This is a genomic window from Peptostreptococcus sp. D1, assembly GCF_900112955.1.
Classification (GTDB): domain Bacteria; phylum Bacillota; class Clostridia; order Peptostreptococcales; family Peptostreptococcaceae; genus Peptostreptococcus.
The window spans coordinates 114991-172661 of the sequence record NZ_FONP01000002.1 but is presented as its reverse complement, the minus strand read 5'-3'; the positions used below and the strand labels follow the sequence as shown (position 1 = coordinate 172661).

The following is a 57671-nucleotide window of genomic DNA, read 5'->3' as shown; positions in this document are numbered from 1 at the left end:
GTTTATTGTAAATGTGGATAATCAAAATAGGGAATTTACAGTATATAGTGAACGAAATCCGAATAACCATAGAGAATTTAAACTTTCTTTTGATTATCTAAACGGACTTGGGAAAATTGACGGAGATGGAAATAATCTAAAAATTACGAAGCATAGACAAGAAACCATTGATAAGAAATTAGAAAGTTATGTTTCTTGGAAAGAGAATAGGGAAGAAAGATATGCCCCTGATGATGAATATATGGGAAGCATTCCTCCGGTAAATTACAAAATAACAAGAGAAGATGAGATTTTGCCACCTTCAGAAAGATTGAAAAATAATATGGAAGCAATCAAGGTTTTAAAGAAAATAGAAGAACGACATAGTCATGCAACAAAGGAAGAACAGGATATACTAAGTAGGTATGTAGGCTGGGGAGGACTTTCTGATGTGTTTGATGAAGAAAAACAGGGACAATGGAAAGATGCAAGAGAATTCTTAAAAGAAAACTTATCACCATCTGAGTATGATGCAGCAAGAGAAAGCACTCTTACTGCTTTTTATACACCAAAGATAGTGATTGACAGTATCTATCAAGCCTTATCTCATATGGGATTTGAAAGTGGGAATATTTTAGAACCCAGTATTGGAACAGGCAGATTTATAGGAAATCTTCCGGAGAGTATGCAAAGTAGCAAATTTTATGGTGTGGAACTTGACAGTATTAGTGGTAGGATAGCAAGTAAGATGTATCCTAATGCTAACATACAGATAAAAGGCTTTGAAGAAACAACTTTTTCAAACAATTTATTCGATATAGCAATAGGAAATGTACCTTTTGGAGAATATAAAATAGCCGATCGTGAGTATGAGAAAAATAATTTTCTTATTCACGATTATTTTTTCGCCAAAACTTTAGACAAAGTACGCTCCGGTGGAGTAGTAGCCTTTATAACCTCAAGTGGAACATTAGATAAAAAAAGTGAAGATATCAGAAGATATATTTCGGAAAGAGCGGAGTTTTTAGGTGCAATAAGGCTTCCTAATAACACTTTTAAAGGCGAAGCGGGAACAGAAGTAACAAGTGATATTATTTTTCTTAAAAAGAGAGATCGACTGGTAAAACTTGATGAAGAATGGATAAAACTTGGCACTGACGAAAGAGGACTGACATATAACAAATACTATATAGATAATCCAGATATGGTACTGGGGAATATGGAGGAAGTATCAAGCAAATTTGGAACGACCTTAGCCTGTGTTGCAGATGAAAATAGTACTCTGAAAGAACAGCTAAATAACGCCATTAAAAACATTAAAGGGAGATATGAGAAGGTAGAATTAAACAGTGAATTTGAAATGGAAACCATTCCGGCTAATGACAGTGTGAAAAATTATTCTTATGCAGTAATTGATGACAAGATATATTTTAGAGAAAATTCCGTAATGCAAAAATTGGATTTAAATAAAAATGATGAGGAAAAAGTAAGGGCATATCTTGGAATAGAAAAAGCATTAAGACAGGTAATTGCTTATCAAAAAGAAGATTATTCCGATACGGAAATTAAGGAGAAGCAAGGGGAGTTAAATTATCTTTATGATGAGTTTTCCAAGAAACACGGAATTTTAAACAGTAAGGCGAATAAAAAACTGTTTCGTGAAGAGGCGAACTATTCTCTACTTTCCACTTTGGAAAAGCTGGATAAAGAAGGGAATTTTATAGGTAAATCAGATATCTTTACAAAAAGAACCATAAAAAAAGCTGTGGCAATCACTCATACAGATAATTTGACAGAAGCACTTATCCTATCTATTTCTCAAAAAGGGAAAGTCAATTTTGACTATATGGAAAAGCTCACTGAAAAAACGAGGGGAGAAATTATTGAAGGATTAAAGGGAGAAATATTTTTAAATTTAGATGGATTTGATCCAAGTGATACGACTCCTTTTTCTTCAGCTGTAGATTTGGGAGACTTTTCAAGATCTTATGTAACTGCTGATGAATATTTATCCGGGAATATTAGAGAAAAGATAGAAGTAATAGATTCGTATATCAAGAATGTAGAACATGAACTTGAGCAAAATGAACAAGCCTCAAATACTGATACAGAACTATTGAACCAGGATAATACTACTCTAAAAAAAGAACTATCCAGTCTTAATTATCAAAAACAAAAACTATTGGAAGTAATGCCAAAAGAACTTGAGGCAAGTGAAATAACTGTTAGAATGGGAGCAACTTGGATACCTGAGAAAGATTATAAGAGCTTTATGTTTCATCTGTTAAAGACATCTGCTTCAAACAGATGGAATATTGATATCAAATATACCAACTTTACAGGAGAATATAGAGTAGAAGGTAAAAGTATAGATAAAGGAAATGACCTTGCTAATTTCACATACGGAACAAGCAAGGTAAATGCCTATAAACTGATTGAAGATACATTGAACCTGAGAGATACTAATGTATACGATCAAATTATTGATGAGAACGGAAAGAAAAGTTCTGTCTTAAACCAAAAAGAAACTATGCTTGCAAGAAGCAAACAGGAAATCATCAAAGAAGAATTTAAAAATTGGATTTTCGATGATATAGACAGAAGAACAAGGCTTGTCAAAGAATATAACGAAAGGTTTAATTCAACAAGGCTTAGAGAATATGATGGAAGTAATTTAACTTTTGACGGAATGAATCCTGAAATAGAGCTTAGACCTCATCAAAGAGATGCGATTGCAAGGGGGCTTTTCGGAGGAAATACTCTACTTGCACATGAAGTCGGTGCCGGTAAGACTTTTGAAATGATAGGAATTGCTATGGAGTCTAAAAGACTTGGAATGAGTAACAAGTCGATGTTTGTTGTTCCTAACCACATCGTAGAGCAATTTGGTAGAGAGTTTAATGAACTGTATCCAGGAGCTAATGTATTATGTGCAACAGAAAAAGACTTTACACCGGATAAAAGAAAAAGATTTTGCTCAAGGATTGCAACCGGTGATTATGATGCGGTAATTATAGGGCATAGTCAATTCGAGAGAATTCCAATCTCCAAAGAACGACAGGAGTATGAACTGCAAAGTCAGATTGATGAAATTGTGGATTTTATCAGTGAGTATAAAAGGGAAAGAGACCAGAAGTTTACCGTAAAACAATTGGAAAAGACTAAGAAAGGTTTGGAGGCAAAACTAAAGAAATTAAATGATGATTATAAAAAAGATGATGTTGTAACCTTTGAAGAATTAGGGATCGATAAGCTATTTGTAGATGAGGTACAGGCGTTTAAAAATTTGTACCTATTTACAAAAATGCGAAATGTAGCAGGAATTACCACAACAGACTCTCAAAAATCAAGTGATATGTTAATGAAATGCAGATATATGGATGAAATTACCGGTAATAAGGGGATTGTATTTGCGACAGGAACCCCTGTGAGCAATTCTATGGCAGAGCTTTATACCATGCAGCGTTATCTCCAATATGACGAACTTAAAAAAATGCACCTACAACATTTCGACTCTTGGGCATCTACATTTGGAGAAACTGTTACAGCAATTGAACTTAATCCTGAAGGGAACGGATATCGAAGTAAGACAAGATTTGCAAAATTTTATAACCTTCCGGAACTGATGAACATGGTCAAGCAGTTTATGGATATAAAGACTGCTGATGTATTAAATCTTCCCGTTCCAAATGCTCATTATGAAACGATAAAAACCAAACCGACAGAAGAACAAAAGCAAATTCTTGAAACTTTTTCTGAGAGAGCAGATAAGGTTAGAGGAAAACAAGTGGATTCCTCCGTCGATAATATGCTTTTGATTACAAATGACGGAAAGAAAATGGCACTTGATCAAAGGTTAATTAATCCACTACTTCCTGATGATCCGAACAGTAAAGTAAATACCTGTGTAAATAATATATTCAGTATTTGGGATAAATATAGGGATGAGAAGTCCACACAGTTAGTTTTTTGTGATATGTCAACACCATCAAGTGAATTTAATATTTATGATGATATAAAGGAGAAGCTGACAAAAATGGGGATTCCTAAAAATGAAACAGAGTTTATTCATAACGCAAAGAATAACAAAGAAAAAGATAAGATTTTCGATAAGGTACGAAAGGGTGAAATTCGTGTGCTTCTCGGTTCTACTCAGAAAATGGGAGCAGGAACAAATGCTCAAAATAAATTGATTGCTACCCATGATCTCGACGTACCCTGGAGACCTGCTGATTTGGAGCAGCGGAAAGGAAGAATTGTAAGGCAAGGTAATGAAAATGATGATGTTCATATCTTTCGTTATATTACGGAAAATACCTTTGATGCGTATCTTTTCCAAACACTTGAAACCAAGCAAACTTATATATCTCAAATAATGAATTCAAAGACACCTGTAAGAGTAGCGGAGGATATTGATGAAGCTACATTAAATTATGCGGAGATTAAAGCTTTATCTACAGGAAATCCGCTTATTCGTGAGAAAATGGACCTTGATGTTGAGGTAAGTAAACTTAAAATGCTGGAGTCCAATTTTAAATCCAACCTATATAAAATGGAAGATAAGGTTGTAAAAGTATATCCAAAAGAAATTGAAAGTCTAAAAGAAAAAATAGAAAATTTGAAAAAGGATATAGAAAAAGTGGAACCGTATAGGGAGGAAAAACTAGAAAAATATGATCAGACTACTTTGGAAAATATGGGTGAAAATAATAAAGAAAAAGAAACAGAGGGAATGGCAGATAAAGAAACGCTATCAAAATTCACATCTTTAACTTTAAATGGGAAAAAATATACCGATAAAAAGCAAGCCGGAGAGTTCTTAATAAACAGGATAAAGGGAATAAAAAAATTAGATGATTTTCGTTCTGAGGAAGTAAAAATCGGAGAATATAGAAATTTCGATTTGTTCGCATATTATGACAGCTTTTCCAATCAGTATAAATTCAATCTGAATGGAGAAGAAAATCATTATGGGGAGTTTGGAACAGATGAAATCGGAAATATCACCCGAATGGATAATGTACTTGATAGGATGCCTGAGAGATTGGAACAGACACTTGGAAAACTTAAAGATATCGAGAATCAACTTGAAACGGCGAAGCTTGAAATAAAAAAGAAATTTCCACAGGCAGAGCTTTTAAAAGAAAAGACGTTAAGACTTGCTGAGGTAAATAATTTGCTTGATATGGGACAAAAAGGAGATTTAAAAGAGGAGAAAAATCCACTTTTGGAAGAAGTGAAAGAAGAACTGATTCATTTTCTAAATAAAGAATATGATGAAGCACACAGTATAGAAGATTTCGATACAATGTTTCCTGACTTGACAGATATAGGTTTGGCATATACGACTACACCGGATGAAAAGCATGAGATACAGACAAGTCTTGATTTAATTAATTACAAGATGAACACTTATGTAGACAATACTTTAATTGACAGTTTTCAGTATACTTACGATCCACTTAATGCAAGTGATACGAAGGAACTTATACAAATCAAAACGAACATAGGTTTTTGGGATTTTAATGAGCTGGTATATGTGGATGAAGAAAAGTTAAAAGCATCACTTGGACTTGAAATTGATGACGATGGTAATTTCTATGATCCGCTTTCAAAAGATATGGATTTGGACGGAGTAGCAGATAGGTACGATGCAGATTTTAGAGATAGCAAAGTACAAAGTTTTGGAGATCTGGATAAAAGAGAAAAAGCATCCGTAATGGACAAGCTTGGATACTTCAAAGAAAAGATGGAGAAAGGAGGTCTGCAAAATGAAAATTCAGACAGAAAGATAGAGTGTAAAGAGGAGGTTAGATAATTGGAATATCACAAAAATATTAAAGCAACGGATAGGGAAATGCAGAAACTTTTTGAAAATGAGGAGTATAATTATTCTGTAAGATATTTTGAAAGAATAGGAGAAGACTTGTTTAAAACAGTGATTCGCACACCGGAGGATATAGAGTTTCCAAAATCTAAAATTCTTTCTATAAACACAATAAAAAAACTCTTAGAAACAAAAGAAAACATTAATCCTATGTATATAGAAGATGAATTTACTAAAATGAAAGGTAAGGTGTATGAATTTAATCAAAAGAAATATCCGGGTTATGAGGATATGGATATAAAACTAATACTATCTAGGATTAAGGGTATCGAGGATTTCGATACCCTTAATGTTTTTTATGAAGGCTTAAAAAGGCAAGGATATTTAAAGGATATAAAAGAAAGTATCAAAAATATTATTGATAAAGAACTGGAAGAAAACACACAAGTAAAAAAACAGGAGGATAAAAATATGAGATTAGAAAAAGGCGATACTATCAAAACAGCATTAAGTGAAAACACAACAGTTTTAGATGTGAAGGACAATCAGGCAATACTGTTTTCAGGCACTCAGTTTGTACTTGCAACAGGGATTAAAGAAAACAAGGAAAGTGGAAAATTTGAATGGGATAATGGGAGATATGCAAATGATTTAAAAAGCATTTCCGATATGCAAAACAATAATTTTGAAACGATGAAAGAGACCTTATCTTTTTTAGCAGAGTATAATCATAGTGATTTTGTAAAAGGAATTCTGTCTCTTGAAACAGGAATAGAAAATGAGGATACTCTCGATGCTGCTTATGATAATTATATGAATGATAAAATTATGGGTTTGGTTGATGAAAAATTTTATCATTATATAGATGAAAATGAGATTGAAACACCTGATTTAGGAAGCGAAATACAGGATAAGAATAGTGTTTTATCCGATGAGGAAAATGTAAAGGAGGACAATAATACTATGAGTGAGAAGTCAAATGAAAATAAGGAAAAAGCAAATACTGTAAATATCAATGGCAACATTGCTTCGGATATAGACATTAAAAATTTGACATCGAAAGATGGTAAAGATTTTACTGTTGCAAGTTTTGCAATTGCTGAAAATGATAAGGAAGGGAAGGTGAAATATACCAACTGTTTAGCTTATAACGATAAGGTAAGCAGTGTAGAAAATTTGAAAAAAGGAGATTTTGTACATGTATTCGGAAAAGAAAAAATCAGTCAGGGAAAAGACGGAAAGGAATACACATCTCTTAAAGTTTATTCTGCAAAGTTGTTTAAGGCCAAAGAACAGAGCAAAACAAATCAAAATGCAAAGGAAACAAAGAAATCTTCAGCACTTGGTAAGTTAAAGGAGTATAAGGAAAAGACAGGTGAAAAATCAAGAGAACAGGGCGGTATCAAAAAAGAGAAAAGTGTAGAGAGATAAAATTATAAAGATTTTAAAATAGTGGGTAAATAGCTAATAGAGCTGTTTATCCACTATTTTTTTGTTATATATAGAAAATAAAAGTTTGATAAATTAGAACGGGAGCGTTATATTATAAGAAAAAGAAAATTATTTATATAGGAGGAGAAATGATATGATTGGTTTGGTTATCATTTTTATAACCTTAATTATACTATATTTGGGAGTTATCCTGTTTGCAGGAGCAACATTTGTAAAAATTAGCTTGTTCGCACTTGATAAACTTGCAGTATTTATAGCGAGCTGGTATTATACTCACCACTATTTTTCTGTACAATTTTCATCCGGATATGCCATATACTTTTGGGATGTGCTGGCAGCAATATTGGCAGTAATAATATATTCTATCCTATTTCAAATTATACACAAAAACTTTAAAGTGGTAGGAAAAATTTTGAATTTAGCTATTTCATTTTTTAGTTCTATGACGGTATATTGTATTTTGGTACATGGATTTATTACAAATGGAAAATCTTACTTTCTACCACTCTTAAACAACAGTTTTATGAATCAGGTGGTCAATTATATTACAATCTCCATTATTTCTTTGGTTGTATGGAAAAGAAGAGAGGACTACCTTATGGAAATGAAAGCGGAATAAAGAAAAAGGTATAATTGCAAAAAAACGGGGAAGCTATATTTTTATGAGGCTGAGGAAGAAGGAGGTCGTTCTTACCTGAAATATGGTAAGGGTGATCTCCTTCTTTTTTTATTTTTCAAGACTGTTATCAAGGTATAAATCTGTATTTCTCTTTGCTTGTCCAAGCTTGTGAAGCATAGAGTTTTGAGATGAATATTCTCCCATAAGTGTAGTTTTTTCTTGTTCTAAAATCATATATTTATCAGATAAATTTTTAATACTTAATGTTTGAAGTTTGGAATTTTTAAGACTTTTCATAGCTGTTTCATAGGCAATTATCTGTGATTTATATTCTTCATAAAAGGATTTGTTTTCTTTATCTTTTATATACATATCATAAACCAGTTGATTTTTAGAGATAGTATTTTTATTTTCTATTACAGAATAAATGGATTTCATTTCTTTTTCTATTTGCTTTATATGATCTAATAATTGTTGTCTGTCTGATGCCACTTTCTTTAATTTTAAATCTAATTCCTCGTAGGAGTTAACACCAGATTTTCTTATTTCATTTAAGGCGGATGCCATAGTTTTCATATTATGTTTGCCTGCCCATACTTCATAGCCTTTAGAGGATTTTACCTTTTCATTGTTTTTCATATCTACAATAGTATCCGGTTTCTTGTACGAGAGTTTTTCATAATGATATTCCTGATTAGCATAAATATGGTGTTTATTTGGATCTTTGATTCGTTCCTTGATTCTCTCTTTTGTGTAATCTTCCCCTAAAGTAGATGCTTTTGCTCTGGTAAATCTTCCGTTATCCCTTTTATCTTTATGTCGGAAGGAAAGGTACTTTCCAATCTTGATTTCATAACCGAAATCTTCCATTGTCTTTAGAAATTCCTCGTAGGTTTTGGATTTTAAAACAGCTTTATCAATCGCAATCTGAAGCTTATTTTTCCAAGAAGTTCCTTTCTTAAACTCCGTATATTCTGTATAGCCTTTTCCGTTTGTAGAGTATCTGTTCTTGAACTTTTTGTAGTTTTCATCAATAACGGACAAGTCGTTTTCTTTACATAAATCATCACTGACAGTTCGGATTTGATGATAACGTCTCTTGTTGCTTTGGTAGGCTTTGCCTGTTTCAAAGCTGACATTATTAAATAGAATATGATTGTGTAAATGCCCTTTGTCAATATGCGTAGTAAGGACATATTCATACTTTCCTTGCAAGACTCTCTCACATAAATCCAGTCCGATTTGGTGTGCCTGTTCAGGTGTAGTTTCTCCCGGAGCAAATGCTTGAATTAGATGTCTTGCTAAAATTTTTGCTTTGGAATTACATTCTCTTTTTGTCTGTTCAAACTCAAGATGAGCTGTTTTAGGATTGCAGCCAAAAGAAGATATAAGGATTTTTTCATCGGTTTTATCTTCATTCATAATATAGTCTAAGGCTAAATAAAGTGTTTTTTCTATAGGATGAATTTTTGTAACTGCCATTAGATTTCCTCCGTATCGCTTGTTCCTAAATTCCCTAATTCATACAGCTTTTTGCGAAGAAAGTAGATGTCTTTCCCCTGTTTTTCCAAGAGCTTTTTCAAATCATTGATATCATCTTTGTAGATGATACTTGTTGAATTTACTCTCTTTGCAATCTGATTGATGCTGCCTGTAATCCTTCCGATATTTGTAGACATCTCCTTAAAAACTTTCATATCCAGTACAAAAATATTTTTTTCCAATATACATTTCATCATAAACTGGCGAAGGGTTTTACAACCGGACAGTTTATATTTTTTGTTCAAAATTTCAAGTTCATCATCAGAAAGCATAAGATATATTCCATTATTTCTTGTTCTGTTTGCCATAGTATAACCTCCAATCCATAGATGTATTAAAAATTTACAAAATAAAAACCTGTAAAATCAAGTACAAACTTGAATTACAGGTTTCGTTTATTTTTATATTTCTTTGTCAAGAAATCTCCTGTTAAGAGATAAAATTCTTATTTAAATTCCAAAATTATTATATCATTTTTTGAAGAAAAATTCAATGAAAGAGAGGTAATATACGGATAAATTTATGGGAAAATTTTAGATAACGATTACAAGGAAGATTGATTGCACAGGGGTTTGGGGATTTCCCCAACAAGCTAAAATTGACGAACATAGTCCTTTGTAAAAGCGAGGCTCAAGTCAATTTTTTCGTAAGTGCATATGCACTTACTGTGCTTGCTCAAAAAGAAAAAAACATATATAATGAATTAGCGAATATATGGTATGAAGTATTCGGAATTTTTATGTTTATGATTGGTTATGATAAAATTTGGTATAAAAAAAGTAGTGTAACAATAATAAGAATGTTGATTTAAAGAATAATTAGAAGGGATAAGTTAGATGAGTTTATGAATAAAATATATCATAAGGAATATGTAGAACAAAATTATTTGGAAAATATTTATACTCTATACTTAGAGCGAGACGAAGTAAGGAATATAGATATAGTAGATAAACTTGGAGTGGCGAGAGCAACTGTAACACATATGTTGAGAAATCTTGAAAAAAAGGGTTACATTAAATATGGTGATGATAAAATTGTTAGATTTACATCAAAGGGAAGAGCTTTAGCAGTTGAGTTATATGAAAAACATATCTATTTGACACAAGTTTTTAAATATATTGGTGTAGATGAGAAGATAGCTGAAATAGAAGCCTGTCAAATTGAACATATAATATCAAAAGATACTTTCAATAAAATTAAAAAATATTTTGAAGACAAGATATAAGATAAAGAACATGCAATTGATTTTTAAAATTGCATGTTCTTTATTTTTTGATGGTTATAAAGGATATGTAACTTAGTTTCTTCAAGTCTTTTAAGCATAGAAAATATAACTATAAAACATTGTAAATGTATTGACTTTTTATGTTAGAAGGATTAAACTATTATTGTTAGATACATCTAACAATAATAGTACTAGTAGTATATTAATAATCAGATAGAAGGTGTTTTGATGGGAATGTGGTTTGAATACGTTAATAAAGAGACGGAAAACACTAAAGCTAGTTTGTTTGTGTTTCCGTTTGCAGGTGGTGGAGTATCAGCATTTAGAAAATGGGGAGGACAATTCGAAAATATAAAATTTTTCGTTGCACAATATCCAGGAAGAGAAAACAGGTTTTCTGAAAAAGCAATTAGCAACATAGAAGAACTTGTAAAAGCATTGTTTGAAGACTTAAAAATGACTTTTGATTTTAACTCACCTTATTATTTTTTCGGGCATAGTATGGGAACTAAGATTGCTTATGAGTTGGCTCTGAAAATTAAAGAAAATGGTTTACCAAATCCAAATGGAATTATCATATCAGCTGGGAGAGCACCTTGCTATAAGGAGCCGAACCCGATTTATCATTTAGATGATGCAGGATTTATTGAAGGGCTAAGAAGATATGATGGCACTCCAAATGAGATATTAGACAATAAGGATTTGATTGGTATTTTTTTACCAACACTAAGAGCCGATTTTATTGTTGATGAGGACTATCAGGATAAAGAAGGGGAAAAACTGAATAGTAAGATTTTAGGTTTAATGGGTGATATAGATGAAGAAATGGAAGTTGAAGAACTTTTAAAATGGCAGGATTACACGACGAAAGAATTTTCTTATAAATATATTGAAGGTAAGCATATGTTTGTAAATACATCTCCTGAGAGTGTAATAAATGCGATTAAAGAGTTTGTTGATTACAATGAAAATATATAGAATAGAAATTTCAGACAAAAAAGAAATACGAAGTCTAATTGATATAAGTGAGTTACTAATTTTTTTTGACATGGTGTTAGTCGCATCTAACACAAGTAAATTTATGATAAAAGATTTGAAAAAATTTTTGAAAGAGGAAGAACTTGAAAAGCTTGATGCATATAAATCGGAAGTTGCGAAGATAAATTTTGCAGTTTCAAGAAGTCTTCTAAACAAAGCTTTTGAAATGATATTAGATATTCCAATTGAAAATGTAGTTGTTTTGAGAGATAAATATAATAAACCATATATTAAAAATAAAAGTGGAGTGAAATTCAATATTTCACATACGGATGGATTTGTAGTAATTGGTTTTTCAAAGAAAGAGCTTGGAATAGATATTGAAAAAGTGAATGATGGCTTTGCGTTTGAAGATATACTTGAAAATTGCTTTACATCCAGAGAGATTAAGAATATAGGCAGTAATACATCAATGTTTTATAGATATTGGACAGCAAAAGAAGCGTACTTGAAATATGAAGGACATGGTCTTATGAGAAATCCGAAAGAAATAGAAGTTATTTATATGGACGATCGGATAATAAAAATTGAGGATAAGGTAAAAAGTAGCAATAAAGTTTTGGCAGAATTTAGAATTTCATCGAAATATTTTGGAGCAATATGCATATAGGAGGAAGTATGAATATAGAATTAAAAGAAAACTTAGAAAAATTTTATGATGAAGATGTCTGGGAACATATGACCTTAGGAGAGTTTATTACAAACTGTTCGGAGATGTATAAAGACAAAACGGCGATTGTAGATGGAGATACGAGGTTGTCTTATAAAGAACTTGATAAACTTTCAAATAAATATGCTAATGGTTTACTTAAAGCAGGCTTCAAAAAAGGAGATAAGATTGTATTACAGCTTCCCAATTGTTATGAATTTATAGCAATATCCTTTGCGATGTTTAAAACAGGAATTATTCCGATTATGAGTTTGCCTGCACATCGGAAGAATGAATTAAAAGGGATTATCGAAAAATCTGAGGCAGTAGCATATATTGCAAAGGATAGATATTTGGGATTTTCCTATGTGGATATGATTCGTGATATTAAATCCGAATTAAATAAGAAATTAGAAGTTTATATTCTTGGAGATAATCAAGAATATAAAAAATTTTTATCTCTTATTGAGAGTGAATATCCATATGAATATCCGGATGTCGATTATAAGAATATCGGCTTATTGTTATTGTCTGGCGGTACAACTGGAATACCGAAACTGATTCCAAGAAGACATTGCGATTATATCTATGTTGCAAAGAAAACAGGGGACCGATGTAATGTGAATCAGGAAAGTGTATATCTTGCTTCTTTGCCTATAGCCCATAATTTCCCCTTGGGGTGTCCGGGGATAGTGGGTACTTTTGCGAAAGGTGGAAAAGTGGTTTTATGCAATGTGACGAGTCCTGATGAAATTTTGCCTTTAATCGAAGAGGAAAATGTTACGATAACGGGATTTGTTCCTGCAATTGCCAATATTTGTATGGATTATTTAGAGTATGAAGAGTATGATCTTTCCTCTTTGGAGCTTATACAAGTCGGAGGTTCAGTCTTGGAGTCTTGGTTGGCGGAAAAAATTGAAAAAGTTTTTGATGTTAAACTACAACAGATTTTCGGAATCGCTGAAGGGTTGATTTTGACAACAAATAAAGAAGATAACAATAAAATAAGGTGGCAAACACAAGGCAAACCGATTAGTGAGCATGATGAAATACTGATTGTAGATGAGAAAGGGAAAGAAGTAGAGGTTGAAGAATACGGAGAACTTATCGTTAGAGGCCCCTATACTATTTATGGTTATTATAATCTTCCTGAAGTAAATGAAATTTGCATGACAGAAGACTGTTATTTTAGAACAGGGGACAAAGCACGAAAACTAAAGGATGGAAACTATCAAATTGTTGGAAGGATTAAAGAAATTATCAATAGAGCGGGCGAGAAGATAACACCTTCAGAACTAGAAGAAATTTTGCTTACTCATGAACATATAAACTCAGTGCAAGTTGTAGGGATACCTGATTGCTTGCAAGGAGAAGCTATTGCTGTATTTATTTTAAATGGAAATAAGGAGCTTACACTGGAAGAAGTTAGAAAATTCTTGATTTCCAATAATGTAGCGGATTTTAAATTGCCGGATAAAGTTAAATATATTGATGCGTGGCCACTAACAGCCCTAGGGAAAATAGATAGAAATAAATTAAAAGAAACTTTTTAAAGGAGGATTTTGGAATGGAACTTAATACTATAAAGGAAAGAGCTAAAGAATTAGTAAAGGATTGGTTGGCAAGTATATTTGTAGAGAAAGTAGTTTCAGAAAATGAAAATTTAATTGAAAAGGGTTTAAGTTCCATTCAAGTCATGCAACTGTCTGGAAAATTAAAGAAAACGGGGATAAAAATTTCGTTTGCAAAACTTATGGAAGAACCGAATTTATCCAAGTGGTATGAACTTATTGATAAATCCAGAGTGAAAAGTGATAAGAATATAGAATCATCAATTATCCAAAGTGATGAAAGTAAGTTTGATTTAACAGATGTCCAGTACTCTTATTTAATCGGAAGAGAAGATGATCAGATTTTAGGTGGTGTGGGTTGCCATGCATATCTTGAAATAGATGGAGAAAATATTGATGAGGATAAGTTAAAAGAGGCTTGGAATAAGCTTCAATACAGACATCCCATGCTTAGAGCAAAATTTACGAAAGACGGGCATCAGGAAATATTACACAAACCGTACAGTGAAGAAATAGAAGTTTTTGATTTATCTGATCTTGATGAAGAAACGCTACATCTAAAATTAGTAGAAATAAGAGAACAAAAATCCCATAGAAAATTAAATGTAAATCAAGGTCAAGTTGCAGGAGTCGCACTGGCAAAATTTTTAGATGGGAAGTCAAGGATATTTTTTGATGTGGATTTGCTTGTGTCCGATGTAATGAGCATGAGTATTATGATTAAAGAATTAGCTGAACTTTACTCGGGAGTAGAACTTGATAATTTGAATGAGTATACGTTTAAGGATTATATGCAAAATAGAATCGGCGAATCAATCAATGATGCGGATAAGGAGTTTTGGCAACAAAAAATAAATTCCTTTGAAATAGAAAGACCGAATTTACCATTAAGAAAACAGCCGGAACAAATTAAAGAAACGAAGTTTACAAGAAGAAAGAGAATTATAAAAAAAGATGAATGGGAAACTATAAAAGATATAGCAGCATCGTATCAAAGCACACCATCTATGGTTCTTCTAACTGTTTATTCTCTTGTTCTTGAAAGATGGTGTAATCAGGATAAATTTTTTATAAATATACCGCTATTTAATAGAGATTTAGAAAATGAAAATCTAAAAGAAATGATTGCTGATTTTACAAATATTTTACTAGTAGAACATGAGATAAAAGATGATGCAAGATTTTTGGATACTTTAAAAAGAACAAATAAGACATTCTTGGAAAATGTATCTCATAGTGCGTATAGCGGAGTTCAGGTTCAAAGAGATATATCAAAAGATCAAGGTACAAGTGTAAATATAGCACCTGTGGTTTTTGCGTGCAATATAGATTATCCATTGGAAACTAAAATTTCAAGAAAAAATTTAGGGAAAGTATCTTATATGATTTCTCAAACACCTGGAGTTTGGCTTGATTTTCAAACATATATTGTAGACGGTAATTTAATTCTTTGTTGGGATAGTGTGGATGAACTTTTTCCGACAGGAATGTTAGAAGACATGATGGATTCTTTATATGAATTGATTATATCTTTAACGCAGAAGGAAGAATGGGAAAAGAAAGTAGACGTTTTGCCTGAAAAGCAAAAATCTATTAGAAAGCAGGATGTCGAGGGAATTTTACCACTTCAATATCCAAATGAAATATTATATGACGGATTTCTCAGAAATGTAAAACTCAATCCGGATAGAGTTGCTATTATAGATTCTGAAACGAAGGAACAGATAACATATCATAAACTTTATGAAATTTCATTAAAAGTTGCGGATTATTTAGGTAAAAATGGTGTTAAAAAGGGAGATTATGTAGGAGTAACACTTCCAAGAGGTAGTAGACAACTCTATGCTATTTTCGGAATTTTATTTACTGGTGCAGCATATGTATCAATTGGAATTACTCAGCCGAATGACAGAAGAACTAAAATTTATGATCAAATCGGAATAAAGCATATTGTAAGTAATGAAAAGACAATAATAGATTGTGGCTTAGATAAAAATAAAGTTAAAATTATTGATTTGGATGTGGCTGTGGCAAACGAATCTAAATTAGAACAGCCTGTTGAAATCAGCCCTTATGACAGTGCATATATTATTATGACATCTGGAACAACAGGTGTCCCTAAAGGTGTTGAGATTATGCATACAAGTGCTGTTAATACTTGTATTGATTTAAATGAAAAATATAATGTAAATTCTGAAGATACAATACTAATGGTATCTGCGATAGACTTTGATTTATCTGTTTATGATATCTTTGGAATACTTCGTGCTGGTGGGACAGTAGTTACAACTAATGAGGAAAATTATAGGGATCCTGATGAATGGTTAAAATTAGTCGATGAATATAAGGTTACAATATGGGATTCTGTGCCGATTTTATTTGATATGGTTGTTACTATGGCTGAGGGTAAAAATAGAAAATTACCTTTTAGAATTGTTATGCTTTCGGGAGATTGGATTGCTATAAATTTACCAGAAAGATTCTATAATATTAGTGAAAATATAAATTCTATTGTTGTCGCTATGGGTGGAGCCACAGAAGCATCTATTTGGTCAAACTATTTAAATGTGCCAAGAGAAATACCGAAAGATTGGATTTCCATTCCTTATGGTAGACCATTAAAAAATCAAGTGTATAGAGTTGTGGATGAGTTTTGTAGAATTTGTCCTAATTATGTTAAAGGCGAACTTCTTATCGGTGGAGTGGGTGTTGCTAAATGCTATCATGGTGACGAAGAATTAACGAATAAGAAGTATTTTGAGAAAGATAGGATAAGGTGGTATAGAACTGGGGATAATGGAAGAACCTGGAATGATAGAACTATTGAATTTTTAGGTAGGAAAGATAGTCAGACTAAAATTAAAGGGCATAGGATAGAGCTTGGTGAAATTGAAGAGGCAATAAGAAAATTTCCTAATGTAGATAATACTGTTGTTGATTATATTTCTGATAATAGTTTTAATAAAAGGTTGATTTCTTTTGTGAAACTAAAAGAAGACATCATTAACGATGATTACATTGGCATTGTGCAGGAATATAAGAATTTAGGAACTGATTTGAAAAAAGTAGTAGACATAGGAAAATTATCTATGAATTATGATGATTTTATTTATAGTCTTAATAGAATGTGTTTAAGATTTATAATTAATTGTTTTAAAGACATTGGGATAGATTTTTCATCTAATACTAATTTAGAAAAAGAAATACAGAATACATTATTTATATCTACTAAAGGTAAAAAAATTATTTCTAGTTGGATAGATATTTTGGAGAAATTTAATGTTTTAAAACTAGATGAAGATGGATACAGATGTAATAATTATGAAAATATATTTGTAAAAATAGAAAATGAACAATTAGAAAAAATAAATTCCTACTTTTTAAAAATGGTTCCTGATATCAAATATGTATTATCTGACGAAAAAAACCCATTGGAAGTTTTGCACTCAAGAAATTTTAGATTTTATGATATATTAAAAAATTTTGTTGGATATGATGAACTAAAGAAAAATATTTTACAAATAATAAAGCAGGTTAAGAAACAGTTTAAAGGAAGGCAGATTAGATTATTAGAATTAGGTACAAGAGATATAGAAATTACTTCCGATATAGTTAATGAGCTAGAGGGTAGTATAGCAAAATATGTATATGTAGATAATTCTGAGTTTTATAGAAATGACTTTAAAGAATTATTAGAAAAAGATTTTTTTGAATATGAAGTAGTAAAAGAAGAGATTGTTAAAAAATTTAGTGATAACAGTTTTGATATTGTTATTTCTATTAATTCACTTCATCGAAATAATCTTTTGAATTTTGGATTTGATATATCGAAAGTACTTACCTCTAGAGGTCTATTATTAATCACAGAGATTAAAAATACAAGCATATTTCAAGAAACTATCCTAGGAATGATTGATTTAACAAAGAATTACAATGATTCGAATGAAAAAATTGAACCTATTGTTACTATGGAACAGGTAACTGATATTTTAAATGATTTTAATTATGACATTATGTATTCGACAGAAAGAAACAATTTTGAATTTAGTGGAAACATGGTGATAGTTGCGCTAAATCAAAATAAGCAAATACTGAAAAAAGACCAGTTGAACGAATTTTTAAAGGAATTAATACCATCGTATATGATTCCAGATATATACTATACGATACAGGAATTTCCATTAAATAAAAATGGGAAAATAGATAGGAAAAAATTAAGAAATTTAAGTCGAAATTGTTCCAAAAGTAAAAAAAGTCTACAAGAACAAAACGAGGAATATAGTGATGTAGAAAGAAATTTATGTGAGATATGGTCAAATGTTTTATCTTATAGAAATGTTTTTAAGAAAGATAATTATTTTAATATAGGTGGAGATTCTCTAACTGCGACTGAGATAGCAGGAAAGATTAGTAGTTTGTATAATGTTAAGATTTCCGTAAAAGATATTTTTGAGAATCCGACAATAGAAAAATTATCTAATGTAGTAGAGAATAGGAAAAAACAGCATATTTATAGTGAAGGAATGAAAAATCAGATTATAGTGGATATAGATAATAGATATAAGCCTTTTCCACTGACTGATATACAGTTTGCCTATTGGATGGGAAAGAATGGGGGACATAATTTAAGTGATATATCTACTAATTGTTATTTTGAAGTAGAGTTGAAAAGTATAGAAATAGGAAAATTAGAAAAATCATTTAATGAATTAATAAAAAAACATGACATGATGAAGGCTATAATATTGAATGAAGGACAGCAACAAATACTGTCTAATGTTCCATACTATAAAATTCAAGTTTTCGATTTAAGTGATATTGAAGAAGATCGAATTTTGGATAAAATCAATACAATCAGAAATGAAATATATAATAAAATAATACAGTATGATAAATGGCCTTTATTTGAAGTTAGGGTAACTAAGCTAAAAAAAGATATTGTCAAACTACATGTTAGGTTTGAAAACATAATATTTGATGGCTGGAGTATGTTTTATGTGCTAAAGCAATGGCAAATGTTGTATGATGGAAAGTTAATTCCGGATACTGATATAAGCTATAGAGATTATGTTTTAGCCTTAGAAAAGCTAAAACATACAAAAAAATATATAGAGGATAAGGATTATTGGGAAGATAGAATCGAAAGTTTTCCAGAATATCCTAAACTGCCGTTAATGAATTATGAAGGCAATGTTAAAAAAGTAAGGTTTGTAAGAAAAGATTTTTGCTTATCTGAAAATAAATGGAATATTTTTAAGGAGATCTGTAAAAAATATGAAGTTACAACTGGTGCTGCACTTATTACTGCATATAGTGAAACACTTAAGAAATGGTCAAATAACAAACATTTTGCATTAAATATTACGAGATTTGATAGAGAGCAACTTCATAATGATATAAACGGTGTGATAGGTGATTTTACCACTTTAAACTTATTGGAAATCAAAGAAAAATGTGGAGAAAGTTTATATTCTAAAATAACTGATGTTCAGAATCAGTTACTAGATGATATCTCTCATTCACTATATAGTTCAATTGAATTTGAAAGAAAAATAAGGAAAAAAACCAATAATTATATCGAATCAGTAATGCCGATTGTATTCACTAGTGGAATTGGTATAGATGACAGTAGAGAAGAGAAGTGGATTGATAACCTAAGTTATAGTATTTCTCAATCATCTCAGGTTTGGTTAGATCATCAAGTGTTTGTTTTAAAAGGAGGATTATATTTATCTTGGGATTATATAGAAGAATTATTTGAAGAAAATACTATTTTAAAAATGTTTGATGATTATAAAAATATTATTGACTTAATGATTCAAAACGATAATTGGGATAATCTTTATGTCGATACTTTTGATTCAGATGAAGTTGAGATAGAAGTAATATCTTCGAATAAAAATGTAAAGAAGACCTTATATGAAAATGTGGATATTGTAGAAAAAAGCAAATTTCATGACATAGAATATAAGGTAATAAAATTATTTGAAAAAGTTTTATCAACAGAATGCATTAGTAATAATAGTAACTTTTTTATTGAAGGAGGAGATTCTCTTAAAGTTGTTAGATTAGTTAGACTATTAAATGAAAAATTTGATATTCAACTTAATATCAAAACTATTTTTGAGAAATCCACTCCTAGTGAGCTTGCTGAATTTATTTTTTCTATAAGGAAATAGGAGGTTGACATTGATATCAGATGTAGGTGTCTTAAAATATATAATTTATTTAAGAGAAAATAATATTAGATTATATCTAGATGATAAAAAAATAAAATATAAAGCTATGGATGGAACAAGCAATGAATTTATTTCTGAGTTTAGAGAATATATAGGGAAAAATAAAAACCAGTTTATAAAAGTATTAAAAAATATTAATGATGGGATAGAGTTAAGTTCTATTCAAAAATCATATATTTTGGGGATGGATACAGATTGTGAATTGGGTGGAACTAATTGTGCTTATTATATAGAATACAGCATAAACAATATAGACACAGTAAGACTTGAGAAAATAATAAATGAATTGATTTTTGAAAATGAAGGGTTAAGATGTTTTTTTGTTGATATTAATAAGTATGTAATTTTTGATACATTCGATAAGTATAAAATAAAAAAACTTGATAACAATCTTGATTACACTGAAATTAGAAATCTAATTTTTAATAAGAAGTATTCGTATTATGATTGGCCACTTTTTGATTTTTATGTACATAAAGATTCAAATATCGATGATAGATTGTATTTTATATTCAACTGTATAGTATTAGATGCTTGGAGTGCCAGCAATCTAATCAAGAAAATATTTGATAGATATTTTTTTGATATATACAAAAAGAGTGTAAGCACTGACTACAGTACCTATAAAAGAAAAGAAAGTTTATATTTAGATAATTTGGAAACGGAAGAATATCATAAGTATCTTTCGGATGGAATGAAAAAATATAGTATCCCAGAATTGAAATATAAAAGAGATTTTTCGGAAATAAAAAAAGTAACCTTTAAAAGAGTTGATTATGAATTTACTGTAAATGAAACTAAAGAAATATTTAGTAAACTTAAACTATTAGGATACACACCGACTATGTATATTGCGGCTTGCTACGCTAGATTTTTAGCTGAAGTTAGTGGTAAAGAAAGTTCTTCAATAATATTAACTATGAATGGAAGAAAAAATATTATTGAAAATGAAAATGATATAATTGGTGAATTTTCTAATATAGCAGTTTTGAATTATAAAAAAAGTGGAAATTTTTGTGATGATTTAAAAAATATTAGAAATTCTATTTTAGAAATATTAGAATTTATTGAACATGATGGAATGGAGTCATTTAAGTATATAAAACAAAATAAGCTAGGGCAAATAGTATCTCCTTTTGTTTTGACTAGTGTAATAGAAGAAGATACTACTATGGAGGGATTTGTTACAGAAAATTATTCTATTAGTAAAACACCTCAAGTGATAATAGATCATCATATTAGATTAATAAGAAATTCTATGGTTATTTCTTGGGATTATGTAGAAGAGCTATTTGAAAAAGAGTATATTGAAACGCTTTTCAATAACTATATAAAATTGTTACACAATATGAAATTAAATATTTTATAGAAGAAGGAGATAATGTGATGAAAAATACTTGTGTCGAAAAAATTGTTATAAATGGAGCTGAAAAAAATATAACAGGTCAATTTGAATATGATATTAAACATAAAAACATTAAAAAAAATATAGTCTTATTCATTCATGGCTCTGGAGAAAGTGACAAAGATGGAACAGTTTATTTTTCCAACAGGATTGTTTCTAAAAATTTCAAAATAATATCGGATGAGCTTTTAAGAAATGGTGTAAGCACATTTAGGTTTAATAAAAATTATGGTTATCAAATTGATAAAATAGTACAGGACGCTATTTGTGTAACGAAGTATTTAAAAAATAGGAATGATGTAGGTAAGATTTATATCTATGGTTGGAGTGAAGGAGTTAGAGTAATAGCTAATATTATTAAAGAGGTAGATGGGATAGATGGATTAATATTGCAATCAGGTGTTGCCAAAGGTTGGAATTCTTACTTCAAATATATATTAGAAGAGTTAGTTACTATGGAGTTAGAAAAAATAGATAGAGATAATGACGGCTTAGTGAATGTTTCTGATTTTGAAAGATACGAATTAAATTCTTCTTCTGTTTCTTTTGCATTTAATACAATGCTACTAAGGAAAGCGAGTGATGGAATATTAAAGTTTAACGATAGAATTGATACAAATTCAGATGGTGTAATAAACATAAAAAAAGATTGGGGGAACGTTGCAAAACAAATAGGAGATAATTCGTTAAACATTGCAAATTATGTGGAAAATTTTTTTCTCGATTCATGGAATGGAGATTTAGATATTTTTAGCAAGTTTGGTAAACCGGTATTTATATTACATGGAATTAATGATGGATGGATTAATCCAGTGGAGAGCGTGGAGTTTGCAAAGAAAATAAATAAAAATATAGATATAAAGCTATTCCCAGGATTGGGTCATTCTTTACAAAAAGTAAAGTCTCCACTTGAAGATATCGGTGGAGAAATTGACACTGAAGCTATTGAGAGTATATTGAAGTGGGTTATGTTGCAGATGAGAAAGGATATAGGTTAATTTTATGAAAAGTAAGAAAGATATAAAGGTGGAAAAAATTTGTGATATTTGGTGCGAAATTTTAAATGAAAATATCAATAAAGATGATAACTTATTAGAAAGAGGTTTAGATAGTCTTAATGCAACAAAGTTTATCTCAATATTGAATCAAAGGTATGCCATAAATATAAAACTTAAATCTGTGTTTTTATTTGTTACACCAATAGACTTTGTAGAAAAATGTTTAGACAAGATAGAATTAAATGACGATGATATTTTTGAAGGGGAAATCTAATGAAAATGGTTATAGATGATAATAGTACAAATATTAAGATGCATGATCTTACACCGATGCAGCATTCCTATTATATAGGCTCTCAAAATGACATAAAATGGGGAGGTGTAGATTGCCAAGGTTATTTAGAAATAGCTTTAGAAGACTGCGATACTGATAAATTTTTAAACTCATGGGAAATTTTAGTGAATAGACATGAGATGTTGAGAGCAAGCATTTTTAATGGTAGGTGTATAATAAATGGGTGTGATTATGTTGATAACATAGAGGTGATTGATCTTTCTGATTCTACAGACCATGATATTAAGAATAGACTTTCTATGATACGTGAAGAACTCAAAAATACAGATTATAAAGTTTTTAATAAATCTTTCAAAGGAATTCTAGTAAAAACAAAAAAATGCAGTGCATTGCATTTATCTATAAATTTATTATTTGTAGATTTTGGGAGTGTACAAATTTTATTTAAAGAGCTAAAAGCTTTATTATCCGGTGAATTATTGGATGAAAAACAAGGAGATTTCTTTGATTATCTAGATTTAGTTGGTAAGTATAGTGATAATAGAATATCAGAAGATAAAAAATATTGGAATGATAGAATAAATAATTTTCCATCATACCCTAAACTACCTAGGAGTGGAAGATTATCTCCAAAAACAAGCATAGGAAATGAGTTCAAACGTTATACTTTTTATCTAAATAGTTCTTGCTTAGAATCATTAAAAAGAAAGTCTATTAAACATGGTTTAACTCTTTCATCTGTTATTCTTTCCGCATATTCGTATATTATTAGTTTATGGAGTGAGAACAAAAAATTTTTATTAAACATACCGATACAAAATAGATTACCGGTACTAGATAGTAAAAATATTGTAGGAGAATTTACAGATGTCAATATACTTGAAGTAGATTTTGAACAAACAAAAAGCTTTTTGCAGTATTCTAGGTCTATTTTTGAACAGTTAATGGATGATTTAGATCATAGGAACTATTCTGGTATCGATGTTATTAGTGATTTAAAAAAATTAGCTAATAATACAGATTTTATATCCCCCTTTGTGTTTACGGGTGTTTTGCAGAACGATAGTAGAAGTCTGCATATTAAGTATGGAATAACAAAGACTCCTCAAGTATGGGTGGATTGTCAAATAGTCGAAGATGTTAGTGGATTGAATCCCGATAGAGCATTATCTATCAATTGGGATGTAAGGGAAGGGATTTTTGATGACAATCTGATTGATATTATGTTTTTGCGTTTTGAAAGATTTCTTACAGAAGCTGCTGGAGATTCATTTTTATGGGAAAATAATTTAGAAAAAAATATAATTTCGCTTGAAAAATTTTATAATAACCACAAAGATATTTCTATCAAAGGACGTATACAAGATAGATTTATTGAACAAGCAATAAAACACCCAGACAGAATAGCTGTAGTATACAGAGGTAAAGAGTATACATATCAAAAACTTTATTATGATGCCCTGAAAGTATCGGATTATATTATTAATAATTGTGTAAGTGATGAAGTTCCATATATAGGGCTTAAAATAGATAAAAATTATAATCAAATAGTTGGTATTTTAGGAATATTAATGAGTGGTTTTTCCTATTTACCAATTGATATTAGCCAGCCATATGAAAGACAACTAAAAATATTAAATAAAGCTAAAGTGAATTTTGTATTGGATGAAGATAGAATTAATGAAGTATTAAAAAAATATAGTTCATTTGATATTGTTGAAAATAAATATATGTCAGATATTGCGTATGTGATTTTTACTTCTGGAACAACAGGAACTCCTAAAGGTGTTGTAATGACACATAATGCTGTATTAAATACACTTGATGCCATAAATAATTTAATCAAACTTACCTCAAATGATAGAATATTGGCTATTTCAGAAGCCTCGTTTGATTTATCTGTTTTTAATATTTTTTCATTGTTAGGGGTCGGTGGTATGATTGTTATTCCAGATTCTGATAGAAAAAATGATCCATCTCATTGGAATGAATTAATAAAAAGATATGAAATTACATTGTGGAATTCAGTACCTGCACAGGCAGAGTTATTGGAGCATTTTTGTAGAGAAAGAGATGTTTTTCCTTCCCTAAGATTTAGTCTTTTATCTGGAGATGTTATTAAAGTAAAATTATCTGAAAAATTAATTAAAATTTTTCCTAATAGTAAGATCTTCAGTTTAGGAGGAGCAACAGAGGGAGGGATATGGTCTATCTATCATGAAATAAATCCTAAGGTTAGAGAATTACCTTCAATATTATATGGGAAACCTTTAGATGGGCAATCTGTGGTTATTATTGATAAACATTTAAATGAGTGTGAGATATATTCTGTTGGTCAAATAGCAATTGCAGGATACTCTCTAGCAGAAGGTTATTTGAATGATGAAACTATAACAAAGGAAAAATTTATTTACGATAGTGAGCGAAACTGGCGTTATTATTTAACTGGTGATTTAGGGAGATATCAAAAAAATGGCGAAATTGAATTTATAGGTCGCATGGATAATCAAATAAAAATAAATGGATATAGGATAGAAATATCTGAAATAGAAAGTGAACTTTTAAAGTCTAATACAGTGGAAAATTGCTTTGTTTTAAAGATAGATAATAAAATTATAGCTTTTATTATAGAAAAGAATTCAATAAAAAAGTATTTGGATGCATATAAAATAAATTATGACGATAAAAACATTAATTTGGAATATTTCAATAGATGCTTAACTGATGCAATATTAAAATCAGTATATGACAATTTGAAGAATCATGAAATTTTTTCAGTTAAATTGGAAAAATATTGGTCAATAGTAAACAAAACAGGTGTAACTAAAGAAAATCAGCCAATATTAGATAGGATGTTGCTATATTTAGAGAAACATGATTATATAAAAAAAATAGAAGATGCCTTTGTAGATAGGAATAAGATTGTGAGTAATGATTTATGGAATCAGTTATGTAAAGACTATAGTATTGTTGCTCCAAAATCTGTTACTAACTATATCAAAAAACATGCAGAAAATTTCTGTGAGTTGTTGTCAGGAAAAATGAATCCACTAGTGAATTTATTTCCAGGTGGAAATATAGATATTGCTGAAACTCTTTATAAACAGACTATTATCTCTAAATATATTAACAATATAATATCAGATGTAGTTTATTTGCATTTGAAAGATACTAGCTGTGCAAATATATTAGAGGTAGGCGGAGGTATAGGAGCCACAACTGACTTCATACTTAATAAATTTGCAGAAAATGAATATACACACTATAAATATCTATTTACAGATGTTTCGGCATTTTTTTTGAATAACATAAAACAAAAATATCCATATATAAATACTGGAATTTTTGATTTAAATAATGCAGATGATAAGATAAACAGCAATAAATTTGATGTTATAGTTGCAGTTGGAGTATTGAATAATGTCATTAATATTGACAATTCACTTTCTATTTTAAATGAGATGCTGTCGGATAGTGGTATTATTATAATTGCAGATCCAGTAGGTGAACATATAGAAATAGATATTTCACAGGCATTTATGATGCCAAATCATACTGACAAAAGAGCAAAAAGTGGTAATATTTTTTTCTCAGAAGAGGAATGGGAAGAAAGTATTAAATCTTGTAATTTAGATTTAATATTATCTATTCCAGACAAAAATTCAAATAATTTTTATTCGAATTTTGGACAAAAAATATTTGTTATGAGAAAAAATGATAATAGAAAACAGACTTATAAAGAGTTTTTAGCAGATAAGTTGCCTCAGTATATGATTCCAAGTGAATTTATATGTGTAGATATGTTACCTTTAACACAAAATGGAAAAATTGATAGAAAAAGATTAATAGATATCTATATGAAAACACAAGATTCATCCTTTAAACATGATTTTGGAAATGAGAATAAGTCTAATGATGCAGAAAGAAAATCTAAAGGAAATCATATGTTTAAATCACTGTTAAAAATATATATGGAGATAGGAGAAGTAGATAGCTTAACAGAGAAGGATAATTTAAGAGATATTGGATTTGATTCGTTGTTATTGTCGCAGGCAGCTGGAAAGATAATTAATTTATATGGAGATACTTATGATATTAAGTTTGATGAATTATTAAAAATATCTTTATCTGAATGTAATTTACAAGATATATACAATTATATATTGGATAAAAAAATAAAATCACATAATACAAGTGATAGTTTTTCGAGTGCAATAGTAAAAATATATAAAGATGTTGGAGCTATAGAGAGTTTGAACTTAGATGATGATTTAAGAAAATTAGGGTTTGATTCATTGATGTTATCTCAAGCAGCTGGAAAGATTATGGAATTATATGCTGAAGAATATGATATTAAATTTGATGAATTGTTAAGGGTATCCTTATCAGATGGAACAATTGATAAAATTATCCTGTATATTAAAAATGCAAAAAGAGGAAAAAATTTTAATCAGAATAATACTGAAGAAAATTGTAAGAATGAAAACTTTAAAACAAGTGGAGTTGTTATTTTTGAAGATATAAATTGTGAGTCATATTATGAGATAGTAGAAAAATTGGAATTAACAAAATTTGATTTTAAAAAAGTAAAAACATTCAAAGATCTATTTGAATTAGATGACTGCAAAGAGAAAGTTATATTGGTTTTTGGCAATGAATTCAATAAAATATTAAACTTTGCGAGTCAAAAAATTATAGATGGGAAGGCTTTCAAAAAAATTGTAGCTATATCTCCTAATTTAGATAACATATATGAGCCATATTTAGGTAAGATGGTTATCTATCATAAAAACAGTATAGAATTTATAGATAGAAATCCTAACTTTATTGACTGCGATTACAAATGCTATGACAATGCAGAACAATTGTTTAATTTAATAATGGAGGAGATTCATGAATGATAAAGTAATAGGGATTTTAGGTTCAAGTGGAAGAATTGGAAGCATTTTAATTCGGATATTACAAGAAAAAGGATACACTGTAAAATGTGGATATAACGAGAACTCGAATGTTAAAAATGAAAAAGGTCATTTTTTTGATGTTAGAGATGAAGAAAAAATAGATTTGTTTTGTAGAGATATTTCAATACTGGTAGGAACAGCAGGACCATCATCAGAATTAAGTGAATTTATGTATTATGCTGCATTAAGGAAAAATATATATTATATTGATCCAAGTGGAGGTAAGTTGCTTCATTTTAAAGATAAATCTGCTGCCAAAGTGATATTAAACACGGGATTTATTCCAGGATTACTTGGAGTGCTTTTAATGAATTTCATTGAAAAAATGAGTGAAATTCCTGATAAAATTGAAATAATTCATGGTGGAGAATACAATTTCTCTAATAGTTCAAAAAAAGATTTCATAAATGCGAAAAGCGAAAATTTTGACGGATATTTCATGAAGAATGTAAAAGGAGGTGAATTAAAGTATTCAGACCAACTGTATCCAAATTATATACCATCGGAATTAAAGGATTGCAAAATATTTCCATATATAATTAATGAAGTCGAATATATCGGAAAAAAATATAAAATAAAGGATATATGCTCCTATACAGCTTTGGGAGAGAATAGTTATAAAGATATTAATTTTAGGGATTCAGAATATGTTAATAAGGAATATTTTGAAAATGTTTCAATTTATATAAATTGTATATTAGACTGCTGTAGTAGAGGAGCTATTTTTTCTACTCCAAATCCTGATTATATAACAGCATATATAATATATACTGCAATAGAAGAGATTTTAGAAAGGGATTTACAAGTGGTCGGTATAAATAGATATTGTGATTTATTTTATAATAAAGGTATTTTTGACCTGTTGAATAAATTACCTATTGTTTCAAAACAAATAAATTAAATATAGAAGAGGTTTTATGATGAGAAAAACGAGTGTTTTAGTTTGTGGTTCTGGGTTTGGTAAGATATATCTTAATGCAATAAGTAAAATGGAGGATTTCTATATATCTGGAATTTTAGGTAGTGGTAGTAAACGTACTAAAATGTTGGCGGATGAATTAGAAGTACCGTATTTTGAAGATGCTAATGATGATAGAATTATAGCCGATTTAGCTTGTGTTATAATTCCAAATTCTGGTGCTGGTGGTCGTGGTTTTGAAGTTGCTAAAAGTTTGTTAAAAAGAGGTATTTCAGTTTTATTAGAACATCCAGCTCATGAAAGAGAAATATTGGAATGCCTTAAAGTGTCAAAAGATACTGGATTTATGATTAATCCATTCTATAGATACACTGAACCATTTTTGGATTTTTTAGATATACTTAATGACTTAAAAAAGCAAAGTAATATTGTTAATATGTCACTAGAGTGTTCAATTAATGTTTTGTATGATGGTATTGATATGTTGAGTTGCTGTTTAAATTCAATATCGTCTTGGAAATTAGGTGATGTGAGTGATTTATGTAATTTAGATACTAAAGATAAAATATGTGATACTGTTTTAGTGTCAGAAATAGGAAACACTCCAGTTACATTTAAAATTAATAGAAATGTAGATAAATATGATGCAGATCATCCAATGCATTTATATCATAGAATAGAGGCTACGTTTAGTAATGGAAGATTATGTTTGATAAATACTAATGGACCTATTATATGGTTGCCTTTTATAGAATTACCAAGAGATTCAAATAATTTATTAAGTTTTGATAGTAACAATGAAGCTTTAAAGATACCTACAGCAACTGTAATAGGAAGTAGTGTTGCTCCAAGTATTCTTAATACATTTGAAGAGATATGGATTAACGCTGTTAAAAGAGCGATAGTTGAACTAAATAATCAGGATAGAGATAGCAAATTGTCAAATGTTCAATCACAAATTTTCGTATCAAGATTGTGGTCAGACATATGCAAGAAGATTGGATACACAAATCAAGTGGAGTATCATAAAGTTGGAGATACAAAAAAAATACATGAAAATATAATGAAAAAATATCAAAAATAAAGGAGGGATATGTGATTTGTATGGGGCAGAAGTCGAATTTTACGATATTACAAGTAGAAATTCGTGGAAACAAGATAAAAAAATTATTGATGAAATTATGCCTTTGGTTAGGAAAAAGGGAATAGTATTTGACATTGGTGCAGGAACCGGTAATTTATCAATATATATATCTGAAATGTTTGATTGTGAAAAGATATATGCTATAGAAAAATCTCCAGAAATGAGAATTGCATTAATGTCCAAATTGCAAAATGTTATTGCTAAAAAAAATAATATAACGGTGATTGATACTAATATATTTGAAATTGAATTTACTAAAGATATATCTGCTGTTTTTTTGATGGGGGTAGTAGGACATTTTAATATGCATGAAAGAGAATTTCTATGGCAAAATTTAGGTGAAAAATTAGAAAAGGATACCCCTATACTTATAAGTAATTTAAGTAGAGAGTATTTTTATATAAAGAACGGAACTGTATTGGAGAATGTTAGAGTAGGAGACTATGAATGTGAATTGATAATGAGAGAAAAAAAGTACATGGGAAAAAATAAGTTTCAATGGAAGTTTTTGATTAATATTAGTAGAGATAAAGTTTCGCAAAGACAGATGGTATATACATTGGAATGGGAAAATATAGATAATGAATGTATTATTAATGAATTATATAAATTCGGAATTAAAGGGATTCAGATATCAAACAATTATATTTTAGCATATAGGAATTAAATTATTTGTGTTAAAAGCGTAGTACTTACATGTATTAGCATTGAAATTAAAAGAAGAGTGTGCTATAATATAACTAAGTTATATTTGGAGAAAGGAGAAGTAAATCGTGGCTAATGGTGATTACGAAGCAACTCATAAAAAAATATTGGATTGTGGAAAGACTATTTTTAAAACACAAGGATTTGAAAAAGCTAATTTAAGAGCAATCTGCAAAGCGGCGGGTGTAACTACCGGTGCTTTTTATGGTCATTTTGAAGATAAAGAAGCTCTTTTCTCCGAATTAGTAGAGCCAATCGTGAATCAGATACAAAGTTCTTATGCTCTGTATGAAGGTAAAAGTTTTAATGTTTATAAAAGAGAAAACCATATAAAGAAAGAAACTATTTCCAAGATTTTGGAATCAAAAGCACAAGGTGCTATTGAAATGGTTCTATATTTCTTTGAACATAAAGATATATTTGAATTACTGGTCTTTGGTTCTTATGGAACAAAATTTAACAACTTTTTAGACGGGATTATTGAGAAAGAAGATAAAAATCACTTTGACATTTTGAGCATGATATACGGAGCGGATCATGTAAATAATGTGATAACTAATAGAGGAATTCACCTAATCAACCATGCATATTTTTATGCTTTATCGGAAGTAGCAGTTCATTCTAAAAGTAAAGAAGAAGTGAAATTGAATGCAACATTGATTTCAGAGTTTTTTAATGAGGGGTGGAAAAAGATTCGAGGAATATAAACAATTTTTTTGCCTGAAACATAACTTAGTTATATTTCAGAATTGCAGAAGAATAAAACCGGATATTGTTTCTATATGAAAATAGAAATATATCATATTTAAAAATCAAGGAGGACAAAATTATGAATTTAAAAGGTATTGTAAAAATAGCAGTATTTTCTGTTATTGGTTTTGTATTAACAATGGGATTAGGATTTTTGACGGGATCGTTTGGAATGCTTCCAAGTTTATATTTATCATCAGCCCTGCCAACAATTATTGTAGCACCGGTCTTTGTTATTATGTGTAAACAGGTCGGGCAAAGAGGTACAGCATTTCTATACTTTTTATTGATGGGTGTTTTCTATGTTCTCATGGGAATGTGGCCTGTAATTGCTGTTTGTGCTATTGCAGGAATTTTAGCAGAGCTTGTAATTGGTAAGAAGGAAAATTATATGAATAGAAATATGAAGATTGGGGCAGCTTTTGGAGCAGGGATGTTCATATATTCCTTACATGCTATGTATTTTATGTTTGTATTTGGTGTAGAAGGACTTACAAAGCAATTTCCAAAAATGTTTACAAAGGATTATGCAACATTCCTTTATAATTTTTACACTCCTACAAACATATTGATTTGCCTACTAATTGCAGCTGTAGCATCAGTTATAGGAGCTTATTTTGGAACATATATTTACAATAAATTTTTTAGTGATAGGAAGAAGAAAAGTGTTTTGTAGAGATGAAAAAAATAATATAAGCAAGTACCAACTATCAGATAAAATCAACCCGCTTACTATAGTTGGGTTGATTTTACTATTTTCAGTTATTTTAACAATAGGAGAACAATCGCAATACTTACTTTCCCTTATTTTTGTTTTAGGACTATTATCCTTATTTTCAATTAAAAAAGCATTTAGAACGATATGTTCATTGCTTATAGTATGGGGACTTATTTATTTACTTAAACCCCATTTAGGAAATGTTTTGATTGGTTCTATATATACAATGCTACTTATAGTATTGAAATTTGCTCCACTTTTCATTTTGGGAAGAGTTCTGTCTTCATATAGTTCTTCACATCTAATTGCTGCATTTAGAAAAATTGGAATTGATGGTGGAATAGGCATAGGAATTACAGTATTTTTTCGTTTTATTCCGGAAATCTCTATTAGGATGAAGGAAATAAACAACGGCATGAAAATTAGAGGATTTAAAGCAAGCATTTTCAAACCAATTAAAACATTTGAGTTATATTTTGTTCCTCTTATGTATAAGTGCATAGATATAAGCGATACCTTAACTTGTTCAATCATATCAAAAGGGATTGAATATGATGGACAAAAAACAAGTTTTCATGAGGTGAAAATTACACTTGTTGATATCGTAATGATGATCGGAGGGATGATTTTGTTGGGGGCGAGTTTATGGAAAATATTTTAGAGGCAGAAATAAGATCCTTTCATTATGGAGAGGATTTGATATTAAAAGATTTAAAAATGTCTGTAAAGAAAGGCGAAATAGTAGTCCTAACAGGTCTTTCCGGATGCGGAAAAACGACACTTTTAAGACTACTAAACGGACTTATTCCATCCTTTTATGACGGTGATTTGAACGGAGAAATCAAGATTTTAGGGAAGGATATAACGGCATATAAAAAGGGAGAGTTAGCTAAATATATTGGCAATGTATTTCAAAATCCTAAAGATCAATTTTTTTGTGATGTAGTTGAAGATGAAATTGCTTTAGTGGGTGAAAATTTGGGCTTGGACAGGGATACATTAAAAGAAAAAGTTGAAAAAGCAATGGTTCTATTAGAAATAAGCCATATTAGCAAAAAATCCATTTTTGAATTATCAGGAGGAGAAAGGCAAAAAGTAGCTATAGCTGGAACTCTTATCTATGATACGGATATTATTTTTTTTGATGAGCCATCAAGCAGTCTTGATTACGATAGTATAAAACATTTCAGTGAAATACTTCTCAGATTGAAGGCGATGGGAAAGACAATAATTATAGCGGAACATAGGCTCTATTATTTAAAAGAGATTTTTAGCAGATTGATTTATATAAAAAACGGTACAATATGTGAAATTTTTCCGAATGGTAGTCTTAGTAATGATAAATGTAAGGAGCTTGAGTTAAGAACACTTAATGAAAGAGAATTGATATCAGAAAAAGAACCCATTGTTGCTAAAGGATATATCAAAGTAAATAAAGCCTGCATTCATCAAGGCAAAAGAACTTTGATAGAAGAATTAACATTTGAGCTTGGAAAAAGCGAAATAATGGGAGTGATTGGTTCTAATGGTATTGGAAAAAGTACCTTGGCAAAAGCATTATGCGGATTATCTGAAAAATATTTAGATGTCAGCTATGGACAGAAACAAAGAGAAAGGCTTAGAAATTCATATTGCGTGTTACAAGATGTAGATGCTCAGATTTTTTTTGATACCGTAGAAAATGAGTTGATATTTTGTAAAGATCAAAACTCGGAAAGTGATTTAGAAAAAATACGAGAATATCTAAAAGATACAAATCTATGGCATAAAAAAACTAATCATCCACAGAAACTATCCGGCGGACAGAAACAACGATTGGCGATTATTACTTCGTTTTTATCTGGCCGTAAGCTGATAATTCTGGATGAACCAACATCAGGTCTTGATTATAAGAGTATGAGAATTATGTCTGATTTAATAACAGAAAAAGCAAAGGAGATTCCAATTATTATAATTACTCATGACTTAGAGCTGTTATTTAAAACCTGTCATTCCGTCTTAATGCTCGGTGATAAGGATTATAAAAAAATATCTGTAAAGGGAAATGAAGCGTTAATCATGGATTTTATGGATAAAAAAGGAAATTTATTGAAGGAGGGAAACTATGTTAAATAAGGTTTTCGAATATGCCGGTTCGCATAAAAAATCAATTCACTTAGCAAGTTTTATTATGCTTATTAGTGTAATTATGGGTGTGTTACCCTTTCTATTTGCATATCAGATTATCAATCCACTTATTTTAGGTGAGCAATTAAAATTTGAAAGAATTGCTATTTTATTGATCAGTATTTTAGTTTGTTTAGTGTTGCAGGCTGTATTAGGAGGTTTAGGTCTTAATGTATCCCATAAAGCAGCATACAACACTCTGCTTGGGCTTCGAACATCTTTACAGAAAAAAATGGAAGATCTTCCATTGGGTGTTGTTGAAGAAAAAGGGACAGGTACAATCAAAAAAATGTTTGTGGATGATATTGGTAGTTTAGAGGTGCTTTTAGCTCATTCACTTCCTGAAGGAATAGCTAACCTAATTGTACCTATTATGGTTTATATTTCAATGTTTTTTATTGATTGGCGATTAGCGTTAATGTCATTAGCTTCTATTCCGATTAGCATTCTTGCAATGATGATTATGTACTCTGTAGGTATGAAAAAAATGAGACCATATTATATGGCAAGCGGAAAAATGAATAATACCATTATTGAGTATGTAAACGGTATGGAAGTTGTAAAAGTATTTAATAAGCAAACAGAGTCTTATGAGCGCCTTTCTAAAAATATCAGTAATTACAGAGATTATGCACTCGCTTGGTATAAGACGGCATGGCCATGGATGGCGTTATATAGTGCTTTACTTCCATGCACGATTATTTTAACATTGCCGCTTGGTGGTTACTTTGTATATATGGGCTATGCAAGTCTTTCTAACTTAATACTGATATTATGTCTTTCTTTAAGTATAGGATTACCACTACTGAAAGCTCTTGGATTTTTACCAACTATGCCGCAGTTAAATTATAAGATTTCTGCTTTAGAACAAGCCTTAAATATGGCGCCTTTAAAACAGGGAGAAAATGATTTTGAGGGAATAGGGCAAACTATTTTATATGACAATGTTACCTTTGGCTATCAGTTAAGCAAGATGGGAGAAAACGGACAGCCTGAAACCTATATTAAGAATGTTATTCATAATGTTAGTTTTACGGCAAGAGCCGGTGAAAAGACAGCGATTGTTGGCGAATCCGGTTCAGGAAAAAGTACTTTGGCTAAACTTTTAATTCATTATTATGATGTTTTAGATGGAAGCATAAGTATTGGTGGACAAGACATACAAGATATAAGATTGGAATCACTCAACAAACAAATTTCTTATGTAGCACAAGACCAATATCTATTTAATACCTCGCTTTTAGAAAATATTCGCATTGGTAATTTAGCTGCCAGTGATGATGAGGTTATTGAAGCAGCTAAAAAAGCCCAGTGCATGGAATTCTTAAATAGACTTCCGGATGGTATTTATTCTTTAGCTGGGGAAGCAGGAAAGATGCTTTCAGGTGGAGAAAGGCAAAGAATATCACTAGCAAGAGCTATTTTAAAGAATGCTCCGATTGTTGTACTTGATGAAGCAACAGCCTACGCAGACCCGGAAAATGAAGAAAAAATGGAAGCGGCTATTCGTGAACTTGTGAAAGGAAAAACCTTAATTGTTATTGCACATAAGTTGCCATCTATTGTAGATGCAGATCAGATATTGGTTATGGATCATGGTCATTTAGTTGCGAATGGAAAACATAAAGATTTATTAGAATCTTCAGCAGAATATCGTAAATTATGGGATGCGACGCTATTTAGTAAAGATTGGAAAATCAGCAGAAAGGAAGGTGAAATGAATGTTTAGACTAATTTCAAGGATTTTAAATTTATCAGGTAAATACAAAAACAGAATAAAGTCTGCATTTATATTTGCCTTTATTGAATCCATATTAAGTAAAATGCCTATATTTATTGCATTTACCGTTTTGATTGGATTTTATGAAAAAACGAACACCTCCAAAACTTTTATATATGTAGGGGTGGGACTTATTTTAGTGGTTTTATTACAAGCAGTGGTTCACTTCTTAAGTGATAAATTACAAAGTGCAGCTGGCTTTATGATTTTTGCTGATAAAAGAATGGAGCTTGGAAATCATCTTAGAAAGCTCCCGATGGGATATTTTACAGCAGGAAATTTGGGAAAAATAAATTCAGTTTTAAGCTCGGATATGGCTTTTATTGAAGAAGTTTCCATGAGTACGATTGCAAATATGATGAGCTATGTATTATCAACGCTTGTGCTAACAATATTCATGTTTGTTTTAGATTACAGAATTGGATTGATTGCGGTGTGTGTAACATTGGTTGCAACACTGCTTGCAAGTAGCATGAATAAGATGTCTTTATCGGAGTCGGCTATTAGACAAGAACAAAGTGAAAAACTAACGGATGCAGTTTTATCATTTGCTGAAGGTATAGGTGTTATAAAAAGTTACAACCTTTTAGGTGAAAATTCTAAATCTCTTACTGATAATTTTGTATCCTCAAAGGACACATCTATAAAATTTGAAAATAAAATAACACCATGGACAACCGGTTTAAATATTATTTATGGAATTGGCATTACATTTATTTTAGCAGTGGCTCTATATCTTAATTATCAAGGAACTTTGGGACTTCCGTATATGTTGGGGCTTATTTTGTTTGTGTTTGACTTATTCAGCCCTTTAAAAACACTTTATGGAGAAGCTACAAGGCTTACTGTAATGAACGCTGCTCTGGATCGCATTGAAGAAGTGTTAAATGAAACTGAATTACAAGATGTAGGCAAAAAACATATTTCAAAATCTGAGTCCTCAGAACCTGAAATTTCTTTTAATCATGTTAAGTTTTCTTATGGCGAAAAAGAGGTTTTACATGATATGAGTTTTGAAATGGATAAGAATACAATGACGGCTTTAGTTGGACAGTCCGGAGGAGGAAAATCCACAGTGGCAAATCTTTTAGCAAGATTCTGGGATGTAGACTCTGGAGAAATTTTGATTAGAGGAGTGAATATAAAGGATGTTTCACTGTCTGAATTGATGTCGGAAATAAGTATGGTTTTCCAGAGAGTTTACTTATTCCAAGATACAATTTTTAATAATATTGCTATGGGAAAAGAAAATGCAACTAAAGAAGAAGTTATAGAAGCTGCCAAAAAAGCAAGATGCTATGATTTTATTATGGCACTTCCTGATGGATTTGACACAATGATTGGAGAGGGAGGAGCAACTCTATCCGGTGGTGAAAAACAAAGAATTTCTATTGCTCGCTGTATATTAAAAGATGCTCCTATTGTAATTCTTGACGAGGCAACAGCAAGTGTTGATGTGGATAATGAAAGCTATATACAGGAAGCAATCAGTGAATTGGTAAAGAATAAAACATTATTAGTTATCGCTCATAGATTAAATACTATTAGAGATGCCGATAATATTATTGTAATCAAGGAAGGTAATATTGCAGAACAAGGAACCCATAATGAACTAATTGCTTTAAATGGGATTTATAAAAATATGGTAGAGCTGCAAAATAAAAATAATGGCGTAAAAATATTGTAAGAATATATTTGTAATAAATGGAGGTAAGTACTTGAAACAGGATATAAAAGAACAACTATTAACAAAAAGACCGATAGATTTACTCTTTCAGCTATCTATTCCAGCGGTTATTGGAATGATAGTAATCGGTTTGTATCCTTTAATGGATGGGATATTTGCTGGGAAAATCATAGGACAGACAGCAATGACTGCCTGCGGTGTTGCGATGCCACTTACATTTTTTAACAGTGGTGTTTCAACCTTACTTGGTGTAGGGTCTGCTTCTGTACTTTCAAGAGCAATCGGAAAAGGTGATCAGAAAACCGTAGATAAAATTATGGGGAACTTAATCTATTGGGTAATTTTTTTCTCCGTAATTATTACGATTGGAGGAATACTTCTTGCTCCACATTTCTTGTCTATGGTTGGAGCAACGGGTGAAATCAAAGCCTATGGTGTTAGATACCTCAGAGTGATTTTTATAGGCTCTTTGTTTGTAAACTTCACACAGTCCGCAAACATGGTTATGCGTGGTGAAGGTCTAATGAAAAAAGCCATGATGATAATGGGACTTGGAGCCTTACTGAATATCATTCTTGATCCGATTTTAATGACAGTTATGGGTGAATATGCCATTGAAGGTGCTGCACTTGCAACGATTACAGCACAGTTTGTTCAAGCGGTTGCAACACTACATTATTTCTTGAAAAAGAGTAAGGTTGTTAAAATTTATAAGATTAAATCCGATCCTGAGATAAAAAAAGAAATGTTCGGCGTAGGCTCATCAGCTATGATGATGCAGCTTCTGTTCATGATTCAACAGACTATGCTTTATAAAATGGCATTTAAGTATGGCGGTGATCCCAACGGGATTTTGATGGCAGCATCGCTTCGTGTATATGCCTTTTCGTTCATTCCACTTTGGGGAATGAGCCAAGGATTACAGCCTGTTGTAGGAACTAACTTTGGAGCGAAGCAGTATGACAGAGTAAGACAGGCTATGAAAGTATTTTCTATTGGCGGGCTGGTTCTTGCAGCAATCTTTTGGATTCCGTCTTTATTGCTTTCAAGTCAAATACTATCTTTATTCGGTGTAGAAGCAAACATTATTGCACAAGGTGTCGGAAACTTTAGATTGTTCTATTCCGTATTTATCCTGTATGGAGTAATGGTTATGACGATTACTTTCTTCCAATCTATTGGAAATGGAAAGAAAGCAGGAATTATTGTTATGCTTAGACAGCTTTTCATATTTGTTCCTGCAATGATTATTTTACCAATGGCATTTGGAGTAAAAGCTGTTTGGTTCACGCAGCCACTTGTTGACTTCGTTATGATTGTTGTTGGATTTATAATGATGATAAATACACTAAAGAATCTAGAAAATGTGAATACAAAATGAAAGTAATGTTTTGTAGGGTTAAAATTTCTAACAGCTAATTTTTAAGGAGGCACATTTAATATGTATTGAGAATGAGGAGCATATATGTGGAAATTGTTTTTATCAACAAGAAAATATTATAAATATATTATATATGTTTTCAAATTATTTTTGATTTCTATATATTGCCCTTTTTAAAGAACTAAAAACTAAATATAAGAAAAACAAAAGCGCTTTCAAATGTTTACATCTAAGAGGATTTCGCATGTCAAAATGCCGGAGTCCTCCTTTTTTATGCTTAAAAATCAAAAATTAGAGTAAAAAAGGAGGATTAAATGATGTCAAATAAAGAAAAATACATTTATGTCAAGGGGAAAAAGATATATGTACCTGACGAAGTGTATAAAGCATATAAAAAAGAGTTTAATCATGAAGCTCATTTAAAAAGATTAGACAAAAGGCATGGCGTATTTCATTTTGGAGACTTTAACACAAGTATTGTAGATATTGCAGATAATACTGTTGATGTTGAAAAAATCATTGAAACCAAAATGCGTATAGAAGATTTGTATCGTGCATTGGACAGCCTAAATGATGAAGAGAGAAACCTAATTGAAGCACTATATTTTGAGGATAAAACTCTCACAGAAGTTGCAAAGAAAGAAGATACAAATCCAATGAAAATCAGCAGACTAAGAGATAAGATTTTAGAAAAGCTTAGAAAACTTTTGGATAAGTAAATTAAGTAGTGGGCAGGGAAAAGATCTCTGTCCTCTATTTTTGAAAATTTTTCAAAAAAATATTCAAAAAAAGTGTTAAAAGTTGTTCTGAAAGTAAGGTTTATATATAGAGGGACTTTTATTACCTCGTTATATACAGATTTGCTCTTTGACAACTGAATAGACCAAGACAAGACGTTAACCGATAGTTGAGCAATTTACAGCTTACGCCAAGATAAACTTGCTAAGAGAAATTGGTTTAAATGAATACCTACATTTGTAGAGGATATAAGGTTTGGAGCGATAAATAAGTTCGTATAAAAAGAGAGTGGCAACTCTTGTGCGATGATACTAACGGGGATAATGATACTTCTACAGTTGATGCCGGCTCATCTTGAAAAGGGGCGGAGGTGAAATTCCTATGTTGCAGCCAATGCACTTGTCAATGTCATAAAACTTAAAAATACTGAAGATAAGGAGAAGATATTATGTGTGAAGAACATAATATAGATATTAAGATGGAAATAGATAAAAAAGATAAACAGACAATAAATCAAATTGATGGTTGGAATATCGAAGTTAAATTTAATGAAAATGGATTTAGCTTAGAAAATTTAGTAGAGGAATACATCAAAGAAAAATTTTCTGTCTATTAGGGGCTGACAAAAAATATAAGGAGCGTTATAATATCTTTGTGGAAGCCTAACCTTGGTTCGATTTATTGTATGTAAATTGAATTTAAGGAGGCTTTTTTGTGTTTAAAAATAGTGTAGATAAAGAAAATATTGCAGTTATGTATTTGAGGCTTTCAAAAGAAGATGGAGAAAAAGTAGAAAGTAATTCCATATCAAATCAAAGAGAAATTATAAATTCATATGCAAAGAAAAATCAATTTATAATTATCAAAGAGTATGTTGATGACGGATATTCAGGAGCAACTTTTGATCGTCCTAATTTTAAAGAAATGATAAATGATGCTTATGATAAGAAATTTGATACGATTATTGTAAAAGACCTATCAAGATTTGGAAGAGATTATATAGAAGCCGGGAAGTTTATACAAAGAATATTTCCGGAAAATAGAATAAGATTTATATCCGTTAATGACAATTACGATAGTAAAAGTGCAGATATGAATGACACTCACCTAATACTCCCTATAAAAAATTTTATCAATGACAGCTACTGCCGAGATATTTCTAATAAGGTAAAAAGTTCTCAAAAGATAAAAAGAGAAAAAGGAGATTTCATTAGTGCATTTGCTCCTTATGGATATAAAAAATCTGAAGAAAATAAAAACAAGTTGGTGATTGATGAACAGGCTGCTCCTAACATCAAAAATATATTTGATATGAAGCTTATGGGATATTCCTCAAAGGCAATCGCAGATGAATTAAATCACTTAGGTGTTTTAACTCCAAGAAAATATAAAGAAAGTCAAGGCTTTAAGTGTAATGGATTTCAAAATATAAAAGTTGGAAATTGGTCAGCGAAGGCAGTAAACAGAATTATAGAAAATGAAGTATATATTGGAAACACCTTACAGGGAAAGAGTATCACCTTAAACTATAAAAATAAAAAGCAAATTGGAAAAGATAAAGAAGAATGGATAAGGGTAGAGGATACCCACGAAGCAATCGTAAGTAAGGAAGTTTTTGCTATTGCAAATACAATGCTTAAAAGAGATTTAAACAACTCTCGTGGTAAGGATAAAATTGATATTTTTACCGGGATGCTGTTTTGTAAAGAATGTGGAAGTTCTTTGATTAGAAGAACTGTAAAGTATAAAGAAAGAGAAGAGGTTTTCTATATATGCTCAAAGTATAACAAGGAAAAATCTTGCTCAAGACACAGCATAAAGGAAGAAATCTTGATAAAAGCAGTGTCTAAAATAATAAAAACCTATATTGAATTTAACGAAAAGCTATATTCCAAAGTTCGGCTTATAGATATAAATAGAAACTTGAAAGACAAACAGATTCCTATATTAAAACGAGAAAAAGCTATGACAGAAGAACTGTTATCTTCACTTTACCTTGATTTAAAAGAAGATGTGATTAGTAAAGAAGAATATCACCTTTTTAGAAAAAATTATATGGAAAAACTCACTAAACTAGATGAAAGTATCCAGTATAGGGTAAAAAGACAGGAAGATACAAAGGACAAGATAGATAAAAATAAGAGCTGGATTATTGATATTAACAGATATAAAAATTTATCTGAAATAGATAGACTATCTGTTGTGATGCTCATTGATAAAATTTATATTTCTGAAGATAAGACGATAGATGTCAGGTTTAATCATACCGAAGAGTTATCCTTACTTGAGGAAATGGCAAAAACAGACAAGACCAAATTTAAGAACGATATTATAGCAAAGAAAAGTATAGCTACAAACGGAAATCCAAAAGCTATACCTACTATTATGAATAAAAGTCTTGTAAGTGCTGAAAGTGAGGTATGTTATGGCTAGAACGAAAAATAGACATAGATCACAATCAGAGATAGGAACAGAAGTTGCAAATGGGACTGAAAAAATATATATTGCCGGTATTTATACAAGACTATCACAGGAAAGAAAAGAGGATTACAGAGACAAAAGTAATTCCCTTGAAATGCAGGAAGAACTTTGTATAAAAGAAGCAACTGAAAAAGATATAAAGGTTTTTAGAGTATATAAGGATTATGAGTATTCCGGAACAAATTTAGCTGAGGTAAGATAGCGTTACCGTTTTTCTCGGTGGCGTTATCGCCTCAGCTTTTTATGTTAAATAGCAATACTTTTTACATCTGCACCTATTTGTCTGAAATAACAGGTGTTTTCTGTGGGCTTTTCGCCGCTGTCTACTTTACCCACAAAGCTATAAAAGATTTCGATTTTACGGGTATTCGTTTCCTTATCCAATTCGTGAACAAGGATACGGTCTATAAACTCATGGACGTTTTCGTAGGTCAGTTCATCAATCGCCGTATATCTGCGAACAAGCGCGATAAACTTCTTCACGTCTGCGCCGCGCTCGGCGGCGGTGGCAATTTCCTTTCGCAATACCATTATGCGCTGCGTCAGGGTCTTTTTCTCGTCCTCGTAGCCGGAAGTCAGAAATACAAACCTTTCGTCCGACAGCTTCCCAAGGGCGTTATCCTCATACAGCTTGCGGAAAAGAATATCAAGCTCGTTAATCCGCTTCTCGGCTTTGTCAAGCTCCTTTTGCTGCTGCGAAAGGGCTTTTTTCATTGCCTGGTCGCTGTACTCGTTGGCGGTGCGTATAAACTCCTGTTCATGCTCCCGCACATAAGACATGACGCGCTGCAAGTCTGCAAGGACAAGCTCTTTCAAAATGGGCTTGCGAATATAGTGCGTCGTACAAACAAAGTCGTTTCTTGCCCGGTTGCGGTAGTTGCCGCAAGTGTAAGCGTGTTTGCGCTCCAATGTTCCCGCGCCCCTCATTGCATACATCTTGTAGCCGCAATCCCCACAAAAGAGAATACCCGAAAATATGTCTATCTCGTCTACCTTTGTAGGGCGGTGCTTCGTCGCAATCCGTTTTTGTGCAAGGTCAAAGGTTTCTTCATCAATCAACGCTTCATGGGTGTTCGGAAAGAAGTATTGTTTATCCTCCGGGTTTTTGAGGGTCTTTTTAGACTTGTAAGACACCTTGCGGGTTTTGCCCGTTATCGTATGCCCTAAGTATTCTTTCCGCGCCAGTATGTCATAAAGCGTTTTGTCCGGCCAGTTATAGTAGGCTTCTAACTGCGGTCGCGGGTGCCGGGTGCTTCCTGTGCGGCGATAGCGGAGTTCGCCAACAGTAAGGATTTCGTTATCCCGTAACCAATTTTGGATTTCACAAATACGGTCGCCGCGTACATACATAGCGAAAATCTGTTTTACAACGTGCGCGGTTTCCGGGTCGGGGATTAGGTGATTGCGGTCGTCCGGGTCTGCAAGGTAGCCGTAAGGTACTTCGCCGTTGACGCGCTCGCCCTTTTGCGCTTTCGCCTGTTTGACCGCCCGGATTTTCTTTGAGGTATCGCGGGCGTAAAACTCGTTAAACCAGTTCCGCAACGGGGTAAACTCGTTGTCGTCCCTTGAGGTGTCTACTCCGTCGTTGATAGCGATATAGCGCACTCCGTTTTCGGGAAATACAATCTCTATCAACTCGCCCGTTTTCAGATAGTTTCTGCCAAGACGGGAAAGGTCTTTTGTAATGACCGTTGCCACTCGTCCGGCTTCCACTTCCTGCAACATGGCTTGAAGCCCGTCGCGCTCAAAGCTCACTCCCGAAAATCCGTCGTCAACGAAAAAGCGGGTGTTCAATAAACGGTGTTCGTCTGCATACTTTTGCAAAATCAGCTTTTGATTTTGTATGCTTTCGCTTTCCCCGGCCTGCATATCCTCTTGACTTAATCTGCAATATAAAGCGGTTATCTTGTCTGCCTGTAACATTGTTCCTCCTTTCCGACAGCAGACAAGCAAGGTATATGTACTACTGATATTATACCATGTCCCGCTGCGTTTGTCATTGCCTAAATGTTAAAAAACGCCCTATTTACGGGCGTTTGCGGCGTTTTGCTCCATGTCTTTACGAATGAGCTTTTTGATTTTTTTATCTATGGTGTCCGTCGCTTTTTCACTCTGCGACGCGCAAACGATATATGTTGTTTTGCCTATTTTATGCTCCGTCTGTATGACGGGCGTTTGATTTTGCGACAAAAGAAAAGCCCCCTTTCTTTCGCAACTGTTTATACAGTCTATGAATAGTGGCAAGTCCACTATTCGTTTAAGAAAAAAATGAGCTTTAATCGGGCGGCTGTTAGCACAACCTCGCGGGAGTTTCACCCCTGCTCATTTAAGGCAGCTTTACCCATTGCCTGCGACGCTCTGAACGCTCGGACTGTGGCTGTAAAGGCTTGTCTACCCTCAATGCGTGTCGTCGCCCGCAAGCTGCTAACTTGCTTCCCGTCGCGGTGTTAGTCGCTCGGCTTTTCCCCGTAGGGGAAAAGCGTCATGGCGCACCCGCCTTATGGCTCGGCGCAAAAAGGACGTACCCGATTTGCCCTATACTGCGTCGCCGTTATCTTGCGTCGCTTTCTTTGAAAAGGTGCAAAAGTTACGTCAGATTGAATACGCAAAGCGGAAAGGGGAACGCCCGCGTATTAAATCAATCTAACGGATAACCAAGAACAACCCGCATGAGCTTTGCTTGCAGCCGTTCGCGCATATCCTCGTCTATGCCGTAGTAGGTATTGCCGTATTCATCACGCACTTTACGGGTAGACAGATAGGCTATGTAGCTCGCGTAATGCTGCATAACAATTTTCATTGCGTCGGGGTCGCCCTTTGTCGCGGCTAAAATGACCGGGTAAGGTAATAAGCCGCGTTCGTTGGGATTGTTGTCAATCTTTCCATTCATCAGCTTTTTCCTCCAAAAATCGTTTTAGCAGTTCAAAAGAGCTTGTCCGCCGAAACTGTACTGTGCTGCGCGGTATCTTCATCAGTTCCGCGATTTCCGCATCTTTCATGTCAAAGAAGTAGTACAGCAATACGGCTTGACGTTTTTCTTCCGGCAAAGAGTGCAGCGCGTCGGCAAGCAGCTTCGCCGTAATTTCTTTCCCTGCGACAAAGAAAGATTTTTCAGCTTCGTTATTCACAAAATACTGGTCGCAAGTGTAAAGCTGATTTTCTTCCTGCGGCGACAAGTCAGAAAAGACGACTTCGTACTTTCTGCGTGTTTGGCTCTCTCTGATAGCGTCGATTGCTTCATTTTTCAACACTCTCTTGCAAAAGCCGTTGAACGTGCAGCGTTTTTGCCATTCGGTGCGATTAGGTTGCATATTCTCACCCCCTTTCCTACCCGGGGGCGGGTTTATTTGTCCCCTTTCGCAAACCCTCGACGGACGCGCAATTTTTTTTGCCAATCGGGGGAAGCACTTTTTCAAAAAAACTGTGAAAAAGCAAAATGCGCCCGTCTGCAAAATACAGACGGGCGCAAGGGAATTGTCAGCAGTATTTAGATGTATTGACAGTTCATACTCATGGGCGAAATATCCCAATGGCGGGGCATAGCTTTTTTTGAGCGTAGACAGTTGAAAAGATTAGATAAAGCAAAAGCGGACATAACGATACCTCCTTGATACCGCCATATCCTTAAAAAAGGGCGACTTTAATACACCCTCCGTAAATCCAATTTTGAAAAAGGAAAACGGCGGTTAATTTAATCTGTATTGAATTTTGAAGCTATTAAGGCAGTTCTTTTATCATGTGTATAATCGGGAACGGATTATTAAAATTGTCATGTTCTGAATATCCACAAACCTTAAATCCAATATGCTCATAAAACTTGATTGCACTATGGTTTTCTAAATTAACATCAACATATTGAGCACCAAATTCATTAAGCGCAAAGTTAATAAGCTTTTGTCCAAGCCCGGTTCTCATAGCGGTCGGGTCTACAAAAAGCATTTCTATTTTGTTTCCTTTAACAGCAAGGAAAGCTTTTATAATCTGTTCTTCTTTTTTTACACCCACCAATATAGTCATTGTCTTTAGACTGCTTCGTACCTGCTCTCGAATAGACACTATATCCTGCTCGGTAAGAAAATAATGTGTATGTCTAACCGCTTTTTCCCAGATGTTTATTAGTTGATTTGTTATATCTACATCAATATTGTGTATGAGATTGATTGTATATTTCATGGTTGTTCCTCCTGAAAACAAAAAAGAGGGCTAATGTATTTGAAATACACAAGCCCTCTAAAAGTAGAAAAGGGCGTATGTATGCTACATAAGCCCTTAATGACAAAAAGGGCTTTAGGCGAAACAAAGCCTAAAGCCCCTAATATCGTATTAGTTTTTCGGCACAACAAACTAAAGCATATTGCTATGCTTTCTAAAATTTATTGGCCGATGAAACTAAAATATAATATCTGCTCCGGACAATGTTTCATCATTTTTATTTGTCCGGAGCGTGTTAATTACGTAAGTGTTAAGTACAATACGGCACATAACCTCACCTACTTCCCTGTAAGATACACTGATTATACAGCAAACAATCCATAAAGTCAATTAGAGCGACTTTATAATATGCTTTATTTTGGCTAACTGTATGAATTGTGTAGACATATCCAGCGAACAATGGGAACTATACAATATAAGAGGGTGAATTGATATGGCTAAAAGACCAGTACCACTATATGACTTTGCAGCTTTCGGGCAAGCGATAAAAGAAGCGCGGACGGGCAGGAAAGAGAGCCGCAAGAAAGTAAGCGACGAAATGAACATTTCCCCGCGCTATCTTGCGAACATTGAGAACAAAGGGCAACAACCGAGCCTGCAAATCTTCTATGAGCTTGTAACCCGTTACGGCATATCGGTAGACCAATTCTTTTTCCCCGATAAGACAGACGGGAAAAACACCGGGCGGCTACAACTTGACACGCTGCTTGACAGCATGAGCGATAAGGGAATACGGATTGTAACCGCAACGGCGAAAGAAATTGCAGAAGTCGAAAACGAAAACTGAATAGGAAAGAAAGAGCGTTGCAGCCTTTTATGAGGATTGCAGCGTTTTTCTTTTGTCCTGCTTTGGCAAAATGACGCTTTTCCCCGTAGTAGGAAGTAAGGAAAAAGTTTCGTAGCAAGCATAGGAAGCGGGTACCCACTTCCGTATTTTCGCCCTCCCGCGCTGCGGCGCGTCGGTTGAAAATGGCTTGCTGGGAAGTGTCCCAAACCCTCTAAAAACGGAAAGGAGCGTCAGAGCATGAACGGACGAAAAAGGACGGTGCAGATAAAGTTTCGCGTTACAGAAGATGAACGCGATTTAATACTAGAAAAAATGAAGCTCATACCCACCCGCAACATGGCGGCGTATCTGCGGAAAATCGCAATCGACGGGTATATCATTCAGATAGACCATAGCGACATTAAGGCAATGACAGCCGAGATACAGAAAATCGGGGTCAACGTCAACCAGATAGCGCGGCGTGTGAACTCCACGGGCAGCGTGTACCAAGAGGACATAGACGAGATTAAGGGGGTGCTGAATGAGATATGGCGGTTACAAAGATTAAGCCTATTAAAAGCACGTTAGTAAAAGCCCTTGACTATATCCAAAACCCGGATAAGACGGACGAAAAAATGCTTGTGTCCTCGTTCGGCTGTTCCGCTGAAACGGCAGACATTGAGTTTGGATTTACCTTGTCGCAAGCGTTGGATAAGGGGAACAACCTCGCCCACCACCTCATGCAATCCTTTAAGCCGGGGGAAGTGGATTATCAGACCGCCCATGAAATCGGGCGGCAGCTTGCCGACGCTGTAACCAAAGGGCAGCATGAGTATATTTTGACGACGCATATAGACAAGGGGCATATCCATAACCACATCATTTTTTGCGCCGTTAATTTCGTAGACCACCACAAGTACAATTCCAACAAAAGAAGCTATTACGGCATACGCAACATCAGCGACAAGCTGTGCCGGGAACATGGCTTATCCGTCGTCGTTCCCGGCAAGGGCAGCAAAGGAAAAAGCTATGCGGAGTACCAGGCTGAAAAGGTCGGCACAAGTTGGAAAGGCAAGCTAAAGATTGCCGTTGACGCGCTGATACCACAAGCGGCAGACTTTGAGGACTTTTTACGGCGGTTGGAAGCGACAGGCTATGAGATAAAGCAGGGAAAATACATATCGTGCCGCGCACAAGGGCAGGAACGGTTTACCCGCCTAAAAACACTCGGCGCGGATTATACAGAGGAAGCTATCACCGAACGGATAGAGGGCAAGCGCACCCGCGCCGCCAAAGCTCCAAAGGCAGAGCGCGGTGGTATATCCCTTGTCATTGATATTCAGAACAGTATTAAGGCGCAAGAGAGCCGGGGCTATGAGCAATGGGCGAAAATCCACAACCTCAAACAGGCGGCAAAGACGCTCAACTTCCTAACCGAAAACAAGATAGAGCAGTACGCCGATTTAACCGCCAAGATTGCGGAAATCGGGGCGGCAAGCGAACAGGCCGCCGCCGCGCTCAAAGGCGCGGAAAAGCGGCTTGCGGATATGGCGTTGCTTATCAAGAACATTACCACCTATCAAAAGACAAAGCCCGCCTATGACGCATACCGGGCGGCAAAAGATAAAGGGCAGTACCGCGCCGCCCATGAGAGCAGTATTATTCTGCATGAAGCAGCGGTAAAAGCATTAAAGGCGGCGCGGATCGGCGGCAAGCTGCCAAACGTCGCCGCCCTGCAAGCGGAGTATGCCGCGCTCCAAGAGCAGAAAGAAGCCCTATACGCCGACTACGGCAAGCTGAAAAAGCAAGTCAAGCAGTACGACGTTATCAAGCGGAACATAGACAGTATTTTGCGGCAGGACAGGCAGCCGGAACGGGATAAGGAAGCGGAACGGGGATAACGCCGTTTGTGGTAGAAATATTCAAATAAGCATGATAGAATAAGAGTATCAAAATACGACAGGGGTTTTCCAATATGGCAAAAGAGAATATGCCGGAGTATGAAACCATACGCGCCGCCGTTTCGGGTGAAAAATGGGCGATTGAAAAGGTGCTTGAATGTTATTCCGGCGAATTAGACAAGCTCGCAACCGTCGAAAAGAAGCAGCCGGACGGAAGCATAAAAAGAGAAATTGACGAGGATATGCGGCAAGCCCTTGTGCTGAAGCTGATAGAAGCTATCCCGCAATTTCCGTTAGAAAAGGGGTGATACCATGACACGCGGGGAAATATGGAAAGACTTTTTTAAGAAAACCGTTTTGCCCGTTATTCTTGCATTGTTCCTATTTTCCATGTTCAAAAATGTATTCACTGAAAACGGCGAAACGAATTACTTTTATGTGTGGCTGTGCTGCGGTATTCCTTTCGGTATTCGCCGTATGTTCGTATGGCTTGTGCCGCATGGGTACGACATAGCCGGAACGGTGGGGATTGTCGCCCTCAATTTCATTTTGGGCGGTCTTATCGGCGGCGTCATTCTGATATGGCGGCTACTGTGCGCTGCATGGTATATCCCGCTTACGGTCTATCGGCTCTTGACGGTCGGCAAGGTCGGCGCGGTAGAAATCGGCACTATGGAATGAGCATAAAAAAGAACGGGGCGCGGCAGCCGATTATGGCCACCGCGCCCCGTCTTTTCATGGGTGCAGTTTTGAAGTGTCTGTTACGGTATAGAACGCCGTTTTGACGGTGTTAGGTATAAATCCCTTGCCCGGTCAAAACCACGCCCGCAAAGCCGCATAACACAAGGCTTTTTTCGCCCCTACTGCGTAACAAGAGAACGCTTTTTCCGCATACGTTCGGCGGCTTGCCTGTTGGTAATACGCTTGCGGCAAGAGGGGCAGTATTTGACGCTGTTAGAGCTTGAAGCAAAGGACGCGCCGCATACCGTACAACGCCGCTTGTCCTCGCTTTGGTAAAGCTCGGCATAAAGCAGCTTATCGGCGGGAAGTACGGCGGCGCGAAACCATTTGCACAAAAGGGAGTATGAAATAAGCTGCGGACAAACGCACTCGTCCCCGTCGTCCAAAAGAATACAATTCCCGTCAAAGCAGTTGCAGCACTCTTTTTTTACAAGGGCATTGACGCGGCGGCTCTGGGGCGGCGTCAGCCGCTTTAGCTCGCTCATACCTCGTCGGCGGCGTAAACGGCAAGCTCGGCGTATTCCGCTTCGGTTAAAGCGTCTACTTTCGCAAGGGTGCGCTTTGCAAGCTCCCGCATATCCGCGTCCATGTAAGGCAGGGCGGCGTTGATGTTGTCGGCAAGCTGCGCCTTGCCGCCCTCGCTGTAAATGCTCAAAAGGTTTATTTCTTCAACGGTTAATCTAATCATGCTCATACCTCCATATCGTGATTTTTCTGTTGCGTCGGTTTCTTCTTCGCCCGTTCCTTATCGGCTTTAAGCTGCGCCCGGATAGAGGGCTTTTCCTCTTTCGCCTTGCCGTGCTCCTTGTCAGCCTTGATAGCGGCGGCAAGGTCGGTCAAAGAAATCTGCTCCCCGGCTTTCGCCTTTGCTTCCAATTCGTCTACGGTGGGCGTGTTGTTGATAAGCCCGTCAAAATTGTTGTCGTTCTGCTCTACGGTGTCCTCGATATGCTTTAAGGGATTGACTTTTTCCGGCTGCTCGGCGGCTATGGCAAAAGCCCGCGTACCGTCTGCCATGATGTGATATTTCCCGTCGTCGGATTGGTGGTGAAAACCGTACCCGGCTTCTTTCATCTGCTCATGGGTCATATCGGTCAAGCTGAAAGTCCCTCGCGGCGTCTTGATTTTCTCGCCGGTTATGAAATCGTCCGGCGCAAGCCCCTTTTGCGGCTCCCGTAAAAACTCCGGCACCTGCTTGTAGCCGATACTGTCTACATAGTGGGCGGTGTCCTGCCCGTCCTGATGAAGCACTACCACGTCGGAAATGGAAAGGCTGTGTCCCTTGAAGTCTGCGGGGTGGTCGATATTAAAGGTTTCCCAAATGCCGCCAAGGGTCATATCCGGCGTGAGGGGCGCGGTATAGATAAGGTCATAGTTTGCAGGGTCAACGGCGTGTCCCGTCGCGGTTAGGCGGTCGTAAGGCTCAAAGCGCAAATCCCGCGTTTCGTCGCCGCGCTTTAGCTGATAAATGGAAAAGGTGTTTTTGACTGGCTCGGCTTCCCGCGTCGGCTGCTCCTGCGCGTCGGTCTGCTCCTGTATTTTCGGCTGCGCGGCTTCCTGCGGTTTGGATTTTTCCGCCCGGATATGCGCCCTCTGTAAATCCGTTGGACGCTCCCCGGTAAGGGGCGCAATCGCTTTGATATAATTTGCTGCGAAATAGGCGTTGTCGGTAAGCTGCCGTTGCCATGCACCCTCTTTAGGCGACCAACGAAAACCATTGCTTTTAAGCTCTGCCCGCGCCGCTTCGTCGGGCTTTTCATCAAAGAAGATTTGCAAACGGTTAGCTTCGGTATTCGCTTCCACCTTGCCGCCCTCAAACTCCCAACCGACATAGCCGACGGTCTTTTTCTGCGATAGGTCTTGAATACGGCTTTTCACGCGCCGGATTTCCGCGCTGTTGTTGGATAACGCCCATGTGGGATAGGGCTTGCCCTCCAAGTGATAACCGCGTTCCATGCTCGCTTTCAGCTTTTCGATTTGTTCCGGCGTCAAGTGGGGGCAACCGTCAAGGGTCTTATGCTTGCGGTAATAGGCGTTTACGGCTTTCATGGTTTCCTGCGATTTTTCCAAGCCCGCAAGTTTGCTTTGTAGCTTCTCGACGGCCTGCGGGTCGTCCGCACTGATACCGCCCATGCCCGTACTGCGGATTTTATCAAGCAAGCCCCGTATGTCCTGCCATTCCTCCATGTTCCTGTCTGCGGCGGCGTTCTGCTTTTCCTTTTTCCGAACGGGGAAGTTAGAGCCGCCCGCAATCATAATAGAGGGAACGCGCCCCGCAATCTCATAGCCCTTGTTCATGTTCGCCGCCAATTTCCGGGCGTAGGTGTCAAGCAGGCTGTCGATTTTATCATGGTACATAGGGTCTACCCGCTTTTTCTGTCGCTCCGCGATTGCAACGGCTTCATCAACATACTGCCGATATTCAGCCGTTGCGCTGCCCGGTCTGTAATCGGAAAAGCTGTTCGCTTCCTTTGCGCGGCGGGCTGCGGTTTCGTTGATTGAGTAGTACGGGGCGGCGGGCGTTGCTTCCTGTGCCGCCGTAGGTGCGTCGCCGCCCTGTTCGTCAAGGGTGGGTTGCGCCGCCTGTTCCGGCTCGGCGGGTGCTTCGGTCTGCTCCTGCTCGGCGGTCTGTCTGCGCTCGGCAAGAGCTTTCCAAGCGTCCTTTTCAATTCCGAAAATACCGCCTGTTTCGGCATGGCTGCGTAAATCCTCGACACTTTCAACTGCCCCCTCGGTATCGTCGGGGTATAGGCGGTAGATAGCGGTATTCTCTTTATCAAAAATCTGCATGGCGGCGGCTTCCCGTAAAGGCAACATACCGTCCCATGAATAGCCGTATTCTTGCATATCCTCGACGTTGATAGTGGCGTCGGGTGCTTCGGCTGCGGGCTGCTCCTGCGCCTTGCCCTGTTCCTTTTGAAGCTGTGCAAAATGCCCGTCAATGGTATCAATCAGATTTGCGGCGGTGCTGCGGATTGTTTCAAGAGAGCCTTTCAGTTCCGCAAGCTCGCGCCCGCTGCTCCACCCGGCGACGTAGCCGAAAGAGTAGTCCGACGTATCAAGCCCGTAATGTTGGCAAACGGCATAGGCGACGCTTTCCGCTTCCACCTCGCGGGTGCGGCGGTCTGGACGCTCCGGCGCGTCCCGGTCTATGTCGTGCAGCGTCGCATGGGCGATTTCATGGATTGCCGTTTTGATGTTCTGCAATTCGCTCATGCCCTCGGTGATTGCAATGCGGCGTTCCTCATAAAAGCAGCGTCCATTCACGCCCTGCTCCAACGCTTCAAAGCCAACGGCAAAGGGTGAGGTCTTTTCAAGGGCGGCGAAAAAGTCCTTGTATTGTTCCACGTCGCCTATCAGATTTTGAACGCCCAAGTCGGGCAGTTCCTTTCCCTCGGTCTGTGAAACGTCAAAGACAGATACCACACGAAATGCGGGAATGGTAATCTCTTTTTCCTCGGTAAGCGGCTTCCCGTCGTTATCGGTCAGCGGTTTTCTCGTTTCGGGGTCGATTTTCTGCTCCTGCTTCTTCACCTTGAACGGGGCGGGGGCAAGGATTTTAATTGCTTTTTCGCCCTGCTTCACATTGCGCCCAAACTCGTTTTTCCATTGATTGTAGCCCTTAACCAAGCTGCCGCCCTGCATGGCAATCAAAATCGTGTTGTTCAGGCTGTAATCGTGAAACTTTGACATGGTAGCCAAATACGCCTTGTAGCGTTCGCTGTCAAACAGTTCTGAAATACCATGCTCCAAACGGTCGGTAATCTCTTTCATCTTCTCGGCGGGTTTTTCGCCGTTCAGAATGAGGGGGATAACGGGGCGCGGCTGCTCGTCGGCAACGGTCGCCGCCTGTGCCGCCGCGATAGCGTCAAAGTCGGATTTTTCCGGGTCGGCGCGTTCCGGCTGCGGGAAGCTCATAATGCGGTATTCCTCCGGCACGTCCCGCCCGTCGTACCACTCTGTAAAGGTGTTTTTGTTGTTGTAGACATAGCCCTGCTCGGTGAAACGCCCTCCGTCATTGATAGCGGCGTCGCGCCCGTATTCCTCATACATGAAATACTTTTTTGCTTCTTCGGGAAGCTCTAATTCGTCCAGCTCGTCAATGAGGTAATAGCCATAATCTTCTTCGCTTTGGACGGTGGGATAGAGCCAATAGCAATCAAGGTTTTGTGCAAGGTTGATTAGGTCTTTGAGGTTTCCGGCGTACTCGCCATGCGTAACCGCCGCCGCAAACTTGCCCTTGTCCTCGTCCCGCTGCATTTCCAAGAGTTTACCTAAATAGTTCAGTTCGTCCACGCTGCCGCGCTGTACCACTTCAAGCGGCACGTCAAAGGGGCAATCCTCGGTATTTGCAAAGCCGTTGATGAAAAAGTCCTGCGGGTTGTCGGCGGTAATGCCGACGCTCTGCATAGCCGCGTGTAGCTGCTCCCTCGTCGCGGGCATAGAGAGCCACGCGCCGCCCGGTACGCCCGTTTCAAAGCGGCTGCGGCTGTCAATCAAGATAGAAAATTGTTCGCTCATTCATTCGCTCCTTTCAGTTCAGTTTTATAGAGGGTTTGGGAAACTTCCCAACAAGCAAAATCCCCGCCGTTCTCGGTAGAGAATAGCGGGGATTTTACGGAAGTGGGTACCCGCTTCCTATGCTTGCTGCGTAAGTTCTTTGTCCCTCTGAATTGCAATGCGGTAGTTGACGTACTTCCCGCCTGTGTCGGCTAAAACAACGCTTCCGTCGTAGGTTTTGCCCGTTTTCGGGGAATACAGTTTTTTGACTTTCGCCTTGCCGTTTTTCAAAAGCTCTGCGGCAATTTTCGGTGTAAAGGCGGTTTTGCGTTCCTCGAAAAAGCGGTCATTTTTCCACATGACAAAGGCGCAATCCCGGTTAGAACAGTAGTAGTTTTTCTTGCCCTCGTACACGTCGCCGCCGCAACGGGGGCATTTGCCAAGCGCGGGCTTTTCCTCTTTGAAACGCCCCTTGTCCTCGTCGGCAAGGAACGGATAGGCTTTCACAAGCTCCCGCGCCATGTTCTCGATACCCTGCATGAAGCTGTCCGGGTCGGCTGCGCCCTTTGCAATCTGCGTCAAGGCGTTTTCCCATTCGGCGGTAAGCTGCGGGGAAGTGAGCGTATCAGGCAGGACGCAAACAAGGTTGTTTCCGTCTTTGGTGGGTAGTAGCTGCTTGCCCTTGCGCTGCACAAAGCCGGATTTAACTAACTTTTCGATAACGGCGGCGCGGGTGGCGGGAGTGCCAAGCCCCCGGCGTTCCGCGTCCTCGTCGGTTTCCGCGCTCCCGGCGCGTTCCATAGCCGAAAGTAAACTTGCTTCGTTGTGGGGCTTCGGGGGCTGCGTGTCATGCGCCGTAACCTTTGCTGCGGGGTTATCAAACTGTTGCCCCTCGGCAAAGGGCGGCGCGTCAAGCTCCAATACCTCGTTGTCGTCGTCCTCCGGGTCGGGCTTGCCTTTCAGCGTCGCCCGGTATCTGCGTTCAAGCTCTTTCCACCCGGCGGCAAGCACCGTCTTTCCCCTTGCGGTAAAGCTCTGTCCGGCGCAAGAGAAAACCGCCGTAACCACTTCATAAACGTGCGGCTCGGCGGCGGCGAACAGCAGACGCGCCCCGGCAAGGGTGAGGATATTCCTTTCACTCTCCGGCAGCGTCGCAAGCTCGGTTTTCGCAAGCTCCATAGTGGGGATAATGGCGTGATGGTCTGATACCTTTTTGCTGTCAAGCAGACGGGAAACGTCAGGCGTGAAGTCCGCGCCCTGCATAAACGGCAGCTTGCCGCAAAGCAGGGCGGCGATACTTGCCGCCGTTTCGCCCATGTCGTCGGTCAGATATTGGCTGTCCGTTCTCGGATAGGTCAAAAGCCGCTTTTCGTAAAGGGCTTGTGCAAGGTCAAGGGTCTGTTTCGCTGTGTAGCCAAAAATGCGGTTTGCTTCCCGCTGCAAGCCCGTAAGGTCAAAGAGCTTTGGCGGGGCGACGGTTTTCTTCTCGCGGGTGAGGGAAACACAAACGGCCTGCGACGTTTCGCAAGCCGTTTTAAGTGCCTGTGCTTCATCAGCGGCGCGGATCCTCTCGCTTGACGCTTGTATGCCGGATAAATCAAGCCGCACATGGTAGTATTTTTCTTTCTTGAATGAGGTAATCGCCGCGTCCCGGTCTACAAGCATTTTGAGCGTTGGGGTCTGCACCCGTCCTACGTTGAGGGTCTTTCCATGCAGAACGGAAAAAAGGCGGGTCGCGTTGATACCGATAATCCAATCAGCCTTTGCGCGGCAAAGGGCAGACGCAAAGAGCGCGTCATACTCCCGCCCGTCTTTGAGGGCGGCAAAGCCCTGTCTAATCGCTTCGCTTTCCATTGAGGAAATCCAAAGGCGGCGCATGGGCTTGTTGCAGCCCGCCATTTCATAGACGAAACGGAAGATTAGCTCGCCCTCGCGCCCCGCGTCGCAAGCATTGACGACTTCGGAAACGTCAGCGCGGCGCATGAGGTCTTTTAGGATTTTGAATTGCTTGCCCTTGTCGGCCGCAACGGTGTACTGCCATTCCTGCGGCAGAATGGGTAAGGCTTCGTAACTCCATTTTTTGTACTGCTCCCCGTATGCGTCAGCCTGTGCAAGCCCTACCAAATGCCCGACGCACCATGAAACAAGGTAGCCGCCGCCCTCGATATATCCGTCCTTTTTCTGCTTCGCGCCAAGAACGGCGGCGATAGTCTGGGCGACGCTCGGCTTTTCCGCAATCACAAGTGCATAGCTCATACTTCGTCGTCCTCCTGTTCTTCATCTGCTGCGTCCTGCAGGTCGTCAATTTCCGGCTCGTCCTCGTCGTAGTCCTCAAAGTCAAAATCTTCAAGGTCGGTGTCGCCCTTGACGCTCTGCTTCGGCTTCATAATCTTAAAGTAGTAGAGCGTACCGCCGCCGCCAAGCAACGCGACGACAAGGAAAATCACAAGCCCGCCCGCGCCGCTTTTTTCTTCCGGCTGCGGCTCGTCCTCCGGCGCGGTAACGGCTTCCTTGCCCGCGCACCCGCTTGTATTGGTAGAGCATACCGGGCATGAGATATTCACGCTCCCGGCTTCGCATTTGTCGGTGCAGCTACAAACGGCGGGCGGCGTTTCGGTCTGCCCGTCCTCGATAATGGAAAGTAAATCGGTTTCGTCTACTTGATTGAGGAAATGGACGGTGTTTTCGCCCTGCGCCGCCTTGTCAATGACAATGTAAAAGTAATCGCCGCCCCTGCTCTGGACGACGATAAACTGCTTATCTTCGGCGTCGTCGCCCTGTATGTCGTCAACAAGGCTCATGTTACCCTCCGGCGTGAGGGGCTGCGGCTCGGTTTCCACAATCACGTTGCTGTCGTCGGTGGGAATGTCCTCGCCGCCGCCCGCGTAGGCGGTAACGGAAAAGCCGCACGTTAAGACAACGGCGGCGCAAAGTACGGTCAGCGTTCTAAAAATCCTCTTATTCTTCATCTTCTGTGTCCTCCTGTTCCTCGGTGTAGGCTGCTTCTGCGGCGACGGTGGCAATGCTGGGGATAGGCTCGCCCGAAAGCATGGCGGTAAGCTCCTGCGGGGAAACGCGCATAGAGCGCACAAGCTGAATGATTTGCAGATTTTCCGCTTCGGTTTTCTGCGCTTCAAGCCCTTTCAGCTTGTTTTGGTACTCGGTGATTTTTTCCCTCGTTTTCTGCATTTCCTTTTCAATGCGGTCAATTTTGTTGTTTGCCATAGTGTCAAAACTCCTTTCAAATTGTTTTTTCATAACGGTATTTCATTTGCGGGGGAT

General features: G+C 35.8%; 45 protein-coding genes (2 of these 45 only partly in view). 31 read left to right on the top strand and 14 right to left on the bottom strand.

Translation table 11 applies throughout. From position 1 onward, the window contains the following. From BM120_RS03395 to BM120_RS03385, 3 genes are all read left to right on the top strand, one after another. On the top strand, positions 1 to 5797 hold the end of the coding sequence (locus BM120_RS03395; protein WP_207645695.1) for a phage NrS-1 polymerase family protein. It extends 5915 nt beyond the left edge of the window; the window shows 5797 of its 11712 coding nt (coding positions 5916-11712); the start codon falls outside the window, past its left edge; it ends in the stop codon at positions 5795 to 5797. Next, a complete protein-coding gene (locus BM120_RS03390) occupies positions 5798 to 7237 on the top strand; it encodes a single-stranded DNA-binding protein (RefSeq protein ID WP_242941548.1) in 1440 nt (479 codons plus the stop codon). A 154-nt stretch (positions 7238 to 7391) separates the two neighbouring features. After that, positions 7392 to 7877, top strand: a complete 486-nt coding sequence (locus BM120_RS03385) for a conjugal transfer protein (protein WP_091993279.1) — start codon at positions 7392 to 7394, stop codon at positions 7875 to 7877. Positions 7878 to 7985: 108 nt separating this feature from the next. On the opposite strand, the gene BM120_RS03380 is transcribed toward BM120_RS03385, so the two are convergent. Both BM120_RS03380 and BM120_RS03375 read right to left on the bottom strand, forming a co-directional pair. After that, complete coding sequence (locus BM120_RS03380; RefSeq protein WP_091993278.1) at positions 7986 to 9359, bottom strand: relaxase/mobilization nuclease domain-containing protein; 1374 nt, start codon at positions 9357 to 9359, stop codon at positions 7986 to 7988. Next, positions 9359 to 9727: a plasmid mobilization protein gene (locus BM120_RS03375; protein WP_091993276.1), complete on the bottom strand. Its 369-nt coding sequence runs from the start codon at positions 9725 to 9727 to the stop codon at positions 9359 to 9361. Before BM120_RS03375 ends, BM120_RS03380 begins: the two co-directional genes overlap by 1 nt. A 536-nt stretch (positions 9728 to 10263) precedes the next feature. Between BM120_RS03375 and BM120_RS03365 the strand changes: the two genes are divergently transcribed. The 23 genes from BM120_RS03365 (at position 10264) to BM120_RS03255 (ending at position 42471) form a co-directional block, all read left to right on the top strand. Then, entirely contained in the window at positions 10264 to 10644 is a 381-nt protein-coding gene (locus tag BM120_RS03365; protein WP_091993273.1) for a metal-dependent transcriptional regulator, read from the top strand. A gap of 228 nt (positions 10645 to 10872) precedes the next feature. Further along, entirely contained in the window at positions 10873 to 11622 is a 750-nt protein-coding gene (locus tag BM120_RS03360; protein ID WP_026624789.1) for a thioesterase II family protein, read from the top strand. Continuing rightward, complete coding sequence (locus BM120_RS03355; protein WP_091993271.1) at positions 11609 to 12292, top strand: 4'-phosphopantetheinyl transferase family protein; 684 nt, start codon at positions 11609 to 11611, stop codon at positions 12290 to 12292. The genes BM120_RS03360 and BM120_RS03355 overlap by 14 nt, the downstream gene beginning before the upstream one ends. Positions 12293 to 12300: 8 nt before the next feature. Continuing rightward, positions 12301 to 13884, top strand: coding sequence for a (2,3-dihydroxybenzoyl)adenylate synthase (locus tag BM120_RS03350; protein WP_026624787.1), 1584 nt, complete (start codon positions 12301 to 12303; stop codon positions 13882 to 13884). Between the two features lie 14 nt (positions 13885 to 13898). Beyond that, entirely contained in the window at positions 13899 to 20081 is a 6183-nt protein-coding gene (locus BM120_RS03345; protein WP_091993269.1) for a non-ribosomal peptide synthetase, read from the top strand. Positions 20082 to 20091: 10 nt separating this feature from the next. Then, positions 20092 to 21510, top strand: coding sequence for a condensation domain-containing protein (locus BM120_RS03340; RefSeq protein WP_091993268.1), 1419 nt, complete (start codon positions 20092 to 20094; stop codon positions 21508 to 21510). A 17-nt stretch (positions 21511 to 21527) separates the two neighbouring features. Beyond that, positions 21528 to 22544 (top strand): alpha/beta hydrolase family protein, encoded by a 1017-nt coding sequence (locus BM120_RS03335; RefSeq protein WP_026624707.1) that lies wholly within the window; start codon positions 21528 to 21530, stop codon positions 22542 to 22544. A 4-nt stretch (positions 22545 to 22548) separates the two neighbouring features. Next, positions 22549 to 22818 carry an acyl carrier protein gene (locus BM120_RS03330; RefSeq protein WP_026624708.1) on the top strand — a complete coding sequence of 90 codons (270 nt, stop codon included), beginning with the start codon at positions 22549 to 22551 and terminating at the stop codon, positions 22816 to 22818. Beyond that, positions 22818 to 27740, top strand: a complete 4923-nt coding sequence (locus BM120_RS03325) for an AMP-binding protein (RefSeq protein ID WP_091993266.1) — start codon at positions 22818 to 22820, stop codon at positions 27738 to 27740. The genes BM120_RS03330 and BM120_RS03325 overlap by 1 nt, the downstream gene beginning before the upstream one ends. After that, positions 27733 to 28701 (top strand): Rossmann-fold NAD(P)-binding domain-containing protein, encoded by a 969-nt coding sequence (locus tag BM120_RS03320; protein WP_091993265.1) that lies wholly within the window; start codon positions 27733 to 27735, stop codon positions 28699 to 28701. The genes BM120_RS03325 and BM120_RS03320 overlap by 8 nt, the downstream gene beginning before the upstream one ends. A gap of 19 nt (positions 28702 to 28720) precedes the next feature. Then, positions 28721 to 29803 carry a Gfo/Idh/MocA family oxidoreductase gene (locus tag BM120_RS03315; protein ID WP_026624711.1) on the top strand — a complete coding sequence of 361 codons (1083 nt, stop codon included), beginning with the start codon at positions 28721 to 28723 and terminating at the stop codon, positions 29801 to 29803. Positions 29804 to 29819: 16 nt separating this feature from the next. Further along, entirely contained in the window at positions 29820 to 30530 is a 711-nt protein-coding gene (locus BM120_RS03310) for a class I SAM-dependent methyltransferase (protein WP_091993263.1), read from the top strand. Positions 30531 to 30636: 106 nt separating this feature from the next. Then, complete coding sequence (locus tag BM120_RS03305; protein ID WP_091993262.1) at positions 30637 to 31275, top strand: TetR/AcrR family transcriptional regulator; 639 nt, start codon at positions 30637 to 30639, stop codon at positions 31273 to 31275. Between the two features lie 122 nt (positions 31276 to 31397). Beyond that, positions 31398 to 31994, top strand: coding sequence for an MptD family putative ECF transporter S component (locus tag BM120_RS03300; protein ID WP_091993260.1), 597 nt, complete (start codon positions 31398 to 31400; stop codon positions 31992 to 31994). Further along, complete coding sequence (locus BM120_RS03295) at positions 31984 to 32697, top strand: energy-coupling factor transporter transmembrane component T family protein (RefSeq protein WP_091993390.1); 714 nt, start codon at positions 31984 to 31986, stop codon at positions 32695 to 32697. Before BM120_RS03300 ends, BM120_RS03295 begins: the two co-directional genes overlap by 11 nt. Continuing rightward, the gene (locus tag BM120_RS03290) at positions 32682 to 34151 is read left to right on the top strand and encodes an ABC transporter ATP-binding protein (protein ID WP_091993258.1); all 1470 of its coding nucleotides are present in this window, start codon (positions 32682 to 32684) and stop codon (positions 34149 to 34151) included. Before BM120_RS03295 ends, BM120_RS03290 begins: the two co-directional genes overlap by 16 nt. Next, entirely contained in the window at positions 34141 to 35931 is a 1791-nt protein-coding gene (locus BM120_RS03285; protein WP_091993257.1) for an ABC transporter ATP-binding protein, read from the top strand. The genes BM120_RS03290 and BM120_RS03285 overlap by 11 nt, the downstream gene beginning before the upstream one ends. Next, entirely contained in the window at positions 35924 to 37669 is a 1746-nt protein-coding gene (locus BM120_RS03280) for an ABC transporter ATP-binding protein (RefSeq protein ID WP_091993255.1), read from the top strand. The genes BM120_RS03285 and BM120_RS03280 overlap by 8 nt, the downstream gene beginning before the upstream one ends. Before the next feature lie 31 nt (positions 37670 to 37700). Further along, positions 37701 to 39050 carry an MATE family efflux transporter gene (locus BM120_RS03275; protein ID WP_091993253.1) on the top strand — a complete coding sequence of 450 codons (1350 nt, stop codon included), beginning with the start codon at positions 37701 to 37703 and terminating at the stop codon, positions 39048 to 39050. 317 nt (positions 39051 to 39367) lie between these two features. Then, positions 39368 to 39769: a sigma-70 family RNA polymerase sigma factor gene (locus BM120_RS03270; protein ID WP_091993251.1), complete on the top strand. Its 402-nt coding sequence runs from the start codon at positions 39368 to 39370 to the stop codon at positions 39767 to 39769. A gap of 467 nt (positions 39770 to 40236) precedes the next feature. Continuing rightward, the gene (locus BM120_RS03265; protein WP_091993249.1) at positions 40237 to 40404 is read left to right on the top strand and encodes an aminoacyl-tRNA hydrolase; all 168 of its coding nucleotides are present in this window, start codon (positions 40237 to 40239) and stop codon (positions 40402 to 40404) included. Between the two features lie 98 nt (positions 40405 to 40502). Then, positions 40503 to 42221: a recombinase family protein gene (locus BM120_RS03260; RefSeq protein ID WP_091993247.1), complete on the top strand. Its 1719-nt coding sequence runs from the start codon at positions 40503 to 40505 to the stop codon at positions 42219 to 42221. Beyond that, a complete protein-coding gene (locus BM120_RS03255) occupies positions 42214 to 42471 on the top strand; it encodes a recombinase family protein (protein WP_091993245.1) in 258 nt (85 codons plus the stop codon). Before BM120_RS03260 ends, BM120_RS03255 begins: the two co-directional genes overlap by 8 nt. A gap of 44 nt (positions 42472 to 42515) precedes the next feature. On the opposite strand, the gene BM120_RS03250 is transcribed toward BM120_RS03255, so the two are convergent. The 5 genes from BM120_RS03250 to BM120_RS03230 form a co-directional block, all read right to left on the bottom strand. Further along, the gene (locus BM120_RS03250) at positions 42516 to 44192 is read right to left on the bottom strand and encodes a recombinase family protein (RefSeq protein WP_091993243.1); all 1677 of its coding nucleotides are present in this window, start codon (positions 44190 to 44192) and stop codon (positions 42516 to 42518) included. Positions 44193 to 44291: 99 nt separating this feature from the next. Beyond that, positions 44292 to 44459, bottom strand: a complete 168-nt coding sequence (locus BM120_RS03245; RefSeq protein ID WP_242941547.1) for a transposon-encoded TnpW family protein — start codon at positions 44457 to 44459, stop codon at positions 44292 to 44294. A 448-nt stretch (positions 44460 to 44907) separates the two neighbouring features. Further along, positions 44908 to 45159, bottom strand: a complete 252-nt coding sequence (locus BM120_RS03240) for a helix-turn-helix domain-containing protein (RefSeq protein ID WP_091993242.1) — start codon at positions 45157 to 45159, stop codon at positions 44908 to 44910. Beyond that, on the bottom strand, positions 45143 to 45580 hold the full coding sequence (locus BM120_RS03235; RefSeq protein ID WP_091993240.1) for an RNA polymerase sigma factor: 438 nt from the start codon (positions 45578 to 45580) through the stop codon (positions 45143 to 45145). Before BM120_RS03235 ends, BM120_RS03240 begins: the two co-directional genes overlap by 17 nt. A gap of 406 nt (positions 45581 to 45986) precedes the next feature. After that, on the bottom strand, positions 45987 to 46442 hold the full coding sequence (locus BM120_RS03230; RefSeq protein WP_091993239.1) for a GNAT family N-acetyltransferase: 456 nt from the start codon (positions 46440 to 46442) through the stop codon (positions 45987 to 45989). Positions 46443 to 46914: 472 nt separating this feature from the next. Here BM120_RS03230 and BM120_RS03220 point away from each other — a divergent pair, with 472 nt between their 5' ends. The 5 genes from BM120_RS03220 to BM120_RS03200 all read left to right on the top strand — a co-directional run bounded on the left by BM120_RS03220 (position 46915) and on the right by BM120_RS03200 (position 49829). After that, on the top strand, positions 46915 to 47268 hold the full coding sequence (locus BM120_RS03220) for a helix-turn-helix transcriptional regulator (RefSeq protein ID WP_091993235.1): 354 nt from the start codon (positions 46915 to 46917) through the stop codon (positions 47266 to 47268). A 237-nt stretch (positions 47269 to 47505) separates the two neighbouring features. Further along, positions 47506 to 47835: a plasmid mobilization protein gene (locus BM120_RS03215; RefSeq protein WP_091993233.1), complete on the top strand. Its 330-nt coding sequence runs from the start codon at positions 47506 to 47508 to the stop codon at positions 47833 to 47835. After that, entirely contained in the window at positions 47796 to 49148 is a 1353-nt protein-coding gene (locus tag BM120_RS03210; RefSeq protein ID WP_091993231.1) for a relaxase/mobilization nuclease domain-containing protein, read from the top strand. The genes BM120_RS03215 and BM120_RS03210 overlap by 40 nt, the downstream gene beginning before the upstream one ends. 74 nt (positions 49149 to 49222) lie before the next feature. Further along, entirely contained in the window at positions 49223 to 49456 is a 234-nt protein-coding gene (locus tag BM120_RS03205) for a helix-turn-helix domain-containing protein (protein ID WP_091993229.1), read from the top strand. Positions 49457 to 49460: 4 nt separating this feature from the next. After that, the gene (locus tag BM120_RS03200) at positions 49461 to 49829 is read left to right on the top strand and encodes a DUF6050 family protein (RefSeq protein WP_091993228.1); all 369 of its coding nucleotides are present in this window, start codon (positions 49461 to 49463) and stop codon (positions 49827 to 49829) included. A 179-nt stretch (positions 49830 to 50008) separates the two neighbouring features. On the opposite strand, the gene BM120_RS03195 is transcribed toward BM120_RS03200, so the two are convergent. From BM120_RS03195 to BM120_RS11095, 7 genes are all read right to left on the bottom strand, one after another. Further along, a complete protein-coding gene (locus BM120_RS03195) occupies positions 50009 to 50374 on the bottom strand; it encodes a cysteine-rich VLP domain-containing protein (protein ID WP_091993226.1) in 366 nt (121 codons plus the stop codon). After that, positions 50371 to 50577, bottom strand: a complete 207-nt coding sequence (locus BM120_RS03190; protein ID WP_091993225.1) for a transposon-transfer assisting family protein — start codon at positions 50575 to 50577, stop codon at positions 50371 to 50373. Before BM120_RS03190 ends, BM120_RS03195 begins: the two co-directional genes overlap by 4 nt. 2 nt (positions 50578 to 50579) lie before the next feature. Next, positions 50580 to 54410, bottom strand: coding sequence for a YodL domain-containing protein (locus tag BM120_RS03185; protein WP_091993223.1), 3831 nt, complete (start codon positions 54408 to 54410; stop codon positions 50580 to 50582). Between the two features lie 117 nt (positions 54411 to 54527). Then, positions 54528 to 56645 carry a DNA topoisomerase 3 gene (locus BM120_RS03180; RefSeq protein ID WP_091993221.1) on the bottom strand — a complete coding sequence of 706 codons (2118 nt, stop codon included), beginning with the start codon at positions 56643 to 56645 and terminating at the stop codon, positions 54528 to 54530. Continuing rightward, positions 56642 to 57358, bottom strand: coding sequence for a DUF4366 domain-containing protein (locus BM120_RS03175; RefSeq protein WP_091993219.1), 717 nt, complete (start codon positions 57356 to 57358; stop codon positions 56642 to 56644). The genes BM120_RS03180 and BM120_RS03175 overlap by 4 nt, the downstream gene beginning before the upstream one ends. Beyond that, on the bottom strand, positions 57348 to 57614 hold the full coding sequence (locus BM120_RS03170) for a DUF4315 family protein (RefSeq protein WP_091993218.1): 267 nt from the start codon (positions 57612 to 57614) through the stop codon (positions 57348 to 57350). Before BM120_RS03170 ends, BM120_RS03175 begins: the two co-directional genes overlap by 11 nt. Before the next feature lie 16 nt (positions 57615 to 57630). Beyond that, positions 57631 to 57671, bottom strand: the 3' portion of a protein-coding gene (locus BM120_RS11095) for an XF1762 family protein (protein ID WP_091993216.1). The gene runs 400 nt beyond the window's last position; only the last 41 of its 441 coding nucleotides appear in the window; the start codon falls outside the window, past its right edge — the gene reads right to left on this strand; it ends in the stop codon at positions 57631 to 57633.

What these genes read in the sequence shown, in the direction of transcription:
- BM120_RS03380 (WP_091993278.1), bottom strand. Translation starts at nt 9,359, where the DNA reads ATGGCAGTTACAAAAATTCATCCTATAGAAAAAACACTTTATTTAGCC.
- BM120_RS03170 (WP_091993218.1), bottom strand. Translation starts at nt 57,614, where the DNA reads ATGGCAAACAACAAAATTGACCGCATTGAAAAGGAAATGCAGAAAACG.
- BM120_RS03345 (WP_091993269.1), top strand. Translation starts at nt 13,899, where the DNA reads ATGGAACTTAATACTATAAAGGAAAGAGCTAAAGAATTAGTAAAGGAT.
- BM120_RS03385 (WP_091993279.1), top strand. Translation starts at nt 7,392, where the DNA reads ATGATTGGTTTGGTTATCATTTTTATAACCTTAATTATACTATATTTG.
- BM120_RS03320 (WP_091993265.1), top strand. Translation starts at nt 27,733, where the DNA reads ATGAATGATAAAGTAATAGGGATTTTAGGTTCAAGTGGAAGAATTGGA.
- BM120_RS03180 (WP_091993221.1), bottom strand. Translation starts at nt 56,645, where the DNA reads ATGAGCTATGCACTTGTGATTGCGGAAAAGCCGAGCGTCGCCCAGACT.
- BM120_RS03215 (WP_091993233.1), top strand. Translation starts at nt 47,506, where the DNA reads ATGAACGGACGAAAAAGGACGGTGCAGATAAAGTTTCGCGTTACAGAA.
- BM120_RS03365 (WP_091993273.1), top strand. Translation starts at nt 10,264, where the DNA reads ATGAATAAAATATATCATAAGGAATATGTAGAACAAAATTATTTGGAA.
- BM120_RS03175 (WP_091993219.1), bottom strand. Translation starts at nt 57,358, where the DNA reads ATGAAGAATAAGAGGATTTTTAGAACGCTGACCGTACTTTGCGCCGCC.
- BM120_RS03195 (WP_091993226.1), bottom strand. Translation starts at nt 50,374, where the DNA reads ATGAGCGAGCTAAAGCGGCTGACGCCGCCCCAGAGCCGCCGCGTCAAT.
- BM120_RS03360 (WP_026624789.1), top strand. Translation starts at nt 10,873, where the DNA reads ATGGGAATGTGGTTTGAATACGTTAATAAAGAGACGGAAAACACTAAA.
- BM120_RS03325 (WP_091993266.1), top strand. Translation starts at nt 22,818, where the DNA reads ATGAAAATGGTTATAGATGATAATAGTACAAATATTAAGATGCATGAT.
- BM120_RS03205 (WP_091993229.1), top strand. Translation starts at nt 49,223, where the DNA reads ATGGCAAAAGAGAATATGCCGGAGTATGAAACCATACGCGCCGCCGTT.
- BM120_RS03375 (WP_091993276.1), bottom strand. Translation starts at nt 9,727, where the DNA reads ATGGCAAACAGAACAAGAAATAATGGAATATATCTTATGCTTTCTGAT.
- BM120_RS03330 (WP_026624708.1), top strand. Translation starts at nt 22,549, where the DNA reads ATGAAAAGTAAGAAAGATATAAAGGTGGAAAAAATTTGTGATATTTGG.
- BM120_RS03240 (WP_091993242.1), bottom strand. Translation starts at nt 45,159, where the DNA reads ATGAATGGAAAGATTGACAACAATCCCAACGAACGCGGCTTATTACCT.
- BM120_RS03235 (WP_091993240.1), bottom strand. Translation starts at nt 45,580, where the DNA reads ATGCAACCTAATCGCACCGAATGGCAAAAACGCTGCACGTTCAACGGC.
- BM120_RS03335 (WP_026624707.1), top strand. Translation starts at nt 21,528, where the DNA reads ATGAAAAATACTTGTGTCGAAAAAATTGTTATAAATGGAGCTGAAAAA.
- BM120_RS03270 (WP_091993251.1), top strand. Translation starts at nt 39,368, where the DNA reads ATGTCAAATAAAGAAAAATACATTTATGTCAAGGGGAAAAAGATATAT.
- BM120_RS03190 (WP_091993225.1), bottom strand. Translation starts at nt 50,577, where the DNA reads ATGATTAGATTAACCGTTGAAGAAATAAACCTTTTGAGCATTTACAGC.
- BM120_RS03185 (WP_091993223.1), bottom strand. Translation starts at nt 54,410, where the DNA reads ATGAGCGAACAATTTTCTATCTTGATTGACAGCCGCAGCCGCTTTGAA.
- BM120_RS03230 (WP_091993239.1), bottom strand. Translation starts at nt 46,442, where the DNA reads ATGAAATATACAATCAATCTCATACACAATATTGATGTAGATATAACA.
- BM120_RS03280 (WP_091993255.1), top strand. Translation starts at nt 35,924, where the DNA reads ATGTTTAGACTAATTTCAAGGATTTTAAATTTATCAGGTAAATACAAA.
- BM120_RS03210 (WP_091993231.1), top strand. Translation starts at nt 47,796, where the DNA reads ATGGCGGTTACAAAGATTAAGCCTATTAAAAGCACGTTAGTAAAAGCC.
- BM120_RS03355 (WP_091993271.1), top strand. Translation starts at nt 11,609, where the DNA reads ATGAAAATATATAGAATAGAAATTTCAGACAAAAAAGAAATACGAAGT.
- BM120_RS03255 (WP_091993245.1), top strand. Translation starts at nt 42,214, where the DNA reads ATGGCTAGAACGAAAAATAGACATAGATCACAATCAGAGATAGGAACA.
- BM120_RS03350 (WP_026624787.1), top strand. Translation starts at nt 12,301, where the DNA reads ATGAATATAGAATTAAAAGAAAACTTAGAAAAATTTTATGATGAAGAT.
- BM120_RS03265 (WP_091993249.1), top strand. Translation starts at nt 40,237, where the DNA reads ATGTGTGAAGAACATAATATAGATATTAAGATGGAAATAGATAAAAAA.
- BM120_RS03315 (WP_026624711.1), top strand. Translation starts at nt 28,721, where the DNA reads ATGAGAAAAACGAGTGTTTTAGTTTGTGGTTCTGGGTTTGGTAAGATA.
- BM120_RS03200 (WP_091993228.1), top strand. Translation starts at nt 49,461, where the DNA reads ATGACACGCGGGGAAATATGGAAAGACTTTTTTAAGAAAACCGTTTTG.
- BM120_RS03250 (WP_091993243.1), bottom strand. Translation starts at nt 44,192, where the DNA reads ATGTTACAGGCAGACAAGATAACCGCTTTATATTGCAGATTAAGTCAA.
- BM120_RS03285 (WP_091993257.1), top strand. Translation starts at nt 34,141, where the DNA reads ATGTTAAATAAGGTTTTCGAATATGCCGGTTCGCATAAAAAATCAATT.
- BM120_RS03300 (WP_091993260.1), top strand. Translation starts at nt 31,398, where the DNA reads ATGAATTTAAAAGGTATTGTAAAAATAGCAGTATTTTCTGTTATTGGT.
- BM120_RS03220 (WP_091993235.1), top strand. Translation starts at nt 46,915, where the DNA reads ATGGCTAAAAGACCAGTACCACTATATGACTTTGCAGCTTTCGGGCAA.
- BM120_RS03290 (WP_091993258.1), top strand. Translation starts at nt 32,682, where the DNA reads ATGGAAAATATTTTAGAGGCAGAAATAAGATCCTTTCATTATGGAGAG.